Origin of the sequence: Brevundimonas sp. G8 (assembly GCF_902506205.1) — a bacterium.
In the GTDB taxonomy this organism is placed as follows: Bacteria; Pseudomonadota; Alphaproteobacteria; order Caulobacterales; family Caulobacteraceae; genus Brevundimonas.
Window position 1 is genome coordinate 219262 of sequence record NZ_LR732816.1, and the last position, 55456, is coordinate 274717.

Below are 55456 nucleotides of genomic sequence, written 5' to 3' on the forward strand. Positions count from 1 at the left end.
GTCGGCGTCGGCTTTGCACCCGTCATCCCCGGCCTGAACGACCACGAACTGGAATCGATTTTGGAGGCGGCGGCCAAGGCGGGGGCGACACGGGCCATGTACGTCACCCTGCGCCTGCCGCTGGAGATCAAGGATCTGTTTCGCGAATGGCTGGCTGACGCCCGGCCGGACCGCGCCGCTCGCGTCATGTCCCTGATTCGCCAGACGCGCGGCGGCAAGGATTACGACGCCGACTGGTCCCAGCGCATGAAGGGAACCGGCCCTGTGGCCGAACTGATTGGCGCGCGGTTCAAGGCCGCCGTCAAACGCTATGGTCTCGATACGCCGCACCGCCTGCTGGATGAGACACAGTTCCGCGTGCCCGCCGACGCCCGGCCGCAGCTTGAGCTGTTTGGTTGATCAGTCGTCCGCCGCCGACGGATCGATGGCGCGGGTAACCAGGTCGCGCCAGGTCGGATCGGTATCGTCCACCAGATCGACGTCCTCCATCAGGGCCACCGCACCCTCCCCGTCCGGCAGGATCAGGCCCAGGATCTCCATCTCCTCGCCGTCTGGGCCGAGGTGGCTTTCGGCCTGGACGGCGACCGCCGCCTGCTCGCCGTCCTCTTCCCACCAGATCACAGGTTGGGGCAGGTCCATGACGATGGGCCGGGGATCGTCCGTCTCCCCCAGGGCGAAGACCGCGCGGCGCGCCTGAACGTCGTCCAGCGTGGCGACCACGCCGACGAACGGCTTCAGCCGCGTCCAGTCCTCGGCGTCGAAACCGCCGCCATCCTCGTCGTTCTGATTATCCATGGTCATCGCTTGAAAACTCCCACCAGTTCGACATGCGACGACCACAGAAACTGGTCGATCGGCGTGACAGTCTCCAGCCGGAAGCCTGCGTCGATCAGAACGCGGGCGTCGCGCGCGAAAGTCTGCGGGTTGCACGACACCCCGACCACGACCGAGGCCTTCGTATCCGCGATCTGGGCCGTCTGGTCGATGGCGCCGGAGCGCGGCGGGTCGAACACGATGGCGTCGCAACCCTTCAGATCATAGGGGTTCAGCGGACGCCGAAACAGATCGCGCGCCTCGGCCGTGATCGCCTTCATCCCCTTGGTCGAACCAACGGCGGCCTTCAGCGCCGCGATACCCGCCTTCGACGCATCCGCCGCGATCACCGGCGCCACGGTCGCCAGGGGGAAGGTGAAAGTCCCCGCGCCGCAGAACAGGTCGGCGATCTTCCTGGATCCCTTCACCGCCGCCATGGCGCGCGCGACCATGGCCTCTTCGGCCTGAGGCACGGCCTGCAGGAAACCGCCGGCCGGCAGGGACACGGTCGCCGGGCCGAACGCCACCCTGGGCTGGCGCGCCATGACCAGGGTGTCGCCCGCCAGGCTGAGCCGCGCCAGATCGGCCCGCTGCGCGGCCTGGATCGCCTTCATCTGGGCGTCGGCGGACAGGCCCCCGCCCGAGCGCCGCTCGACCCCCGTCACATCGACATCCAGCCCCGACAGCGTCCAGGTGACATGCAGGGTCGGCGCGGACTTGGGATGTTCGAAGAACGCCGCGGCCACCTCGACCAGAGCCGGAATGGCCGCTACGATCCGGGGATCGGCGACCGGACAGGCCAGAACCTCGACCAGCCGCCACGACCGCCGCGCCTTGAACCCCAGCACCACCCGCCCGTCCTGGGTCCGGCGGGCATGCAGCGCCACGCGGCGGCGCGTTCCCGGCGGCGTGGCCACCGTCGCCTCGATCTCGGTCTTGATCCCGTCGCGCGCCAGCGCCAGCCGCACCTGCTCGCGCTTCCAGTCCAGATACGGTCCCTCGGACCAGTGCTGCAGCGAACACCCACCGCAGTCGCCATATTGTGGCGACACGGGCGCGATGCGGTCGGGGCTGGGCGTGACGATCTCGACCTGTTCCAGCCGACCGTCCACGACCACGCCTCGCACCGTCTCGCCGGGCAGGGTCAGGCCGGCGAAGACCGGCCCTGACGGCGTCTGGGCGATGCCGTCGCCCTGGCCGCCGACGCGGTCGATGGTGAAGATGTCCATCGGCGGGCTTCTAGCCGCGCGCCCCGCGTCGCTCAACCCACACGCCTCTCGCGGACGCGATGGCGCGGTCCGCAAAGATCAACGAATATGAACGAACCGATCAATTGCCGTTCAGCTTCGCGGTCGTAAATCTGATTGCAACGAGACACGAGGCTTTGCCGTTAACGATTGACGGAAACCGTTCGGTCCTCAGAGGGTTGGAAAATGCGTCTCACCAAAACATCGCTCGCCGCCGTCGCCGCTCTGGCGCTCGGCGTCACGGCCGCCCCGCTCACAGCGTCGGCGCAAGTCTATTACGGCAACGGCTACAGCCAGAACTACGGCACCGGCTCGTATGCCCCGTCCTACAACTACGGGCGCGGCCAGTCCTATGATCCCTGCTCGCGTGAACGCCAAGGCCGCACCGGCGCCGGCGCTGTGATCGGTGGCGGCGCGGGCGCCGTCATCGGCTCGCAACTGGCCGCACGCGGTCGCCGCACCGAAGGCAGCATCCTGGGCGGCGTGCTCGGCGCCGTGGTCGGTTCGCAGGTCGGTCGTTCCAGCTCGGACGCCTGCCGCAGCTACCAGAGCAGCTATGGCTCCAACGGCTACTACGCCCAGGGCTACAGCCAGCCCAGCTACTACGATGATCGCTACACCGGCGATCAGGGCTATCGCTACGACGATTACGACCGTCGCGACGACTATGCCTCCAGCCGTGGCGGCTATTACGACGACCGCTCGCGCCCGGTCGAATCCTATCAGAATTCAGACGGATGCCGCTTGGCTGAAAGCCAGGTCCGTCTGCCGGATGGTCGCACGGACACCCGATACGTCCGAACCTGCCCCGACCAGTACGGCCGCTATCGCGTCGTCGATTAATTTTCAGCCCCCCTGTCGATCGACGACGTGACGGGAGCCGCCGGAGGATCAGTCCTCCGGCGGTTTCTCTTTGTTTGGGCTATCGCGCTTCGCGCTATTTGAGCCCGTGTTTGATGGCTATCGGCCTTTGGCCTGCTTCAGTCCGTTTAGCCAGGCTTCTTGGCCCACAGCAGGAACTCGACATTGCCATCGCCGCCGGTGATGGGGCTTTTGGTGGTGGCCTGAACGGCCCAGCCGAGGGCTTCTAGCCAGTCACTGACACGCTGCACGGCCCGGGCGTGGGCCTGGGGGTCCTTGACCACGCCCTTCTTGCCGCCGCCCGGCCCATCGGCCTCGAACTGGGGTTTGACCAAGGTGATCAGGTCCGCGCCCGCCACCGCCAGATCGAGTGCGGCGGGCAAGACCTTGGCAAGGCTGATGAAGCTGGCGTCGCAGACGATCAGCGAGGGCGCTGGCGAGATCAACTCGGAGGTCAGATCGCGCGCATCGGTGCGCTCCAGATTGACCACGCGCGGATCGGCGGCGACCCGGTCGTGCATCTGGCCGAACCCGACATCGACGGCGAACACCTGAGCCGCGCCGCGATCCAGACAGACCTCGGTGAAGCCGCCGGTAGAGGCGCCGACGTCCAGCACTACCCTGCCCTCGATCCCGACAGGCCACACGGTCAGGGCGTGATCCAGCTTCAGCGCGCCCCGTCCGACCCAGCGATGGGCGGGGGCGTAGCCGATATCGGCGTTCGCACTGACGGTCTGCGAGCTGGATTTGGCCGGCGCGCCGTTCACGGTGACGCCGCCGGCCTCGATGGCCGCCTTCGCCTTGGCCCGGCTCTCGGCCAAACCTAGGGTGACGAGAAGCTGGTCCAGCCTCATCCTATCTCGCTGAGACGCGCCAACGCCGCCTGCAGCTTGACCTTGCCTGCCTCGGCATCGGCCAGCTTGGCGCGCTGTTCATCGACGACTTCGGGTGCGGCGCGCGACACGAAGTTGGGATTGCCCAGCTTCTTGTTCACATGGCCGATGTCGCTGTCGAAAGCGGCGATTTCCTTTTCCAGACGCGCCCGCTCGGCGGTCAGGTCGATGATGCCGGCCAGCGAAAGCGCGACAGTCGAACCGCCCGAAACGAAGGTCACGGCCCCGGTCGGCGCAGCGTCCGCCGATCCGACCTCGGATACGCGGCCAAGGGTCAGGATCAGGTCGCGGTGGCGTGCCAGCCGTTCAGCCGTGACGGCGTCCCTCGCGACGAAGGCCAGCGGCGGCTTGGCCGACGGCGGCACGTTCATCTCGGCGCGCAGCCCTCGGATCTCGCCGACCAGATCGACCAGCCAGCCGATCTCGGCCTCGGCCGCCGTGTCGATGAAGGCGTCCGGCAGCACCGGCCATTCCGCGCCGATCAGCAGGCCTTCCCGCGCCGGACCTTCCTTGCCCAGTTCGGCCCACAGCTCCTCGGTGATGAAGGGCATGACCGGGTGCAGCAGCTTCAGGGTCTGATCCAGGGTCCACGCGGTCATGGCCCGCGTCTCGGCCTTGGCGGCTTCATCGGCGCCATTGAACACCGGCTTGGCCAGTTCCAGATACCAGTCGCAAAAGACGTTCCAGACGAATCGGTACAACGCCCCTGCCGCATCGTCGAACCGGCCGCCCTCGATGGCTTCGGACACAGCGCGTTCAGCCTTGGTCAGTTCGCCACGAATCCAGCGGTTGATCGTCTGTTCGACGGTCGCGGGATCGAAGTCCTGGACGCGGCGCGCCTCGTTCATCTGGCTGAAGCGGGCGGCGTTCCACAGCTTGGTGCCGAAGTTGCGATAGCCCTCGATCCGCTGCTTCGACAGCTTGATGTCGCGCGTGCCCGACAGGATGGCCATGGTGAACCGCAGCGGATCGGCGCCCAGTTCGTCGATGATGCCCAGGGGGTCGATGACGTTCCCCTTGGACTTGCTCATCTTCTGGCCCTTCTCGTCGCGGACCAGACCGTTGATGATGACCCTTTTGAACGGGACTTCGCCCATGAAGTGCTGGCCCATCATCATCATTCGGGCCACCCAGAAGAAGATGATGTCCGCCGCCGTGACCAGGTCGCTGGTCGGATAGAATCGCTCAAGATCCTCGGTCTTCTCGGGCCAGCCCATGGTCGAGAACGGCCACAGGGCCGAGCTGAACCAGGTGTCCAGAACGTCCTCGTCCTGGGTCAGGGCGACCTCGGAATCATAGTCCGACATCGCCTGTTCGCGGGCGTCCTCTTCCGTCTCGGCGACATATATTTCGCCGTTCGGGCCGTACCAGGCCGGGATGCGGTGGCCCCACCAAAGCTGGCGGCTGATGCACCACGGCTCGATGTTGCGCAGCCATTCGAAATAGATTTTTTCGTACGACTTGGGCTCGAACACCGTGTCGCCCTGCTCCACCGCTTTCAGCGCGGGCCGAGCCAGGACCTTGGCGTCGACGTACCACTGGTCCGTCAGCCACGGCTCGATGACGACGCCGGAACGATCGCCGTGCGGGACGACGTGCTTGGTCTTCTCGATCTCGCGCAACCAGCCCTCTTCCTCGGCGCGGGCGACGATGGCCTTGCGCGCGGCGAAGCGGTCGAGGCCGGCGTATGCCGACGGCACGTCCGGCGTATCGACGTCGGTGATGCGGCCGAAGGCGTCGAGGATGTTCAGCGACGGCAGACCCGCGCGCTTGCCGACGCCGAAGTCGTTGAAATCATGCGCCGGCGTGATTTTCACCGCGCCGGAACCCTTGGTCGGATCGGCATAGTCGTCGGCCACGATGGGGATACGGCGGCCGGTGATCGGCAAGGTCACGAACTGTCCGACGATGGAGGCGTACCGCTCATCCTCTGGATGGACCGCCACGCCCGTGTCGCCCAGCATGGTTTCGGGCCGGGTCGTGGCGACGACGATGAAGTCTCGCGTTTCCCATTCCGTGGCCTTACCGTCTTCGTCGAAGGCAATGGGGTGTTCGTAGGTGACGCCGTCCGCCAGCGGATAGGCGAAATGCCAATAGGCGCCGTCGACCTCGCGCTGCTCGACCTCCAGGTCCGAGATGGCGGTCTGGAAATGCGGATCCCAGTTCACCAGCCGCTTGTCGCGATAGATCAGGCCTTCCTTGTGCAGTTGCACGAAGACCTTGCGGACGGCGGCGTTCAGCCCCTCATCCAGGGTGAACCGCTCGCGCGACCAGTCGCACGACGCGCCCAGGCGGCGCAGTTGCTGGACGATGGCGCCGCCGCTCTCGGCCTTCCATTCCCAGACCTTCTCGATGAAGGCGTCGCGGCCCATGTCGCGCCGACTGATATTGCCGGCGGCGGCCATCTGGCGTTCGACCACCATTTGGGTGGCGATACCGGCGTGGTCGGTGCCGGGCAGCCACAGCACCGCCTTGCCCTTCATCCGGTGATAGCGGGCCAGGATGTCCTGCAGCGTGTTGTTCAGCGCATGGCCGACGTGAAGGCTGCCGGTCACGTTCGGCGGCGGAATGACGATCGAATAGGCGTCGGCCGCTCCGTCGGTCGCGGCGGCGGCGCGCGGCGCGAACAGGCCGCTCTCTTCCCACTGGGCGTACAATCGGGGCTCGGCGGCCTGGGGTTCGAATGTCTTCTCAAGCATGGGACTTCTTTGATCGTTGTCGTGCGGCGCAAGCGGCGCGGCCACACGGGGCCTCGAATGACAAAGGGCGGCCCCAGCAGGAGCCGCCCTTCGATTAGTCTGCGGTGAAGCGAAGGGCTAGGCGCTGCGCGCGATGCGTTCGACTTCCTTTTGTACCGCCGCCTGGACGATGCCGGGCAGATTGTTGTCCAGCCAGTCCTTCAGCAGCGGACGCAGCATCTCGCCGACCATGGCTTCGACGGTATTGCCGCTGAGGAAAGGCAGGTCGCCCGATGCGGCCTGGGCCGGCTCCGGCTTCTTGAACGACGCGGCCAGGCCGGCGAAGGCCGAGGCGGCGCTGGCGGCGGCGCTGTCGCCGACCAGGGTGTCGTAGGCGGGAACCGGCTCAGGCGCCGATTCGGCATAGAGCGGCGCGGGTTCGGGCGCGGGCTGATACGGCTCCGGCGTATGTTCCACCACGTCCAGGTCGCCGATGGTTTCGGCTGGCGCCTCGTAGCGGTCGGTCAGTTCCAGCACGTCGTCCTCGACGGCGGGTTCCGGCGTCGGCTCGACGGGGGCGGCGAAGATGGTCTCGGCCGCCAGGGGCTCGGGCACAGGCTCAGGCGTGGCTTCAGGTGCAGCCGCCGCTGGCGTCTCGGCCGGGGCCTCGTCTTCGGAAATGATCCGGCGAATCGACGCCAGGATCTCTTCCATGGTCGGTTCCTGGGCAGACTGATCGGTCATGGCGCAACCTTGGGCGAGGCCTGGGAAGAAGTTGGCTTACGGAATGCTCCGCACGCCGCGAAAGGCGGGTTCCGAACGACGGATCGTCCGGGACCTTGAGCCTTGTCGTCGCATCTTCGCCCGTCGGAATCAACGGGCGGTTTCAGTCCGTATTCTGCAGCCGTCAGTTCTGCGGCGCGGTGCGAACGACCTCGCCTTTCAACTGCGTGTCGATCGGCGCATCGGCGGCGTCGGCAGCGGCGACGATCGGCGGCGAGGCCACTCGGTCCAGCGTCTCGATCACACCGTCCCAAGGCAGGCCGCCACGCCCCTTGACCCGGTCGTAGTTGGTCGCGGGATCGTAGGCGTCGAGTGTGGGGTTCAGCGCTGGGCCTTCCAACTGGCCCATGGCGGCCAGCAGCGAGGCGCGGGCGACATATTCGGCGGCGCGGGCGTTGGCCACGGCCGTCTGCGAGCTGCGCAGCGTCAGTTCTTGGTTCAGCACATCCAGCGTGGTGCGCAGGCCGACCTGGGCTTCCTGGCGTACACCTTCGGCGGCGACCGAGGCGGCGCGGACAGCTTCGGTTCCGGCCGAGACGGTGGCGCGGGTCGACAGAACCTGGGCGTAGGCGGAGCTGACGTTCTGCAACACGGTGCGGCGCTCGCCCTCGATGGCGATCTGGGCGGCGTTGGCGCGCTCCAGCGCCTGGGCGACGCGCGAGCGGTTCAGGCCGCCTGTGAACAGCGGCACCGACAGGGTGGCGCCGGCGGTGAAGCTGCGACGGTCGGCCAGTTCGCCCAGATCGCCCAGGTCATTGGTCGAACCGCCATAAGACGCTGTGGCGCGAACCGACGGCAGATATTCGGAGCGAGCGGCAGCGACGGCGGCCTCTGCGCCTTGCAGGGTGTAGGTCGCCGACAGCACGGCAGGGTTCCGTTGCAGCGCGGTCTCGATGGCGACGTCGAAGTCGGTCGGGACGACCGGCAGGGCCGGAGCGGCTTCCAGATCGGCGGGCGACTGGCCCACGACGGCGGCATAGGCGGCGCGCGAGGTGGACAACTGGGCCTGGGCGTTGGCCAGGTCGGCCTCCGACTGCGCCTGCGAGGCCTCGGCCTGTGCCACATCGGTGCGGGTGATCTCGCCGACCTCGAAGCGGGCGCTGGTTTCTTCCAGCTGACGCTGCAGCACGGTCAGGTTTTCCTGGCGGATGCGCAGGACTTCCATGTCGCGGGTGACGTTCACATAGGCCTGGATGACCGACAGCATGACCGATTGTTCGATCTCGCGCAGGTTCTCGCGGCCGGCCAGGACGCTGGCGCGGGCTTGATCGATGGCGCGCGAGGTGCGGCCAGCGGTCCAGATGTTCTGGCTCAGGCTGACCCCGACATTGGCGCCGTCGGTCTCGGACGAGGACGACGAGACCTGGGTGTCCGGCACCCCATCGTTGTTCGTATCGACGAACTGGGTCACGGTGGGGAAGTCGCTGCGGGTGTAATCTACGCCCGCCGAGGCGCTGAGCGTCGGACGCAGGCCCGAGCGGGCCTGAACCACCGTCTCGTCCAGCGCGCGCTGGGTGGCGCGCTGGGCCAGCAGGTTGGGATTGGTCCGATAGGCCAGGGCGATCGCGTCCTGCAGCGTCTCGGCCCAGGCCGGGGCGCCAAGTCCGGTCATCACGGCGACCACTGCGGCCGAAGCCAGCACACGCGAGCGTTTCAACATTGTCCGTCCTTGCCTGACGCCCCCCGAGGAACGCCCGAATGTTTTCTCAAGCGTAACTGCGGCCTGACCGAACCACACGCCAGTTAAGTTTTCTTCACGGTTGCGAACGGGATTTCCGTCGCAACCGCGCGTCTCTTGGTCTTACAGCGCGAAAGTGGGGGCCGGCGTCAGCTCGGCAAGGACCAATGGCGACGAATCGAACAGTTCGCGTCGCGACAGGCCTTCGCGCGTCTGCACATACAGGGCCGCCTTGCCGATGGCGCCGCGTCGCTCGACCACCACGATACGGCCGCCGGGGCGCAGGGCGGCGCCCCACGATTCGGGCAGGCTTTGCACGCCGCCTTCGGAAATGATCAGGTCCCAGCCTTCGCCGGCCGGCTGGGCCAGAGGCGCGACGACGGTCGTCACGCCCTCGGCCGCCAGGACCTCGCCGACCACGGCGAAGACGGCGTCGTCGGATTCCTGGGCGGTAACCGTCACGCCCATCCGCGCCAGCACAGCGGCGGCGTAGGGGGCGGCGATGGCCAGGGCCTTCTCTCCTGTCCGCGCATCGGCGGCCTGCAGCAGCTTGGCGACATCGCGGGCGGGCATCAGGCGACGCTCGCCGGCGATGACCACCGATTCTTCGGAATAGGCGGCGAAGGCGCGGTCGGGCGCGCAGTACGATTCACGCGGTACGGCCATCATGGCCAGGTGAATCGCGCGATCCGTCACGTCGTTCACCCGCACCTGCGAGTCGACCATAGCCTTGCGCTCGGCGGTGAAATCCATCTGTAGGGCAGCCTTCAACGATAATCCGGGAGGAAAACTCGCGCGCTTATAGGTCCGTGCGTTGCAGCGGACAATCCGATCTGATAGCGAACGCCCCTCGCGATGACCGCCCCCGAGAAATCGGGGACAAAAAGCGGCCTGATGGCGGAGTGGTGACGCAGAGGACTGCAAATCCTTGCACCCGGGTTCGATTCCCGGTCAGGCCTCCATCGCGACAAACGAACGAAGGCCGCCCCTCGGGGCGGCCTTCGCGTTTTCAGCCCCGCGCCAGCGCCGTCGTGGTCAGATGATGCAGGGCCACCGCGCTGGTCGCGGCGACGTTCAGCGAATCGAATCCCCCCGCCATGGCGATGCCGATGGGCCGACAGCGCTGGATCAGGTCACGGGGCAGACCCGACCCCTCCGATCCCAGCACCAGGGCGACCGGGCCGGTGCGACGATAATCCGACAGGCGCTCCGTCGCCGACGGCGTCAGCGCCAGCACCTCGACCCCCGCCTGTTGCAGCGCGTCCACGATGACCTCGGCCTCGGCGATGGCGAAAGGCGTGCGCAGCACCGCCCCGACCGAGACGCGAATAGCCTTGCGGTAGAAGGGATCGCAGCAGGTCGCATCCAGCAGCACGGCCCTAGCTCCGAAGGCGGCGGCGTTGCGGAAAAGCCCGCCCATATTGTCGTGATTGCCGATGCCGCTGGCGACGACGTACACGTCCTGAGGCCCTATATCCGCCAGCAGTTCGGCCAGCGACGGCGGCGCAGGCTTTTCGCCCAGAGCCAATATGCCCCGGTGCAGTTCGAACCCGGCGATCCGGTCCAGCACCGGCTGGCGCGCCACATAGACGGGCGTCGCAGGCGGCAGGGCCTGAATCACATCCGTCAGAGCCGCCACTCTCTTCTCGGCCAGCAGCAACGACAGCGGCCGGCAGCGCGACGCCGCCGACGCCAGCCCACGCACCACCACCTCCCCCTCGGCGATGAACAGGCCCTGGCGGCCCGTCAGATCGCGTTCGCGGATATCTCGATAGGCCGCAACACGCGGGTCTTCGGGATCGGCGATAATTATCGGGTCGATTTGCTCAATTTCCCATTGCAAGATCAGAACAGGCGCTGCTATAGGCCCGCCTCCCGAGCATGTTCCGCGGTAGCTCAGTGGTAGAGCAGCCGACTGTTAATCGGCTGGTCGTAGGTTCGAATCCTACCCGCGGAGCCACTCGGGAGTAAAGGCCGCCGTTCTTACAGGCCTTTGATCTAAGCCCCTCCCCGACAAAGCAATATTGACCAAGCATCGCCTGCCCGGCTGCTTGCCGTGGCCGGATCGCATGATCGCCATCAAGCGCCGCCGCGCCGTGGTGTCGCTTTGACGCGCCGCGTTCCAGTTCGTAGGTGAGAGCCGATCAGAACCTTGCCGAACCTTGAGCGTTCGGCCATGCCCCTCACGAGACTTCGGAGAGACGCGCCGCCGCAATGTCCATCAGCTTCCTCCTCGTCGTCATTCTCGTTCTGCCCTTCCTCGGCGCCATCGTCGCGTCCGGCCTGCCGCGTCATGCACGAACGTCTGCGGCCATCCTGTCGTGGGTCGTGGCGCTGGTCAGCCTGGGGTGTCTGGCAGCGCTGTGGCCGATGTTTCAGGACGGAGAGACGCTGCGCTACGAAATTCCGTGGCTGCCGTCGCTGGGGGTCAATCTGGTATTGCGGCTGGACGGGCTGTCGTGGCTGTTCAGCGCCCTGATCCTTGGGATCGGCGCCTTGGTGGTGCTGTACGCCCGCTACTACATGTCGCCGAAGGACCCGGTGCCGCGCTTCTTCTCCTTCCTGCTGGCCTTCATGGGCGCGATGCAGGGGGTGGTGCTGTCGGGCAACCTGATCCAGTTGGTGGTCTTCTGGGAGCTGACCAGCCTCTTCTCCTTCCTGCTGATCGGATATTGGCACCAGAACCCGGCGGCGCGGGAAGGCTCGCGCATGGCGTTGACTGTGACCGCGACGGGCGGGATCGCCCTGTTGGTCGGCATGATCCTGATCGGGCGGATCGTCGGGAGCTACGATCTGGATGTCGTCCTGGCCTCGCGAGAGGCGATCCAGGCCAGTCCGCTGTATCTGCCCGCCCTCATCCTGCTGCTGCTCGGCGCGATGACCAAGAGCGCCCAATTCCCCTTCCACTTCTGGCTGCCGCGCGCCATGGCCGCGCCGACGCCGGTCAGCGCCTATCTGCATTCCGCGACGATGGTGAAGGCGGGCATCTTCCTGTTGATCCGGTTCTGGCCGGTCTTTGCAGGGACCGAGAGCTGGTATCTGATCGTCGGCGGCATGGGTCTGGCGACCTTGTTGCTGGGCGCCTGGTGCGCCATCTTCCAGCATGACCTGAAAGGCCTGCTGGCCTATTCCACGATCAGCCACCTGGGCCTGATCGTCCTGCTGCTGGGGCTGGGAAGCCCGCTCGGCTGTATCGCCGCCATCTTCCACACGGTGAACCACGCCACCTTCAAGGCGTCCCTGTTCATGGCCGCCGGCATCATCGACCACGAGGCCGGCACGCGGGATATGAGGAAGCTCAGCGGTCTGTTCCGCTTCATGCCCTTCACCGCGACACTGGCCATGGTGGCGGCGGCGGCGATGGCGGGCGTGCCGCTGCTGAACGGTTTCCTGTCCAAAGAGATGTTCCTGGCTGAGGCGGTGGCCAGCGTGAATACGCATGGACTGAACCTGCTCCTGCCCGCCTTGGCGACCTTGGCCAGCGCCTTCAGCGTCCTCTATTCGCTGAGGTTCATCCACACGACCTTCTTTGGCCCGCCGCCCACCAAGCTGGACCGCGTCCCGCACGAGCCGGTCGCCTGGATGCGGCGTCCGGTCGAGGTGCTGGTGGCCCTGTGCCTGGTCGTGGGCATCTTCCCGGCCGTAACGGTGGGCCCCTTCCTGAAGAGCGCGGCCGTCTCGGTGCTGGGCTTCGACCTGCCCTATTACAGCCTGGCCCTGTGGCACGGGTTCAACCTCCCGCTGGTGCTGAGCCTCATCGCCCTGGCGGGGGGCGTGGGCCTGTATGTCGTCTTCGGCAAACGGATCAACGCCAATCCACGCGGCGGTCCCTGGGGCTGGAAGCGGCTGAACGGCGGCTGGCTGTTCGAACGGACCATGACCGGCCTGTTCAAGGGGTCAGAAGCCCTGGTCCGGCTGTTCGGCGCGACGCGGCAACAACCGCAGTTGCGCGCCATCGTCCTGGTCGCCCTGCTGGCGGGCGGTCTGGCCGCTGTCGGCGCAGGCCTGATCATCAGGCCGATCATGCCGACGCCGACTTTGGCGAACTGGGCGTTCGCAGGCCTGTGGCTGGTGGGGGCCAGTTGCGCGGTCGCCGCCGCCTGGCAGGCGAAATATCACCGGCTGGCGGCCGTCGTTCTGATGGGCGGAGCGGGTCTGGCCAGCTGCCTGTCCTTCGTCTGGCTGTCGGCGCCGGACCTGGCCGTGACCCAGTTGCTGGTCGAGGTGGTGACCACCGTCCTGCTGCTGCTGGGCCTGCGCTGGTTGCCGAAACGCCTGGAGACCATCCGCCTGCCCCAGGCCATGGAGCGGCGTTCGCGTCGTCGCCGCCGCATCGACCTGATCATCGCCGCCGCGGTGGGCACGTCCCTGGCCGCCATTTCCTACGCCGTCATGACCCGGCCGTCGGTCGAGGGGATCTCCCGCTTCTTCGTCGAGCACGCCTACAAGGACGCTGGCGGGCGCAACATCGTCAACGTCATCCTGGTCGACTTCCGCGCCTTCGACACCTTCGGCGAGATCACGGTCCTGGGCATCGTCGGCCTGACCGTCTTCGCCCTGCTGCGTCGCTTCCGCCCGGCCGACGACACCCTGTCGGGGCCCAGCCAGCAGCGCGCCCAAAACGCCTCGGATCGGGATCACGAGACGCGGTCGGAGGGCGACACCCTGAAAGAAACCATGCTGATCCCGCGCGTGGTCATGCGCTGGATCTTCCCCTTCATCATCCTGCTGGCGGTGCATCTGTTCCTGCGCGGGCATGACCTGCCGGGCGGCGGATTCGCGGCTGGCGTGGCCCTGTCGATCGCCTTCATCCTGCAATATATGGCCTCGGGCGCGCGGTGGGTGGAGGAACGGCTGGCCATCCGGCCCATCTTCTGGATCGGCGCTGGCCTAGTGATCGCCGCACTCAGCGGGATCGGGTCGTGGCTATTCGGCTATCCGTTCCTCACCTCGTGGTTCCAGTATGCCGACCTGCCGATCCTGGGTCGCGTGCCCTTGGCCAGCGCGGTGCTGTTTGACCTGGGCGTGGTGGTTTTGGTCGTCGGCGCCACCGTCCTGACCCTGGTCGCCCTGGCGCACCAGTCGCTGCGCAAGCCCAAACAAAGAGACGCCGAGGAAGGAGAGCCGTCATGATGGAACTGGTTCTCGCCCTGGCCATCGGCGTGCTGGCGGCCTCGGGCGTCTGGCTGCTGCTGCGGCCCCGCACCTTCCAGGTGATCATGGGGCTGTCGCTGCTATCCTATGCGGTCAACATCTTCATTTTCGCTATGGGACGGCTGAAGTCGGGCGCACCGCCCGTACTGGCGGGTGAGGTCTCCGATCCCGCGCGCTACACCGACCCAACGCCCCAAGCCTTGGTCCTAACCGCCATCGTCATCAGCTTCGCCCTGACGGCGCTGTTCCTGGTGGTCATCCTGGCCGCGCGCGGCATTACCGGCAGCGACCATGTCGACGGCAAGGAGCCTGACGCATGACCGACTGGCACGCCCATCTGATCATTGGCCCCATCGTCCTGCCGATGATCATCGCCTCGGCCATGCTGCTGGTGGACGAGCGTCGTCGCATCCTGAAGGCCTCTCTCAGCCTGGCGGCCATGGCGGCCATTCTGGTCATGGCGTTGATCCTGCTGCACGAGAGCGCCAACGGCGCGGTGGGCGGCGGCGACACCGCGCGCGTCTATCGCCTGGGATCGTGGGCCGCGCCCTACGGCATCGTCCTGGTCGCCGACCGGCTGTCGACGATGATGGTGGCCCTGACCAGCGTGCTGGGCGGCTGCGCCCTGATCTTCGCCCTGGCGCGGTGGGACCGGGCTGGACCACGCTTCCACGCCCTGTTTTTGCTTCTGATCATGGGCGTCAACGGCGCCCTGCTGACCGGCGACCTGTTCAACCTGTTCGTCTTCTTCGAAGTGATGCTGGCCGCGTCTTACGGTCTCGCCCTGCACGGCTCGGGCGAGGCCAGGGTGCGGGCGGGCGTGATCTATATCGCCGTCAACCTGACCGCCTCCCTGCTGTTCCTGATCGGGGTCAGCCTGATCTATGGGGTGACGGGCACGCTCAACATGGCCGATCTGGCGACGCGGGTTCCGACCATTGCGGCGGAGGACCTGGGCCTGTTTCACATCGGGGCGGCGGTGCTGGGCACGGCCTTCCTGATCAAATGCGCCATGTGGCCGGTCGGCTTCTGGCTGACCTCGACCTATTCGGCCGCCAGCGCCCCGGCAGCGGCGGTCTTCGCCATCCTGTCCAAGGTCGGGGTATATGTGATCATCCGCCTCAGCCTGCTGCTGTTCGGCGCCGGCGCAAGCGCATCCGCCGGGTTCGGCCTGACCTGGCTGATGTTCGGCGGCCTGGCGACTATCGCCTTCGGCACCTTCGGCCTGATCGCCTCGCGCGACCTGTCCCGCGCCGCCGGGTTCGGGGTGATGATCTCGTCTGGCACCGTGCTGGCGATCCTGGGCGTCGGCGACACGGCGGCCCTCAGCGGCGCGCTCTTCTATCTGATCGGCTCGACCCTGGCCTGCGCCACCCTGTTCCTGCTGGCCGAGATCCTTCAGCGCGGGCGCGAGGCCGATGTCGGCGAGGCGCGCGCCGTCTTCGACGATGAATATCGCGATCCGTTCGATGACGAGGAACGCAACGAGCCCGGCCTAGTCATCCCGGCGGCCGTGGCGGCCCTGGGCGGTGCCTTCCTGATCTGCACCCTGATGGTGGCCGGCATGCCGCCTCTGGCGGGCTTCGTCGGCAAGCTGTCGATGATCGACGCCCTGGTCAGCGTCGGCGGCCCGGCGCAATGGACGCTGGTGGCGGTGCTGTCCGTGTCCAGCCTCGGCGCCCTGATCGGCCTGACCCGCCTGGGCGTCGGCGCCATCTGGACCCGCGACGAGGATGCCCCGCCGTTCGTCGTGGGCGCGGCCGAACTGACGGCCGTCGCCGCCCTGCTCGGCGCCTGCGTGTTCCTGGCCATCTTCGCCGGCTCCGCCCTGGTCTATACCGACCACACGGCAGCCTGGCTGGCCGAGCCGAAGGGCTATATCCACGCCGTGCTGGGCGGAGGCGGCCGATGAGACGCATCCTGCCCTACCCCGTCCTGTCGCTGGGCCTGTTCGTCGCCTCGATCCTGCTCAGCGCCTCGGTCGCCCCGCCGTCTCTGGTGCTGGCCCTGCTGCTGGCCTTGCTCGCGCCGGTCATCATGCTGGCTCTGGGCGTGGATCGCGTGCGGCTGAAGGCGCCCAAGGCCATGGCGCGCCTGGCCGTCGACGTCGTCGGTGACATCGTACGCTCCAACTGGGCGGTGTCGCAGATCATCCTGGGTCGCCGTCGCCACGAGCGGACGTCCGGCTTCATCCATATCCCGCTGGACCTGCGCGACCGATATGGCCTGGCGGTCCTGGCCATCATCATCACCTCGACGCCCGGCACCCTGTGGGTCGAATATGAATCCGCGACCGGCAGGTTGCTGCTGCACGTCCTCGATCTGGTGGACGAAGAGACCTGGGTGCGCCTGATCAAGGATCGCTACGAGCGCCGGCTGATGGAGATCTTCGAATGACGGCGGCGGTGCTGACCTGGGGCCTGGGTCTGGCCCAACTGATGCTGATCTGCGCCATGGGCCTGGCGGCGTGGCGGATCATCCACGGTCCGCGCGCTCAGGATCGCGTCTTGGGCATGGACACCCTCTATCTGAACGGCATGCTGCTGGTCGTGGTTTTCGGCGTCCGCACCAACAGCCAGCTCTATTTTGAGGCCGCCCTGGTGATCGGCATGCTGGGCTTCGCCGCCACCGTGGCCTTGGCCAAGTTCCTGATGCGCGGCGAGGTGATCGAATGACCCAGGCTGAAGTTCCCGCGTGGGCCGCCTTCGTCGTCGTAGGACTGGCGCTCGCCGGCTCGGCCCTGTCGCTGCTGGGCGCAGTCGGCCTGACGCGGCTGAAGACCTTCTACGAGCGTGTCCACGCCCCGACCCTGGGGGCGACCCTGGGCATGGCGCTGGTGCTGGCGGCCTCGGTGGTGTGGTTCACGGTGGTCGAGGGGCGCTTTATGCCGCGCGAAATCCTGATCGGCCTGTTCCTGACCGTCACCACGCCGGTCACCCTGATCCTTCTGGCCCGCGCCGCCCTGTTCCGCGACCGCACGGAAAAGGCGAAGGACACGCCTGACAAGGGCTGAGACGAGATCAAAAAAGAAGCCCGGCGGGGCGCGCCGGGCTGAAATAAGGTTCGGTGATGGTGTCCCTGAGGACGATCCTCCTAGTTAACCGAATTGGTTTCCAGAACATTAACATCCCGATCCGGCAGCCATGCCGACTGACGCCCGTTCGGCGCCACAGGCCAGGTGATCCGCCAGCCCAACCCCGCGCGCTCGATGACGAACCCCGTCCCCCCGCCCGCGCCCGGATAATCGACGCTCTTGCCGTTCACCGTAATCGTCGCTGCGCCGGCCTGCCCCGTGACGGCCCGCCACCGCCCACGCCCGATCGCCGTCGCCGTCACGCCGACGCCATTGACGGTCACGTCGGGCGCCGCTCTTTCCGCCTGGCCCGACGCCATCAGCGTGGCGCCGTCCGAATCCACCGCATCCAATCCGCCCGCGCCGTCCAGACGAACGGTCGGCTGTCCGGCGGCGATCAGCACGACAGGCCCCGCCCCACCTTGAATGACCACCAATGTCTCGGGCGAAACGGCCGCGTCCTCGCCCACCTGCACCTCGGGCGTGAAGCGGACGTCGCCGTGCAGGGGCGGCAATCGAAGTTCGAATCGGCCCGCGCCATCCGCGCTGGCGGCCACCGCAGCCGCACCCGGCGCACGCAGGACGACGCGCGCGTTCGGACCCGCCGCGCCGCGCACGACTAGCCCCCCCCCATCACGTGTCACACCGTCGATCAGCGGCGGCCGGACCCAGGGCGAGGCTTCGTCCGCCCCCGTCGGCCCCGCCACGCCGCCCTGCCGGTCGGAACAGGCCGCCGCAGCCAGAACCGCGACACAAGCGACGATCATCCGACGTTTCATCCTGCGCCTCTACGATATAGGACTGGCGACCCAGCGGCTTGAGCCTGTGTTAGCTTGAGCGCCGTCGCTTTGGCCATGGCCAGGCCGCGTATTCGTTTTCTTCGAGGCCCTATGTCCCTGCCCCCCGTTTCGTTCCTGCCGTTCGACGGCTCCTCCGTCTGCCTGTTCTGCGGCGCCTCCGAAACCGCCGATCCTTCCTACACCGAGGCGGCCTACGCCTTCGGCAAGGCGACGGCCGAGGCCGGCTGGCGGCTGGTCTATGGCGGCGGCGGCGTGGGCCTTATGGGCGCTTCGGCGCGCGGCGCGCACGAGGCGGGCGGCCGGGTCGTCGGCATCATGCCGGCCTTCCTGCGCAGCCGCGAACGTCTGTTCGACGAGGTCGAGACAGTCGTCGTCACCTCGATGCACGAACGCAAACAGCTGATGTACGATCAGTCGGACGCCTTCGTGGTCGCCCCCGGCGGCATCGGCACCCTGGAAGAAGTCGTCGAACTGCTGTCCTGGAAGCGGTTGGATCTGCACCACAAGCCGGTTGTCTTTTTAAACCTTAACGGCTTCTGGAACGGTTTCTTCGCCCTGATGAAGCACAGCGTCGAGGAAGGCATGACCCCGCCTTCGTTCCTCGACGCCTGGACGGTCGCCGACACGGTCGAAGAGGCGATGGCCCAGGTTCAGGCCGGTGGCGACGTGCCGCAGTTGAAACATGATCAGCGGTAAGTGATCGTCGCTAATATTCGCGCGACTACGTATTGACAGTTTTTATGGAAAACTGACATTGGGGCGCAGCGGCATGCCGCCGTTCTTCATTTCGGAGAGTTTTTCATGCGCGCCCTGCTCATCGCCGCAGCCCTGTTCGCCGCCGCTCCGGCCGTCGCCCAGTCGCCGGCCACCAGCCTGACACTCGCGGACGCCGCCAAGGCCCCCGCCCGCGCCACCATCATCGACGGCGCGCGCTGGTCTTGCGAAGGCGCGACCTGCACCGCTTCAGGCGGCACGCCGCAACCTGCAACGCGCGCCTGCCGTCGCGTGGTTCAGAAGTTCGGCCCCGTGACCGCCTTCTCCTACAAGGGCGTCGAACTGAGCGCCGACGAACTGGCCGTCTGCAACGCCTGATGAAGCGTGAGGCGGCTTAAGCCGCCTCACCTCTCAGACGCCGCTGGATGGTCTCGCGACCGATCAACGGCGCCATGGCCGCCATGTCCGGCCCATGCGGTTGCCCCGTCAGCGCCAGACGCAGCGGCATGAACAGCGCTTTGCCCTTGGCGCCCGTCTCGGCCTTCACGGCCGAGGTCCAAGCCGACCAGGCGTTCTCGTCGATCACGTCCGGCAGCAGACGCAGCGCCGTCTCGATGAAGGCGACGTCCTCGATCACCGGCTGTACCGGCCCCTGGACGATCTTCGCCATTTCAACGACATCGGCGAACTTGTTCAGATTGCCGCGCACCACCGACCAGAAGGTCTCGCCCAGGTCGGCGCCCAGCGCCTGAAGACGCGGCTGGGCTGTCGCATAGTCCATCACATGCAAGGCCTGGGCGTTCAGCCGGTCCAGATCCGCCGTGTCGTAACGCGCCGGCGACCGGCCCATCTTGGAGAAGGCGAAGCTCTGGCCCAGGGCTTCGACAGAGGCGCCGACTTCCAGCGGATCGGACGTGCCGATGCGGCCCAGGTGGCTGGTGATGGCGATGGGTTCATACCCCTGGTCGCGCATGTCGCTGATCGACAGCGATCCCAAACGTTTGGACAGGGCCGCGCCATCGGCGCCGACCAGCAGCGGCATGTGAGCGAAGCCGGGAACCGTCGCGCCGAGAGCTTCAAAGATTTCGATCTGCGCGCCGGTATTGGTGACGTGGTCCTCGCCCCGGATGATGTGGGTGATGGCCATGTCGATGTCGTCGACGACCGACGGCAAGGTGTAGAGGAACAGGCCGTCCTCGCGGATCAGCACCGGGTCCGACATCGAGGCGGTGTCCACCTCGGCATGACCGCGCGCCAGGTCTTCCCAAGCGACGCGCTTGCCATCCAGCTTGAAGCGCCAGTGCGGCCGACGCCCCTCGGCCTCGTATGCGGCCTTCTGCTCGTCCGTCAGTCCCAGCGCGGCGCGGTCATAGATCGGCGGCAGGCCGCGCGACAACTGCACCTTGCGGCGGCGGTCCAGTTCGTCGGCCGTCTCATAGGCCGGATACAGCCGACCCGACGCCTTCAGCTTGGCCGCCGCCTCTTCGTAGCGGTCGAACCGCTTGGACTGATTGTCACGCTCGTCCCACAGCATCCCCAGCCAGGTCAGATCGTCCTCGATCCCCTGTTCGAACTCGGGCGTGGAGCGCGCCAGGTCGGTGTCGTCGATCCGCAGCACGAACGACCCGCCCTGCCCCTTGGCGAACATCCAGTTCACCAGTGCGGTGCGGACATTGCCGACGTGCAGCTTACCCGTGGGCGACGGAGCGAAACGAACCTTGACGGACATAGGTAGACGACCTCGAAAGCGAGGCGGCTAGGTCGCCCCGCAACCCGGCGAAGTCAAGGCGCAGGTTGGATTGGGGGGTTTGTCATGATAGATTTCCATCCGTCATGAATGCGCCTGTACAGATCCGAAAGCCCGAAGTCGCCGAACGGCTGCGCGAACTCGCGCGCCTCGAAGGCAAGTCCATCACCGACTTGGTCGAGGACATGGTCCGAGAGCGGGACGAACGGCTGGCCTCCAGACGCGAGGCTGAAATCGAGGCCAAACTCGCCGCTGTTGAAGAGATTGTAAGAGAGTTCAACGCCCTGCCTATTTTAGGGCCGTTGCTGACTGATGACGATATCTATGACGAGAACGGATTGCCGAAGTGACGATTGCGGTCGATGCCTCGGCCATTGTCGCCATCCTTTTGAATGAACCTGAAAAGAATGCTTTCACGCTCACCCTGTCTGCAAGCGAACGCTTGATCATGTCACCCGTGGGATATTGGGAGGCCGCGATCCGCATTCGCCAGCTACATGGCGATGCAGGCATCCTGCGGCTTGATCGGCTAATTGCAGCGCTCGACATCGCGATCATGCCCGCATCGGAAACAACTGCGCGGCTGGCCGCCGGTGCGGAGGCTCAGTTCGGAAAGCGAACCCCCGCCAAACTGAACCTAGGCGACTGTTTCGCCTACGCCCTAGCCAAAGAAAGCGACGCCCCCTTGTTGTTCAAGGGCGACGACTTCGGCCAGACCGATCTGATCCCGGCTCTGCCCGCCTGAACGGGCTAGAGTTCAGTCGTCGCGGTGGACGCGTTCGCGGCGTTCGTGGCGTTCCTGGGCTTCGACCGACAGGGTCGCCGTCGGGCGGGCTTCCAGACGACCCAGGCTGATGGGCTCGCCCGTATCCTCGCAATAGCCGTAGGAGCCGTCCTCGATCCGGCGCAGGGCGTCGTCGATCTTGGAGATCAACTTGCGCTGGCGATCACGGGTGCGCAGTTCCAGGGCCCGGTCGGATTCCGATGACGCGCGATCCACCAGATCGGGGTGGTTTTCGGTCTCGGCCTTCAGATTGACCACTGTGCCTTTGGACTCGCGAAGGATGTCATCCTTCCAGGCCAACAGCTTCTTCTTGAAATAGGCTTGTTGCCGTTCACTCATGAACGGCTCGCTGTCAGACGGCCGATACGGGCCGGTTTCGTCGGACACAACGGACGCCAAAGCGTTCATCGATCTCACGCTCTCTAACGCGCCCCCCTGTGGCGCAGATGGCCGTATAATCAGCCTGTCGAGTCGCGGCAATGTGGTTCTCGAATCCGTGATCCGATTATGGCGATCCGAGGGCTTACAGTGACAAATGTCACTCACTCAGGAAGCTTAGCCGACTGAGATTAGGTGATTTTTCCGCTCAGCCCCGTTTCCCGCGCATTTCGGCTTTCGCCAGCTCGACCGAGGCCCTGAGGTCGATCTGATCCAGCAAGGCGCTCAGCCCTTCGTCGCCGTCATCAGTGCGCTCTTCGCGCAGGGTGCGCGCCAACTGATCCAGCGAGGTCTCGTCGGCGTCGCCCGTCAGAAGCGCCAGCTTGAGTTCTTCCAGCCTGTCCAGCAGACCGCCGCCGCGTCGGATCGCCCGGCGACGCTTCTCCAATGGCCCCTCGATCCCTTGCAAGGCCATAAGGGCCGACACGTCGGAAACGCCGCCGGTCGCAGCGCTGGCCGTCGCCGCCGAGGGAGACGCCGCAGCCGGCGCCTGGCCCAGCGAAAAGCCGCTGGCGGATCGCGTCGAACGTGTGCTGGCGGGCGTGCTGACGCCGTTGGGGCCGACAACCTTCATGCGTAGGTGCTCCGCGTCATGCCCCATGCATGACGGGCGGCGGTGACTGTTTGGTTAACGCCCCGGCAAATCCTGCCGCTTCCATGCTGCGGCAAAGCCCGCCTGCATTGAATTCACGTCGTTAATTATCCGGCATGATCCTCGCAAGGATGCAGGCGTAACCTTGCGTGGACGCCTGACCGATGCAGAATCTGCTTGCCCGCCTCATCGCCTCCGTCGCCGCGACGCTCGTCGTCGCCGGCGGTGCGAGCCCGGCGTTGGCCCAGTCGCAGTCCCGCATCAAGGACATCGCCGCCGTCGAGGGCGTGCGCGGCAATCAGCTGGTCGGCTACGGCATGGTCATGGGGCTGAACGGCACGGGCGACAGCCTGCGCAACTGCCCCTTCACCCGCCAGTCGCTGGAAGGCATGACCGAGCGGCTGGGCGTCAATATCCGCGGGGCCAACGCCAACACCAAGAACATGGCTGCCGTCATGGTCACGGCCGACCTGCCGGCCTTCGCCACGCCCGGCTCGCGGATCGATGTCTCGGTCGCCTCGATGTGCGACGCGAAAAGCCTGCTGGGCGGCTCGCTGGTCGTCACCAGCCTTCAGGGCGCGGACGGTCAGGTCTATGCGGTGGCTCAGGGCTCGGTCCAGACCGGCGCCGTCTCGGCCTCGGGCGGATCGGGCTCGTCGGTGACGCGCGGCGTGCCGACCGCCGGCCGCATCGCCTCGGGCGCCCTGGTCGAACGTGAGACCGGTTTCCAGATGGCCAATATGAACGAGGTGCGCCTGAACCTGCGCAACCCCGACTTCACCACTGCCCAGCGCGTCGCCGCCGTCGTCAACGCCGCCTATCCGGGTTCGGCCCTGGCCGAGAACGGCACGGTCGTCGCTCTGCGCGCGCCCGGCGAACTGGGCATGGCGGGCTTCATCAGCCGGATCGAGAACCTGGCGGTCAGCGTCGACACCCCCGCCAAGGTCATCATCGACGAGGTCAACGGCGTCATCGTCATGGGTGACGCAGTGCGCGTCTCTCGGGTCGCCATCGCCCAGGGCAACCTGACCATCTCGGTGGACGAACAGCCGATCGTCAGCCAGCCGGCGCCGTTCAGCCGAGGCCAGACCGCCGTCGTCCCTTCCACCCAGGTCAGCGTCGAGGAAGACCTGGGCACCCAGATGAGGATGGTCGGCGGCGGGGCCAGCCTGTCCACCCTGGTCAACGGCCTGAACGCCCTGGGCGTCAGCCCGCGTGACATGATCAGCATTCTTCAGGCCATCAAGGCCGCCGGCGCCCTCCAGGCCGACATCGAGGTGATGTGAACATGAGCGACCTGACCGTCTCCCCCGATCTGCTGCGTCCCGCTGCGGCCGCGCCCACAGCGCCGAACCGCGACAAGATCGAGGAAACCGCCAAGGCCTTCGAGGCCACCTTCATCTCGCAGATGCTGAAGCCGATGTTCGAAGGCCTGTCGACCGACGGCCTGTTCGGTGGTGGCCAAGGCGAGGCGACATGGCGCAGCTTCATGCTGGACGAAATGGCCAAGAGCACGGTCAAGGCCGGCGGCATCGGCCTGAGCAACACTGTCATGGCCGAAATGCTGAAGATGCAGGAGGGACGGCAATGAGCGACACCGAACTGGCTCAGGCGCGTGTGCGCCAACTGACCGCGCTGACGCTGCGCCTGACCGAGCGCCTGGAAGCCGAAACCCTCGCCTTCGCCGACGGTCGCCCCCAAGACGTGGCCTCAGGATTGGCCGAGACCCAGGAGATGGCCAATCTCTATCGTCGCGATTCCGCGCACGTAAAGGCGAACCCGGCCCTGCTGAGCAGCGCGCCGCTGGATGACCGCAAGACCCTGATCGACGCCACACGCGACTTCGACGCCGTGCTGGCCCGCCACGGTCGCGCCGTCGACGCCGCACGCCAGATTTCCGAGGGCCTGGTCCGCGCCATCGCGGCAGAGGTCGCCGCCGCCCGCACGCCGGCCTCCGCCTATGCCGCCGACGGCCGCGCGGCGTTGGGCGACGGACGCGCCGTCGCCATCAACCGGATGGCTTGAAATACCCACGATTGCGGTGAAATCTCGCCTGGATTTCACCGTTCTCGCAAAGGTGCTGCGAGTTCGCGTGCTAAGGATTATTGCCTATTTTTTAAGCGACTGCGTGTCAGCATGCCTTCATGACGCTGACCACCCGCCTGCTAGGCTTGGCCTTCGCATCCGCCGACACACTGGTGGAGGTGGATCAGAAAGGCGTTGTCTCCTTCGCGATCGGCGCCGGGGCGTCTGCGGGCGAGGACGCCGGGGCGACCTGGACCGGCCGACCGCTGCTTGATCTGTTGCACGAGGGCGCATCCACCCTGACGGCCTTGCGCAACATGAAATCCGGCGTGCGCATTCCCTCGACCTCCATCCTCGTGGCGGCAGGACCAGACCGTGTGCGTCGCGCCACGTTCCGGGCCTTCGTCCTGCCGCAGATGGCGCCGGCCGTGTCCTGCGCCATCTCCTATGAGGGCCCGGCCTTCGCGCTCGAAGATCTCGAAACCCGTCCTCTGCTGGAGGCGGAAGAATTCCTGGCCGACGCCGGGCGGGTGCTGGACGCCAACACGGACCTCGCCCTGTCCTTCCTGGACATTCGCGGTCTGGAGAACGTCAGCGGCGACGCCGCCGACCGTCTGAACCGCCGCATCGAGGCGACCTTGCAATCGGCGGCCATCGACGGCTCGGGCGCGGCCCAACTGACCGGGGTGCGTTTCGCCCTGCTGCGTCCCGCCAACGACCGCCGCGACATCGCCGCCGAGATCATCGAGGCCGGCCGCGCCGAAGGCCTGTCGCTCGGCGCCGAAGCCTTCAGTTCGCCGGTGCCGCCCGGATCGGATTCGCTATGCGTCCTGCGCGCCATGCGTTTCGCCATCGAGGGCTGCCTCAAGGGCGATGGCCTGATCAATCCGCAGATCGCCTTCGCGGACTCGCTGAAACGCACCTTCCGCGACGCCGAGACCTTCCGCAGCCTGGTCAAGTCGCGCGAATTCCAGGTCCACTATCAACCTATCGTCCACCTCGACTCCCGCGCCGTCCACCATTTCGAGGCTCTGACCCGCTTCAACGCCAACAGCGGCCCCGCCGACGCCATCCGCATGGCCGAGGAGTTGGACCTGATCGAGTCCTTCGATCTCGCTGTGGCGGAAAAGGTGCTGAAGCGGATGCGTCAGTCGGGCGCCGGTCTGCTGAAGATGGCCATAAACGTCTCGGGCGCCTCGTTGGGCGACGACTCCTATGTCGAACACCTGCTGCGCATGACCGCCGGAGCACCCGAGGAACGCCGCCGCCTGATGGTCGAAGTCACCGAGACCTCGGCCCTGGCCGACATCGAGGCCGCCGACCGTCGCCTGGCCGCTCTGCGCGAAGCCGGCATCAAGGTCTGTATCGACGACTTCGGCGCCGGCGCCGCCGCCTTCGACTATCTGCGCAAACTCTCGGTCGATGCGGTCAAGATCGACGGCGCCATCGTGCGCGACATCCAGACGGACGAACGGTCCAAGGCCATGCTGCACAGCATCGTCGAACTGTGCCGCTCGATGAAGCTGGAAACCATCGCCGAGATGATCGAGACCGACGGCGTCGCCGCCGAGCTCAAGGCCGTAGGCGTCGAATACGGCCAGGGCTGGTTGTTCGGCCGCGCCGAAGCCGAACCGCGCACGCAACTCAGCAGCCCGTCGATGGTCCGCCGCAAGGGCGCCGTCGAGGCCTGGGGCTGACGGCCCAAAGCCAGTCACAGGACCACGGTGCGCGTGATCTGCAGGGCGTCCAGAAAATCCGCATCGTGGCTGACGACGACCAGCGCCCCGTCGTAGGCGGCAAGCGCAGCCTCCACGGCCGCGATGGCGTCCAGGTCCAGGTGGTTCGTCGGCTCGTCCATCACCAGCAGTTGCGGCGGCGTCGCGCCGGTCATGACGCACGCCAGCGCCGCCCGCAGCCGCTCACCACCTGACAGGTCGCCGATCCGTCGCTGCGCCGCCGTATTGCGAAACAGGAACCGCGCCAGCGCCGCCTGGGCGTCGTTGACGGTCCCTTGCGGGTTCAGTCGGCGCCAGGCCTCGACCAGCGTCTCTTCCGGCCTGAGAATAGCCGCCTCCTGATCCAGCAAGACCGCCCGCACCGGCCGCTCGACGGACCCGGCCGTGGGTTCCAGATCGCCTGTGATCAGCCGCAACAAGGTCGTCTTGCCCGCCCCGTTCGCCCCGGTCACCGCGACCCGCTCCGGCCCGACAAGTCTCATGTCGATCGGCCCGACCACGACCCGCCCGTCGGGCGTCGCCCACGACGCCCGATCCAGCGTCAGCACCGTTCGTCCGACCGCCAGTCCCGTCGTCGGCATCGGGATCGCCAGCGCCCGCGTCCGCTCCACCCGCTCCTGCGCCGCCGCCAGCGCGCCTTGCGCCGCCTCGGCCTGTCGCGTGGCCAGCAGCCGGTCGCGCCCGCCGCTGTTCTGGGCCCGCTCGGCCCGGGCGCCAAGCAGGATTTTGGGCAGGTCGCCCTTGGCCGCCTTGCGCCGCCCTGCTGCGTCCCGCTTCGCCTTGGTTTCCGTTCGCCTCTGCGCCTCGGCCCCCGTCCGCGCGACATCGCGCTCGGCCTCGATCAGACCGCGCTCCGCCGCCTCCCGCTCAGCCGCCTTGCGCGCGACATACAGGTCATAGCCGCCGCCGTAGATCGCCACGCCCAGGCCCGACACCTCCACGATCCGGTCCATCCGACGCAACAGGTTGCGGTCATGGCTGACCACCACGGCCCCGCCGTCCCAACGCCCGATCACCTCGGCGACCAGCGCTCGCGCCTCCACGTCCAGATGATTGGTCGGCTCGTCCAGCAGGATCAGATCCGGCCGCGCCAGCATCAGGCCCGCCAACCTCAACCGCGTCTGCTCGCCCCCGCTCAGGCTGGCGGTCAGTCGATCCAGCGCCACCCCCGACAGCCCCACGGCAGCCAGCGCCTCGCCCGACCGGGCCTCCAGCGTCCAGTCGGCCTCCGCCAAGTCATCGGCCGTGCCGTCGCCGGCCAACGCCCGCGCAATGATGGCCAAGTCTTCTGCGACGCCCAAGGTCTGCGCCGCCGTCTCGTTCGGCGCAGGGTCGTAGCGCTGATCCAGCACGCCGACCGAGCCGGTGCGCGCCACCACGCCCTCGGCGGGCGCCGCAGCGCCCGAGATCAGGCGCAGCAACGTACTCTTGCCCGCGCCGTTGCGGCCGACGACGCCCGTGCGCTCGTCGCCGAACGTCAGGCTCAGATTATCGAATAGAGTTACGCCGTCAGGCGTCCTAGCGGCGACCTTGTCGAGTGTCGCGCGTGCGGACGGGGACGCGTTTCGGCTTGGGCTGATTGGCATTGAGGATCACGAGCAGCATGGCGGACAGGGCGGAACCGGTGGCCAATGCGATGATCATGATCGTCAAACCTTCTGCAAAACGCGTCAGAACAAGGAGGATGGGTCGTAATCCCGCAATGCGCAAGCCTGGTGTCGAACACGGCCGCGTGAGGATGGACGGATCGCCCGGTGGCGCGATGCTCGCGGGGCGGCTACTTGATCGCCATGGAAAGCCGTTTCCGCATCGAAGACCCCGCCGGCGCCACCGCCCGCCGCGAGGCCGCGGTCCAGCGCCTGCGCGACGAGACCGGCATAGATGAGGCCATGATCGACGCCTTGGTCGAAGGCTTCTACGCCCGCGTCCGCGACGACACCCTGATCGGCCCGATCTTCGCGGCCCGCATCACCGACTGGGCGCCGCACCTGGCGCAGATGAAGTTGTTCTGGTCATCAATCGCGCTCTCGACCGGCGTCTATCAGGGGCGGCCGATGCCGAAACACCTGCCCCTGGCCATCGACGCCCGCCACTTCGACCGCTGGCTGGAGCTGTTCGTCGAGACCGCCCACGCCCTGTGCCCACCCGTCTCCGCCGCCCACTTCATCGAACGCGGCCGCCGCATCGCCGAAAGCCTCGAACTCGGCATCGCCACCGCCAGCGGCGTCATTCTGGCCAAAGGCGAACGGTTCGTGCGGCTGACGCAGCCCTGGGCGCCGGATTAGGTCAGGCCTGCCAATTTTCACGAGAGTGGAAGATATGCGAGACCACCACCCGCCGCACCTCGACCCGATAGATGATGACATAGGCGCCTTCGCCGAACGGCGCCTTAAGCCGCCGGTCCCTATCGTCGATCTTCTGCCCCCTGTCCGGCATATCGGACAGCGACCGTAGCGCTGCCTTCAACACCGCCCGCATTCGCTCTACGGCCGAAGGCGCCGCTTCAGCCAGGAAAGAGGTCAGTCGCAGTAAATCCCGTTCCGCAGACGGAAGCACAACGACGGCAAACTTCATCTCGCCTTCGCGCGCAGCTTCTCGTCCAAAGCGGCATCAAAGGCGGCCAGCGCGTCCTCAAGCGGAATTGTCTCCCTCGTCCGTTCATATTCCGCCCAGCGTTCGGCGTCCTCCGCGACCCAAGCCGCCGGATATTCGCTGACTCCCGCGATGCTGATATCGCCGATCACGCCTTCCAAAACTTGCAGCGCATAGGCCGTCGGCTCTACGCCGGCCGCCTCGGCCGCAGCCTTCAGCCGGCGGGCCTGATCTTCGTTCAGGTGGATGTCGAAACCATCGGCCATGCGGCGACGATAACCCAGCCTGCGGACCGCCGCAATGTTCACACATTGTTCTTGCTTCAATCCTGCGATTCATCCCCATATAGCGATGTCGCGCCGGACCCGACCGGCCCTCATCCGCGTTCTCCGGACAGCATGACCGAAAAGCACAACTTCATCCGCGTTCGCGGCGCCCGCGAGCATAATCTCAAGGGCGTGGACCTCGATATTCCGCGCGAGCAGCTGGTGGTGATGACCGGCCTGTCGGGCTCGGGCAAGTCGTCCCTGGCGTTCGACACCATCTATGCCGAGGGCCAGCGCCGCTATGTCGAGAGCCTGTCGGCCTATGCGCGCCAGTTCCTGGAGTTGATGGGCAAGCCGGACGTGGACCTGATCGAGGGCCTGTCGCCGGCCATCTCCATCGAACAGAAGACGACGTCCAAGAACCCGCGCTCGACCGTCGGCACGGTGACGGAAATCCACGACTATATGCGCCTGCTGTGGGCGCGTGTCGGCGTCCCCTACTCCCCGGCCACCGGCCTTCCGATCGAGAGCCAGACCGTCAGCCAGATGGTCGACAAGCTGGTCGCCCTCCCGGATGGCGAACGGATCCTGCTGCTGGCCCCCGTCGTCCGGGGCCGAAAGGGCGAGTACAAGAAAGAGATCGCCGAATGGCAGCGCCAGGGCTTCCAGCGCCTGAAGATCGACGGCCAGTTCTATCCGATCGACGAGGCGCCGACGCTGGACAAGAAGTTCAAGCACGACATCGACATCGTCGTGGACCGCATCGTCACCAAGCCTGACCAGGAAGCTCGCTACGCCGACAGCCTGCAGACCGCCCTTGGCCTTGCTGACGGCATCGCAAACGCCGAATGGGCAAGCACGGCAGAGGGCGAAACGGCGCCGCGCAGCCTGTTGTTCTCCGAACGGTTCGCCTGTCCGGTCTCCGGCTTCACGATCTCAGAGATCGAGCCGCGCTTGTTCTCGTTCAACAATCCCTTCGGCGCCTGCCCGGTTTGCGACGGCCTGGGGGTCAAGCTGGCCTTCGACGCCGATCTGGTAATCCCCGATCGCGACAAGACCTTGCACAAGGGTGCCGTCGCCCCCTGGGCGCGCGGCCCGTCTCCCCTCTACACCCAGACGCTTCAGTCGCTCAGCCGCCACTACGGCTTCTCGATGGACGTGGCGTGGCGCGAGCTTCCGGCCCAGGCGCACAAGGCGATCCTGTACGGAACCGGCGCCGAGAAGATCAAATTCACCTACGACGATAACGCCCGCAAATACGAGGTCTCAAAGCCGTTCGAGGGCGTGCTGCCGAACTTGGAGCGCCGCTGGCGCGAGACCGACAGCGCCTGGGTGCGCGAAGAACTGGCCCGCTATCAGTCCGAGACCCCATGCGACGCCTGCCACGGCAAGCGGCTGAAGCCCGAGGCCCTGGCGGTCAAGGTCGGCGCCCAGGACATCGCCGACATCTCCACCCTGTCGATCAAGAAGGCCTATGACTGGGTCCAGGCCTTACCCGAAGCGCTCAGCGACAAGCAGATGGAGATCGGCCGGCGCATCCTGAAAGAGATCGGCGACCGGCTGCGGTTCCTCAACAACGTCGGCCTGGACTATCTGTCGCTGTCGCGCGCCTCCGGCACCCTGTCGGGCGGCGAGAGCCAGAGGATTCGCCTGGCGTCGCAGATCGGCTCGGGCCTGACCGGCGTACTTTATGTGCTGGACGAACCTTCCATCGGCCTGCACCAGCGCGACAACACCCGCCTGCTGGAAAGCCTGAAGGGGCTGCGCGACTTGGGCAACTCGGTACTCGTTGTCGAGCATGACGAGGAAGCCATCCTGACCGCCGACTATGTCATCGACATGGGACCGGCCGCCGGCATCCACGGCGGCGAAGTCTGCGCCGAAGGCACGCCGGCCGAGGTCATGGCCAATCCCAAATCCTTGACTGGCAAATATCTGACCGGCGAGCGCGAGATCGAGATCCCCGCCGACGGCCGCCGCCCCATCGACCGCAAGCGGATGCTGAAGATCAGCGGCGCCAGCGGGAATAATCTGAAGAGCGTGACCGGCGAAATCCCCGTCGGCGTCTTCACCTGCATCACCGGCGTGTCCGGCGGCGGCAAATCGACCTTCACCATCGAGACCCTATACAAGGCCGCCGCGCGTCGCCTGAACAATGCGTCGGAAGCCCCCGCCCCCTTCGACCGGATCGAGGGGCTGGAGCATTTCGACAAGGTCATCGACATCGACCAGTCGCCCATCGGCCGCACCCCGCGCTCCAACCCGGCGACCTACACCGGCGCCTTCGGCCCCATCCGTGACTGGTACGCTGGCTTGCCGGAATCCAAGGCGCGCGGCTACGGTCCCGGCCGGTTCAGCTTCAACGTCAAAGGCGGCCGCTGCGAGGCCTGCCAGGGCGACGGCGTCATCAAGATCGAGATGCACTTCCTGCCCGACGTCTATGTCACCTGCGACGTCTGCAAAGGCAAACGCTACAACCGCGAAACGCTGGAGATCGTCTTCAAGGGCAAGTCCATCTCGGATGTGTTGGACATGACGGTCGAGGAGGCCGCGACCTTCTTCAAGGCCGTGCCGCCGATTCGCGACAAGATGCTGACGCTGGAACGGGTTGGCCTAGGTTACGTCAAGGTGGGACAGCCGGCCACCACCCTGTCGGGCGGCGAGGCCCAGCGGGTCAAGCTGTCCAAGGAGCTGTCGAAACGGGCCACCGGCCGCACCCTCTACATCCTCGATGAGCCGACGACCGGCCTGCATTTCGAGGACACGCGCAAGCTCTTGGAAGTGCTTCAGGAACTGGTCGAGGCCGGCAACACCATCGTGGTCATCGAGCACAATCTGGATGTCATCAAGGTCGCCGACTATCTGCTCGACTTTGGCCCCGAGGGCGGCGACGGCGGCGGCGAAATCGTCGCGGTCGGCACGCCGGAACAGGTGTCCGACAACAAGGCCAGCTGGACCGGTAAATACCTGAAGGAAGTGCTGGATCGGCACGAGACCCGCCGCAAGGCGCGGGTCGCGGCTTTGGGCGGATCGGTCGGCGAACCGGCCAAGAAGAAGCGGGCGAAGGCTTCCGCCTAGCCTCCATTGCCTCCATCGCCGCCCAGTTCCGGCGGCGATGGAGACAAGCTGCTCAGCGCGGCTTCAATGCCGCCCAGGCGGCCGAGAAGGGCGCGTAGAGCACGGCCAGTTGCAGCGCCGACAGGAAGGCGTTGACGACCGACGAGACCAGAAGGGCCGGCCAGGCTTGGGCCAGGATCTGCATCGTTCCGACGCCGTCGTACCGAGCGAGTGTCTGGATCCCCCCGGTCATCAGGTCGGTCGCCGCACCGATGATCATGCCCAGGATGCTGACGATCAGGGACATGATGACCGCGATCACAGCCATGCCCAGCAGTGACCAGAAATGGCCCTTGGTGGCGCCGAAGGATTCGAACAGCGTGATCTTGCGGCGATCCACGGTCATCGGCACGGCTAGGCTGAACTTGATCGCCAGCCAGACGATCAGGGCGAAAACGGCGAAGACCAGCAGCACGCCGGCCAGGATCAGCAGAGGCTGACCCGACGCCGAACCGAAGCCAATGGCGGCGCCCACCAACGCCATGCCCACGCCGGAGGCCAGACCCACGATGATGCTGACCAGCAGGCTGACGACCAGCACGCGCACCTCGTCCATACCAACCCGAACGTAGCCCCAGCGCGACTCTTCCGGACGCAGGACCGACCGGGCGACGGCGGCGCTCAGCACCGTCCCGATCAACAGGCCGGCCGGAGCCGCCCAGGCGAGCGCGCCGGCATAGACCTGACCCAAGGCCTGGAAGTCCGCCATCGACGGATTGGCCGACTGTTCCAACGCCTCGCCCGCCGCCATCAGGGCCGCCCATTTGTCGGCGCCCAAGCCGAACATGACGACATACATCAGCAGATAGACCAAGCCCCAGGCCAGGGCCACAACCGGATGACGGCGAACGACCCGAAAGCCTTCGAAGGCGGCGTCGGTGGCGGAAAAACTCATGACAACTCCGGGTCAGATTCGGAGCCAGCCTAGCGCATCCGCACGCCTGCGTCCTGCGGCCGTGGAGGACTGCCGACCTGCCGTCAGTTGGCCGAACTGATCGTCCAGTCGGCGATCTGGGTGTTGATGTCGCGCGTGGCCGTATCGAACGCCGCCACTATGGCCGACACGCGATTGTCGCCCGCCGGCTGGGTCACCGTGAAGACCCGTTCAACCGAACGCCCCTCTTCCGGGCGAATGGTCCCGCTCGCTGCGGCTCTCCGTTCGGGCGTGGAACGCAGCTGCGCGCGCGCCGTCACAACCACGTCCGGTACGGCGCCCGGCGCGACATAACGCGCCTCGAACGTCGTGACCGTCACCTGCAACACCAAGGGCGGCGTGCCGGCTTCGCGACGGCCCAGGACACGAATCCGGTCTGCCCGGTTGGCGAAGGCGGCCTTCAAGCTGTCGTCGAAAAGGGTCGAGGCCGGCGACACCCAACGCGCCCCGCCGATATAGGCCGTCTCCAGCCCCGTGACGCCCAGGATGCGGTCGTCGCCGGTCGCCTGCGGAAACTCGATGCGCCGGATCGAGACCGTCAGCGGCGCGGGCGTGTCGCCAACGGCTGACGGCGCCTCGACCGGCAGGCCGAACCGATAGTTCTGCACCGGGTCCGGGCTCGACAGCAGGGCGCACCCGCTCAAGGCCGTCAGGACTGCGGCGGCGGCCGCCATTCGAAGGACAGGACGAAGGATCACGGCTGCACCTCCAGCTCTTTGGATTGGGGACGACCGATGAAGTCGCGCGGGCTGGCGCGGACATCGTCGATCAGGGACTGCAACGAACGGGTGGCGTCCTGCAGCTCTTCGATCGTGCCGCTCAGTTGCGGCAGGCTGTTGGTGGTGAAGTCGCCCAGCGGACGCTCCAGCCCGCTGATCGAACGGTTGGCCGAAGCGATGGCCGTGCGGGCCTCCGCCGTCGCCGAGTTGATGTTGGCGATGGCCTGGCGACCGTCGGTGTTGATGATCTGACGCGTGTCCACAGCCAGGCCCTGATATTCCTTCACCGCGGCGTTGGCGTTGGTCACGGCCTCTTCCAACTGCTGGAAGATGGCCTTGCGGGCCTCAAGCTCGGTCGTCAGGGATTCGACGTTTTTTACGCTGGTCGAGAAACTGCGGATATTGTCGTCGGACATGACGCGGTTGATCCGGTTCAGTGCATCCACCGTCTGGGCCAGCACCGTGCCCGAACCGCTCAGAAGCTCGGCGATGGGCGACGGCTGACTTTGCAGCACCGGCACGACATTGTCGGGATACTGCTCTTTGAGCAGTGCGCTGTTGGGCGAGCCGGCGGTGATCTGGATGTAGTTCAGGCCGGTGATGCCCTGCGGCTCCAGCTGGGCGCGCGAGGTGACGCGCACCGGCGTGGTGCCATCCACGCGAACGCGGGCGATGACCTGATCGCCACGCTTGGTGTCGATGTTCAAGTCCGTGACCTCGCCGACGCGGATGCCGTTGAAATGCACCTCGCCGCCTTCCGACAGGCCGTTCACCGGCCCGTAGAAGACGATGTCGTACATGTCGTAGTCGCTGTTGAACTGAAGCCGGGCCAGCCAGATCGTGAAGACGGCCAGCGCCGCCAGAAGGCAGACGGTAGCGATCCCGACCGCGGCGTAATGTGCGTCTCTTTCCATAGTCGGCTCTCCTCAGGCCGCCGTCTTGGTGGCTGCGCGACCGCGCGGCCCCAGGAAGTATTCCTTGATCCACGGATGGTCGGAGCGTTCCAGCTCCTGCACCGTGGCCTTTTCCACAACCCGCTTGTCCGCCAGCACCGCCACCTTGTCACAGATGGCGTACAGCGTATCGAGGTCGTGGGTGATCATGAAGACGGACAGACCCAGGTCGTCCGCCAGTTGCCGGATAAGGTCGTCGAACGCCGCCGCGCCGATGGGGTCCAGACCCGCCGTTGGTTCGTCCAGGAACACCAGTTCCGGATCCAGCGCCAGCGCGCGCGCCAGGCCGGCGCGCTTCTTCATCCCGCCCGACAATTCGGCGGGCTTGAGGTGATGGTGCTCGGGCTTCAAGCCCACCATGGCGATCTTCAACTCGGCCAGCTCATAGATGACGGCCTTGGGCAGTTTGGTGTGCTCCACCAAGGGCGATGCGACATTCTCCAACACGCTCAGCGACGAGAACAGTGCACCCTGCTGGAACAGGATGCCGGTGCGCCGCTCGATGTCCGCCGACTGATCGTCGGTCAGGGTCGCGCGGTCGTAGCCCAGCACCTTGACCGACCCGCCCTCGGGCTCCTTCAGGCCGATGATGGTGTTCAGCAGCACGGTCTTGCCCGCGCCAGACCCGCCGACCACGCCCATGACCTCGCCCCGCACCAGATCGAGGTCCAGGTTCTCGTGGATGGTGCGCTCGCCGAACTGGCTCAGCAGGCCGCGCACCTCGATCAGATTTTCGGGCGCGTCGGTCATATGTTCAGCTCCAGGAAGACCAGGGCGAACACGGCGTCCAGCAGGATGATGGCGAAGATCGCCTGCACCACGGCGGCCGTCACGCGCCGCCCCAGGCTCTCGACGTCCCCGGCGACCGACATGCCCTGACGGCAGCCGATCGCGGCGATGACCAGGGCGAAGACCGGCGCCTTTACTAAGCCGACCATCATGTGCTGGGCCATGGTTCCGTCCTCGACCAGGCGCTGGAAGAAGAAGGCTGGGCCGAGGTTCAGCGAGGTCCAGCACACCACCAGACCGCCCATCAGGCCGCCGATCATGCCCATGAAGGTCAGCAGCGGCAGCATCAGCACCAGGGACGCCACGCGTGGGATCACCAAGGCCTGGAACGGATTGACGCCCATGACCTGCATGGCGTCGACTTCCTGGTTCATCCGCATCGAGCCGATCTCGGCCGCGAATGCCGACGCCGAACGCCCCGCCAACAGGACCGAGGCGATCACTACGGCGAACTCGCGGAACATGGCCACGCCGATCAACTGCACCGCAAAGACCTGGGCGCCGAAGTCGGTCAGAAGGTCCACGCCGATGAAGGCGACCACAGCCCCGATGAAGAAGTTGGTGATCATGACGATGGGGATGGCGTCCAGCCCGGCTCGCTCGGCTTGACTGACCCAGGCGGGCCAGCGAATACCGCCGGGGTGTTTGGCGGCCTCGACCACAGCCGCCATCAGCCGACCGAGGAAGGCCAGCGACAACATCGCCTCGCCGCCGAAATCATAGACGCCCCGGCCGATCTTGGCGAAGGTGCGGATGAAAGCGCTGGGGCGTTTCGGGGCCGGGGCGCTCTCGCGCTCCAGCAATTCGATCATGTGGTAGATGCGACCTGCCTCGGGCCGATCCTTCCACTGGCTTTTCGACAGACGGCCGCTGGACGCCTGTACTAGGGCCAGGGCGCCGGCCGTGTCGAACCGGCCCAGGTCGGCTGTGTCGATGCTGGCGATCTCGCGCCCTTCCAGGTCGCGGCTCAGCTCGGTCGGCAGACGGCCGAGCGCCGTCGTGGTCCAGTCGCCGGACAGACGCAGTTTGGCTGCGCCGTCCGCATCCACGATTTCATACTGCGGCTGGTTCATCGGGCCTCGAACGACCGGTCGGACATCGCGATCTTCCCCAGGCCGCCTCTCGAGGCAGCCGAAATCCCTACCGCGCTAATGGTCAAGCCGGCAGACGATGTCAACGCGCGATGACATTCGCGCGGATGTTTGTCGTTCGACCGTGTCGAGACCGCCTCCCCCAATCTATTTTCCCCAACTGTCACGCTGACGCTGATGCCAAACGCGGCCGAACGGGATTCGTTCTCGGGTCAATCCATACGCTGTCGAACCGCGACCAGATCATCGATGAACAACCGCCGCGCCTGAACCTTCGCCGCTTCATCCGGAAGGCGCAGCAGATAGGAGGGGTGGACGGTCAGGACGGCGCTCGATCCATCCTCCAGCGCGATCGGCGCACCGCGTTCCTGCATCACCGCCGGCTTGCGCCCCAACAGCGCCAGACCGGCCGTCGCGCCCAAGGCCAGCACCACCCTGGGCTTAATCAACCGCCGCTCAGCATCCAGCCACCAGCGGCAGGCCTGGACCTCGCCCGCGTTCGGCGTCTTGTGCAGACGGCGCTTGCCGCGCGGCTCATGCTTGAAGTGTTTGACGGCGTTGGTGACATAGACGTCGGATCGGTCGATCCCCGCCTCGGCCAGGGCCGCATTCAGAACCTGACCCGCCGGCCCGATGAAGGCGCGACCCGCCAGATCCTCCTGATCGCCCGGTTGTTCGCCGACGATCATCAGCCGCGCCATCTTTGGCCCCTCGCCGCACACCCCTTGGGTCGCATCACGATACAGCGGGCAACGGCGGCAGGCCTGAACGCCGTCGGTCACATCCGCCAAACTGTCCGGCACCGCCTCAGCGTCCGGCCGCGCGGCGTGAAGATCGGGCGCCGTCAGACGCGCGAAACGCGGATTGGGTTCGGGCGCAGGCGTGGCGACCATGGTCTCGGTGCGAACCGACGATGCGGCGATCAGTTCGGGAATCAGCGCGGCCTCGGGCAGGTTCTTCCAATAGGATTTGGCCATCTCGCCCTGCATGGTCTTCACCTTCAGCCGCGCAGGATTGAAGGTCGAGGCGTAGTAGGTCTTCCAGAAATCCTCGATCTCGTCCTCGGCTGGCGCCATGTCGCGCGTCGCGGGCGGGCCGAACCGCAAGGTCTCACCATCCCAGAAGGCCGAACCGTCCGGCGTCAGGATGGACCAGCGCATCGTCGTGAACCGCCGCTGGAAGAAGGGCGCAGTCTTTTCCAGCACCCGGTGCGGCGGTTCGAACCACGCCACCCAGGCCTCGCCGCGATCATCGTGAACCTGACGAAAGCGCACGAAAGCCTTCATCTTGTGCGAGGCCCGGCTGACGTTCTTGGCCCGCTCCAACGCGTCGGCCACGTCGCGGTCGGAGATCACCTTGATCAGATCGGGCTCGTCCCGCAACCGCCACAGCAGCCGATACATCAGGTCGAACCGGTCGGCGGATCGATGCAGGATCAGGTTCTGGGCCAGATCCACAAAATCCTTGGGGACGCTGAATTCCTGCCGCTCGTCTGCTCGTAGGTCGGGGTGAGCGGCGGTCGCCTCATCGAACAATCCCCCCTGTTCCTGCCCGCCGCGCACCACGAACCGCGCCGCCGCCGGCTCCACCCCCGCCAGCCGGAACGCCCGCGCGGCCTTGCGCCAGCCGTCGAAGTCCGTTTCGCCGTCCAGTATCGCCGTCCCCATCAGAACAGGCTCAACTGTTCAGGCGTGCGGCTGGTCACGCGCGCCCTCAGGTCCGCCGCATCCGTCAGCCCGCCCGGCGTCCAATCCAGCGCCGTGATGAACGGCCGGATCTTGGCCACCGACCGAGTCAGCCGGCCGACATCCTCCAACCGCAAGGTCCGATAGCGTCGAACCGACACGATCCGGTCCACCGCCTTCACGCCCAACCCCGGCACCCGCAGCAGCATCTCGCGCGGCGCCCGGTTCACATCGACCGGAAACTGCTCACGCTTGTTCAGCGCCCAGGCCAGTTTGGGATCGACCGCCAGGTCCAGCATGCCGTCCGACGCCCCCTCACCGATCTCTGGCGCGGAAAAGCCGTAGAACCGCATCAGCCAGTCGGCTTGATAGAGGCGGTGCTCGCGCATCAGCGGCGGCTTGGACAGGGGCAGGATCGCGCTGGAATCCGGGATCGGGCTGAACGCCGAATAATAGACCCGCCGCAAGCCATAGCCGCCGTACAGCGACGCGCTGCGCTCCAGGATTTCGGTGTCCGGCGCGCCGTCGGCGCCGATGATCAACTGGGTGCTCTGGCCGCCCGGCGCGAACTTCGGCGGCTTTATCTTGTCGCCTTTGCCTGGCTTGGCTGCCTCGACGCCCAGCCGCACCTGGCTCATGGCCTTCTTGATGACGCCTACGTCCTTCTGTGGCGCCAGTCGGGCCAGGGCCTCGTCGCGCGGCAGTTCGATATTGGCCGACAGACGGTCGGCGTACAGGCCCGCCATCTCCACCAGTTTGGGATCGGCCTCGGGGATCAGCTTCAGATGGATATAGCCTCGGAAGTCGTGAACCTCGCGGAGGGTCTTTGCGATTAGAACCAGCTGTTCCATCGTATAGTCGCCGGATCGAATGATGCCCGACGACAGGAACAGCCCTTCGATATAATTCCGCTTGTAGAAATTCAGCGTCAGATCGACGACCTCGTCCACATCGAACCGCGCCCGCTCCACATTCGACGACACCCGATTGATGCAATAGGCGCAGTCGTAGATGCAGAAGTTGGTCAGCAGGATCTTCAGCAGGCTGATGCACCGCCCATCCGGCGTATAGGCGTGGCAGATGCCCATGCCCTCGGTCGAGCCGATCCCCTTACCGCCGACAGAGTTCCGTTTCGACGTCCCCGACGACGAGCAGGACGCATCGTATTTCGCCGCGTCAGCGAGGACGGACAGTTTTCGACGCAGATCGAGACGAGCCATTGTTCATGATACGTTCTCGCACGATGATCGGTCCAGCGTGGCCGTTTCTTTTTTAATGCCGCCGCTTAACGCAGCAGATTCAGCAGCGACGTATTCTTCAGCGAGTTGATGATCTGGGCCGAGGCCTCGATGGCGACCTGGGCCATCTGCAGGTCCGTGATCGCGCGCGCGGGATCATAGCCGGACTTGTCCTGCATCATCTTCTGCAGGGCCGTCTTCTGGCCCTCCTGAGAGTCCAGCGCCGCCTCGACATGGTTCTGGATCAGGCCGTTCTTGGCGGTCTGGTTGGTCAGGCCGACGTTCGCCTTGTCCAGTTCGCCCAGCTGCGCCTTCAGGAAGGCCGTGACGTCGGCGTTCGGCTGGCCGGTCAAGGTTCCAGCCCCGGCCGGCGTATAGGTCACCCCACCCACGGTCACCGGCGTGCCGTTCTGGAAGGCCTGGATGTTGCGGAACACCTCCGTCAACGGGCCGCCGATCTCGCTGGCCAGGAAGCCGGTCTCGACCGTCGTCTTCTCGTCGACGCGTGACTTCTGCTTCAGCGTGTCGTTGGCGAAGGTCGAGGCGACCGAGGGCGCCGTCGCCAGATCGGCCATGGTTCCCGCCGTCGCCGGAGCGATGTCGCCCTGACCGCCCGCGAACAGATATGACCCCTGGTGCTCGGCATTCAGTCCGCCTTGGACCGTTTGATACTGTAGGCCCAACTCTGTCATCAGGTTGGTGATATTGCCCGCCGCCATACTGGTGGCGATGGCTTCGCGCGCGCCGGTTCCGCCCTCGTAGATGCGGCTCATGGCCAGGTCCTGCGCGCTCAACCGCGCCGCCACGGCCTCTCCGGTGGAGATGAAGCCGTCCAGACGCGCCTGGGTCGAGGTCAGGCTGGTCAATTGTTCGGCGCCCCGACCATAGCCGGACATGTCGGTGGCGATCTTCTCGCTGTCGATCCGTTCTTGCGCCTGCTGCGCGCGGCTTTGTGCATTCATCAGGCTGAGCAGGGCCGACTGGTAGTTCCCGTGGGTCGCGACGCGCGTCATTGCAGGATTCCGATCAGAACGTCGTACATGTCCTTGCTCGCCTGGATCAGGCGCGCAGAGGCGTTATAGGCTTGCTGGAAGGTGGTCATATTGACCAGTTCCTCGTCCATATTGACCCCTTCTGCCGAGGTGCGACGGCTGTCCGCCTCCTTGGCCAGGGCGGACGCGGTCTCGCTGCGGGTCTTGGCGGCCGAGGCCTTGCCGCCGATCTCGCCGGCGAAGTCCGCCGCATAGGACGACAGGGTCTTGGTCCCGCCCGAGTTTCCGCCGGCTGCGCCAAAGGTGACGTTCTTCTTGCCTACGTCGCCCAGCCCCAGCCCGCCGCGCCCATCGCTCTTGCTCAACGCCGGCGTTCCCGCCGCCGCCGACATGTTCAGTTGCGCCAGGGCCAGTTTGCCGGGGTCCTGCTGGATGTCGCTGCGGACCGTATAGGCTTCGGCGCGCGTCGATCCGGTCGCGCCCAGGCCGAACAGTTGCGACATCGATACGCCGGACGGATCCTGGGTCGTGCCGTCCTTGACCACGCTCATGGTGGTGACGGAGGGGTCGTAGGCCTTGAACGACAGCTTGCCCACGGCATCCAGGCTGAAGGCGCCGTAGCGACCCACGCCCGTGATCGGATCGTTCAGCGCGCCCAACATCTCGCCCATCGTGCCCGTGCCGGCGGGGACCGAGACGGTGATGTCGCGCTGGCGCGACCCCGATTCACCGGCGAAACGCAGCGTCAGGCTCTCGCCCGGATCGAAGCCGTGTTGCGACGTCAGGGTCAGCCCGGTCTCGTAGAAGCTGGGCGTGTTGGTCGAGACCAGATCGTTCAGCCCGAACCAGTGCGAGAAGCCACGACCGCCCTTGGCGCTGGGCGATGTCGCATCGTCGGCGATGGCGACGCCGTTTGCGCCCGCGCCGTCCAGTTGCAGCCGGCCTTCCGAGAAGCTGGCCGTCGCCGCCCCGCCCATCTGTGCATTCAGCACGCTGAGGAAGGTCGAAGGATCGGCCGCCACGCCATTCACGGTCATCGTGGCGCCGGAGAAGACGATCTGGGCCGAGGCCTGAACCACGCCGGCCGCATTGACCGCCGTGATCGTGGTCGTGCCGGTAAAGCCGGTCAGGGCGTTTTCCAGCGACTGACCCGTGTTGCGTCCGGCCAGGGTGGTCGGCGCCGGCACGCTGCTGTTGGCATTGTGGGCGCGGTTCAGTTCGTCCGCCAGCTTGGCGGTCAGCTCGCTCAAGCGCGCCGCAGCCGCCGGCGCATCGACATCGCGGATCTCGATCAAACCCTTGATCTGCCCAGACGACACCCCGTCCAGCAGAGGCCAGCGCGTGCCGCTCGGCTCGGTGATCATGATGTCGGAGAAGGCCGTCATGGCGCCGACCGTCCCGGCCGCCTGATAGGACAGGGTCGCGGCGCCTTCGCCCACCAGGGTCGTGCCGGCGTTTGTGCGCAGGGTCACGCCGCCGTTCGAGCGGGCCTCGACCTTCACATCCATATATTTCGACAACTCGTTGATCAGGCCGAGTTGTGCGTTCTGTGCGCCGGTCACGTCCTCATTGGTGACCGTGCCGGAAGCGATGGTCTTGTTCAGCTTGGCGATCTGCTCCAGCAGCGGATTGACGGTCTCGATCGCGCTTTGCAGACGGCCGTCCGCTTCCTGGCGCGCGGACTGGATTTGGGCCGCGATGCCCGAGGCCTGGTTGAAGATCGCCTGGGTCTTGTAAATCGTGTCCTGACGCCCGGCGGACGAGGTCGGGCTTTCGGCCAGGGTGGCGTAGCTGGCGAACAGCTTGTCGACCTGGGCGAAGAAGTTGCTGTCGCTGCTGGGATCGCCGAACTGGTTCTGAATCTGGTCGTAAAGCTCGTAACGCACGGTCTGGCGCGCCGCGTCCGCACCCGCGCTCAGGCTTGCCGCTTGCAAAAACCGATCGGTCGCCAGACGAACTCGCGTGACATCGACGCCGGAGCCATAGCCGTTGGTGACGGCGGCGGATTGATCGGCGACCTTGCGGATGTATCCGGGCGTGTCGACGTTGGCGATATTGTCGGCGGTGACGCGCAACTGAGCCTGGGCGGTCTTCAGCCCCGACGTCGCGATGTTCATGATCGAGTTCAGCGACATTGACGCATCTCCCCCGCCCTACCCGGCAACCGCTGCACTGTCGCGCGCAGTTCTTGCCCAGCCACGCGCCGCCCCCGCTCATGCAGAGCGTTGTTTTTCAACAGGATCACAGATCGGGCGGCCGTCATGATCGGCAAGACGCGCAAAGGTCGGGCCAACAGCGCCAGATACGGTTTTGGGACTGGGCGCGCGTCGAAGGGCGTTCGTCCACAGCCGGGCAAAAAATGGCGATAGCGCGGCAATAAACGACCGCCGCCATGACGACCGCCCATCGGACGGCCTGCATTACCCACTGTTTTTGCTCGACTAAGGTCTTGGCCCGACCCTTGCGTTGATGGCGGCGAACCCTTGGGCGCAGCAGGCGCCGACCTTACCCCTTACGAAAGCCGCCGCGCTTCCATGTCGATCGCCTCCGCCCTGTTTGCGCCTGCCGCTCCGGTTTCGACCGGAACGACGGCTGCTGGCATGGGCGCAGACATGGCGGAGGCCAACCTGTTTTCCAGTAAGGTCGCTTTGGCCCTGGACGCAGGCCTCGACAATGCGCCGGTCGAACGGGTCGCGCCGGGTCGTTTGACGACCGCTCAATCCCTCGGCGTCGTCCTGACCCAAGCCGTCGGTGACGAAACGAACGCCGTCGCGCCTGACCTGACGGTCGAAGTCCCCGCACCGGTCACGATCGAGACTGCCGACTCCCAAACCCTGCCCGTCGCCTCAAACGAGACGGCGAGAGCAACCGAAGACGCCGCGAACGATGACGATGCGGCAAGCGTCACCATCACGTCCTCCCCCTTCTCCACCCCGCAGCCGACGGCACCGGTTGCGCCACTGACGTCTGCGACACCGCAGTCGTTGGCCGTGGAAGTGGCCGCTGAGCAAACCGCCGAGACCACGCCCCCGACGGCGACAACTATCGATTTAAGGGCGCCGCAAGGCGTGGCGACGCCCACGCCCTTCTCTTCGGTGAAAGTGTCGTCGGTGGCAGCGCTCCCGACCAAGACAGACGTTGCTGCATCGGATGTCTTCGCCGCGCCGGCTTCGTCATCGACCGAGGCCAACGCCAAAACTGCTGCTAGCCTCGCTCTACCCGAAGCCGTCCAAGCGATAGCAACCGAACTCGGCGATCTTCTAACGACCGTAAAGGCGGCGCCGGCGTCGGCGGCAAAGATTTCCGACAAGGCCACGGCCGACAATGACCAGAGCGAACCTGCTCAGTCGGCGTCGGCAAACGTTCAGAAGTCCCCCGCCGAACCCACGGCTGCGGTTCGACCTATGGCGGATGCCGCGACGCTGACCACCGCCGCGCCGGACATCGCCAACGCCGCCGCTCAGGCGGCGCCAGCTGACAGCGCCAAGCCGTCCGCACCATCGCCCATCGCCCAGGCCATGACGGCCGCCCAGATCCCGACGGCCCAGGTTCAGATTTCGGTCGCCGCGGCGTCGAAACCGGCGCTGGCCGTATCGGCCGATATCGCGGCAGCGGTGGTGGTGGCTAAACTGTCCGCCAAATCCGAAACGGCCGCCGCATACGACCAACCCGCCGAGGCCGCATCCAGCGACACGCCGTCGCAAACGCTGCCCACGCCCACCCAAGCCGCGCCGCCGCTTAAGCCCTTGCGCCACGAACTGGCGCAGCAAACCAGCAACGCCGCCACGACGCCCGTCTCGGCCGAAACGACCGATGCGAAGACGACGGTCGTAGAGACCACGTCTCTGGCGGACGCCGGCGCCGCCTCGGCCCTGTCGGCCAAGTCGACGGCGACGACCGAAACGGCCGCCACCCCGGCGCCTCTCGCGGTCGCCCCTACCGTTGCACAAACGACCAGCGCGGGGGCCGCCGACACCCAGGCGATCCAGCAGGCCGTCGCGCCTGATCGCGACCTGGGCCTCTCGACCCTGTCGCGCGCGACTGTCGAGACCACCGCCCAACTCGCCGCCCAGATTGCGCGCAGGTTGGACAGCCGTTCGACCCGGTTCGACATGGTGCTGACGCCGGAAGACCTGGGCCGTGTGGATGTCAGCCTGGAGATCGGCAAGGACGGTCAGCTTTCCGCCCGCCTGGCTTTCGACAATCCGGCCGCCGCCGCCGACCTGAAGGGTCGCGCCGACGAACTGCGCCGCCAGCTTCAGGACGCCGGCTTCCAGGTCGCGGGTGATGCGCTCGATTTTTCCCAACGCGACCCCTCGGCAGGCAACGGCGGCGCCTTCGACCGCCAGCAGCAACGCAACGCCCTGTTCGCCGGCGGCTCTCGCCTGGCGGCCCAGGCCGACACCCCCATCGTCCCGGCGCCCGGCGCCTGGATCAACCATTCCCAGACGCCTGAGCGCGTCGATCTGAAGGTCTGACCCCATGGTCGACGCCGTCACAACCAATGCCGCAGCCGGTCGGGTAACCGGCGGCACCAAGGCCCTGGCCTCGAACTTCGAGACCTTCCTGACGCTGCTCACCACGCAGATGAAGAACCAGGACCCCTTGTCGCCGCTCGATTCCAATCAGTTCACCTCCCAGTTGACCCAGATGGCGGGCGTCGAGCAGCAACTGCTAACCAACGACCTGCTGACCAGCCTGCTGTCGGCGCAGTCCGCAGGCGGTCTCGACAACGCCGCCAACTACATCGGCAAGAGCGTGACCGCCGCCTGGACGGCGACCGAGTTCAACGACGGCAAGGCGACCTGGGCCTACGAACTGGGCGCCGACGCCGAAAAGGCCACGCTGCAGGTCGTCGACAGCAAGGGGGCCGTCGTCTGGGAAGGCGCTGCGCCCGACAAGACGTCCGGCCTGCACACCTTCAACTGGGACGGCAAGTTGAAGGACGGCGGCACGGCCGCAGACGGCGGCGTCTATACCCTCAAGATCGCCGCGACCAACGCCACCGGCGCCAAGGTCGACGCCCAGGCCCTGATCCAGGGCCGGGTGACCGGCGTCGAAATGTACAACGGCGCGCCGTACCTGGTGATCGGCGACTCCATCCTTCCGCTTTCGACCGTGATCTCGCTGAACGAGATCAAGGCGCAGGCCGACAACGACACTGACGATACGGAGAATCCGAACGTCCCCACCGAGGAGGCGGCCGCATGATGCGATCCGCCGCCTTCCCGATGACCTTCATTTAAGGAGCGTTCTTCCATGAGCCTCAATAGTGCAATGCTGGCCGGCGTGTCCGGTCTCGCCGCCAACTCCGCCGCCCTGGCGGCCATTTCCCAGAACATCGCCAACGTCAACACGGTCGGCTACAAGCGCACGGCCAGCGAGTTCCAGACACTGGTCAACAGCCAGTCCTCATCCGGCGGCAGCTATTCCGCCGGCGGCGTGACCACCAACACGCGGTCGTTCGTCAGCCAGGAAGGCCAGCTTCAGCGCACGACCTCCAGCACCGACCTCGCCGTAAGCGGCCAGGGCTTCTTCGTCACGACGACCCAGGCCGAGAACGTCGGTTCGACCGACACCCGCCTGTTCACCCGCGCCGGCGCCTTCACCGTCGACAAGCAAGGCTATCTGAAAAACAGCGCCGGTCTGTACCTGCAAGGCTGGCCCGTCGATTCCAACGGCGAGATCTCGACCGATCCGTCGGACCTGTCGCGCCTGCGCTCGATCAACATCGGTTCGGTCGGCGGCACCGCCGAACCGACAACCCGCGTCCAGATCAACGCCAACCTGCGGTCCAGCCAGGACCCAGCCGCCGCCGCCAGCGCCCAATCCTACAAGGGCGTGGCCGACACCGCGACACCGTCGGTCGCGCACGATGTCTCGGTCCGCTACACGCGCACCGGCGCCAACACCCATGACGTCGTCATCAAGTCTGGCACGCAGAGGATCAACGGCGCCGCGACCTTCGACCCAGCCACCGGCGCTCTAACCGGCCTGACGGTCACGGGTGCGAACGCAGGCACGGCGACCCCGATCGGCACGCCGCCGACGCAGTTGCAGTTCACGCCGGCGACCGGCACGCCTTACACGGTCAACCTGGCGGACATCGGACTGGGCAATGGCAACGTGGCCAAGACCAAGTATGACCCGTCGGTCAACTCGATGGCCATGTACAACGCCGACGACGACAACCCCGTCGGCGTCAAACCCGACTTTAAGATGAACATCCCTGTCTCGGACTCCAAGGGCGGCCAGCGCAATCTGGAAATCCGCTTCATCAAGAGCGACGAGCCGAACATCTGGTACGCGGAAGTCGTTTCCGTGCCGGCGAGCGATGTCGTGACCGGCGCGCCGTACTCCAACGGCCAGATCAAGATCGGCAAGATCGCCTTCACCCCGTCGGGTCGCCTCGACGTGGAAACGATGAAGGCCTGGCCGGCGGGCACGGGTCTGTTCGACGATCCGACCATGGCCACGCTCGACTTCGGCAAGTCCGATCCGAACAACCTGGCCATGGCGCCGGGTCAGGTCGCCTGGGCCGACGGCCTGGGCATTGCCGCCCAAGGTGTGACGCTGGATCTTAACACCTCCGCTGGCGGCCTCAGCCAGTTGAACACCGCCTCGGTGGTGCAATCGACCGTCACCAACGGCACGGCCTTCGGCAATCTGAGCGAGATCAAGATCGACGAAGGCGGCTTCGTCACCGCCATCTTCGACAATGGCGTGATGCGTCGCATCGCCCAGGTCGCGGTCGCCACCTTCCCCAGCCCCGACAGCCTTCGTGAAGTGTCCGGCAACGCCTACGCCGTCAGCCTTCAGTCCGGCACCTTTAACCTAAAGGCCGCCGGCACGGGCGGCGCAGGCGAGATCGCGGCCAAGCAGTTGGAGTCCTCGACGGTCGATCTGTCCGCGGAATTCACCGGCCTGATCACCACCCAAAGGGCCTACTCCGCCTCGTCCAAGATCATTACCACGGCCGATGAAATGCTGGCCGAGCTGATCAACATCAAACGCTGATCGGCGAGTAAGTAAGCGTTAGTCTCGATGAATCGTCGCGCAATCAAGGTTGACAGAGTCGTTCGCGCAGGGACGGATTTTATCCGTTCCTTCACCACGACGCTTAAACGGACCTTAGTCGGGGACGCCTACATTCATGACACTACGGTGTTGGTGAAAGAGGCATAAGCCCATGTTGCAAGAGCGACGCCTGAATAGCAAAGGCGAACAATACGTGGTCGGACCGACTGGCACGCCCCTGACCCTGAACGATCTGCCGCCGTCCAATACGGACCGGTGGGTGATCCGGCGCAAGGCCGAGGTCGTCGCCGCCGTGCGCGGCGGTCTGTTGAGCCTTGACGACGCCCTGGCGAAGTATCGCCTGACGGCGGAAGAATTCCTCGCATGGCAGAAGGCCATCGACAAATGGGGCATGCAGGGTCTGCGCACGACGCGGATCCAGAGCTACCGCTCCTAAGGGTTTCCCCGAAGACGAAGAAGGGCCGCATCCGGCGACGGGTGCGGCCCTTTTCGTTGGCGGGCCTCGAAATCGCGCCGGTTCCGCACTAAATGGCCGCAATGACCCTGGTCGAAGACATCTGCGCCATTCCGAATATCGTCCGCACCGACATGGATGCGGCGGTCGAGAGCGCGCGGGCGGCGGTCGGTCTGCCCGTGGGCGCGCGCATCGTCGCGGCGATGTCGGGCGGGGTGGATTCCACTGTCGTCGCAGCCCTGCTGCGCAAGGCTGGCTATGACGTCGTCGGCGTGACGCTGCAACTCTATGACCACGGCGCGGCGCTGAAGAAGAAGGGCGCTTGCTGCGCGGGCCAGGACATTCACGACGCGCGTTTGGCCGCCGACATGATCGGCATCCCCCATTACGTGCTGGACTATGAGAGCCGGTTCAAGGACGCCGTCATCGACCAGTTCGCAGACAGCTACCTGAAGGGCCAGACGCCGGTCCCCTGCATCCGCTGCAATCAGACGGTCAAGTTCCGCGACCTGCTGGACGTCGCCCGCGACCTGGGGGCCGAGGCCATGGCGACGGGCCACTATGTCCGCCGCGCCGTCGCCGGCAATCGCTCGCAGATGCGCAAGGCGATCGACCATTCGCGCGACCAGTCCTATTTCCTGTTCGCCACGACCCAGGACCAGCTCGATTATCTGCGCTTTCCTCTGGCCGATCTGGAAAAGCCCCAGGTGCGCGGCGTCGCCGCCGAACTGGGCCTGAAGATCGCCGCCAAGCCGGACAGCCAGGACATCTGTTTCGTCCCGTCCGGCGATTATCGCACCCTGATCGACCGCCTTCGTCCGCAAGGGCGCGAGGCCGGCGAGATCGTGCATATGGACGGCCGGGTGCTGGGCGCCCACGCAGGCATTACCGACTACACCATCGGCCAGCGCCGGGGGCTGAATGTCGCCGTGGGCGAGCCGCTGTTCGTGACGAAGCTGGAGCCCGAGACCCGCCGCGTCATCGTCGGCCCGCGTGAAGCCCTGCTGACCGCCTCCCTAACATTGGAAGAAACCAACTGGCTGGGCGACGAGGCCACCATCGTCGAGGCCGCACAGGCCGGTATCCCTGTCCTGGCCCGCGTCCGCTCGACCCGTCAGCCCTCGCCTGCCCGCCTGGCGCTGATCGACGGTGACATCCGCATCGTCTTCGATGACGGCGAAGAGGGCGTGGCCCCCGGCCAGGCCTGCGCCCTTTACGATCCCGTGGACACCGAACGCGTGCTGGGCGGCGGCTTCATTCGGGACACGACGGCGGTGGCCGCATAGCGGCGGTTCATTAAATCGGAGACAGGCTGCATCCGACGTGATGTTCTGTCGCCTCCTACGGTCATCCCACCGACGAGAGGTTCCGATGCGCACCACCGCCTGCCTGGTTTCCGTACTGGCCCTGATGGCCGCCCTTCCCACCGCAGCGACGGCGCAGGCCGCTCCGCCGCCAGTCGTCAGCACGGCCGCGCCGACCTATACGGCGGCCCAGTTCTTCGACACAACGACGTACGGCCTGGGCTACGGCGGGGCCAAGGCCTTTTCGCCCGACGGCAAGTCGGTGCTGATCCGGTCGGACAAGACGGGCGTGTTCAACGCCTACGCCCTGCCCATTGCCGGCGGCGACCCAGTGCAACTGACCGCCTCGACCACCAGCGCCGTCAATCCGGTCACTTACTTCCCCGCCGATGCGCGCATCCTGTTCACCCAGGACGGCGGCGGCGACGAACTGAGCCATCTGTTCGTGAGGACGCCTGACGGCGCGGTCACGGACCTGACGCCGGGCGACAAGGTCAAGGCGGACTTCCTGAGCTGGAGCCAGGACGGCAAGACCTTCTTCGTCACGTCGAACGAACGCGACGCCTCGGCCTTCGACGTCATCGCCTATGACGCGACCACCTATGCGCACCGGATGGTGTTCGAGAACACCGGCGGCTTCTCGCCCGCCGCCCTGTCGCCAGACGGCCGTTGGCTGGTGCTGGACAAGTCGCTGACCAGCGCGAACAACGACCTCTACCTGGTCGATCTGACCGCACCGGGCGAGCCGAAACTGCTGACCCCGCATGAGGGCAATGTCGCCTATACCGCCTTCGACTTCACGCCGGACTCGAAGGCTGTCCTGATCGGCACGGACCAGAACGGCGAGTTCCAACAGGCCATTCGCCACGATCTCGCGACCAGCACCAACACACCTCTGATCCAGGCGGATTGGGATGTCAGCTTCGTCTTCTATTCGCCGACCGGCCGCTATCGCGTCTCAGGCCTGAACGCCGACGCCAAGACCGAACTGACCCTGCTGGACGCCACGAGCAACCAGCCCGTCGCCTTGAGCGGCCTGCCGGACGGCGACATCGGCAATGTGCGGTTCAGCGATGACGAGAAGACCATCGCCTTCACCGTTTCGTCCGACACCTCGCCGGCTGATGTCTTCGTCGCCGATCTGACCACCGGCCGGGCCACGCGTCTGACCCACGCCCTGAACCCCGCGATCGACGAGAACGCCCTGGTCGAAGCCACCATCGTCCGATACCCCGGCGAAGGCGGCGTCATGATCCCGGCGGTGCTCTACACGCCCAAGGGCGCGTCGGCGGCCCACCCTGCGCCGGCCATCGTCCTGGTCCACGGCGGTCCCGGCGGCCAGACCCGTCGCGGCTATTCGGCGATGGTCCAGCATCTGGTGAACCACGGCTATGCGGTCCTGGGGGCCAACAACCGGGGCAGTTCCGGCTACGGAAAGACCTTCTTCCATCTGGACGACAAGAAGCACGGCGAGGCGGACCTGCGCGACATCGTCGCCGGCGGCGAATGGTTGAGACAACAGGACTGGGTCGCCGACGATCAGGTGGCGGTGATGGGGGGATCCTATGGCGGATACATTACCGCTGCGGCCCTGGCCTTCCATCCGGAGGCCTTTACGGCGGGCGTCGACATCTTCGGCGTCACAAACTGGGTGCGGACCCTGGAGTCGATCCCGCCCTGGTGGGGCGCCCAGCGTATCGCCCTGTATGATGAGATGGGCGATCCGGCGACGGACGCGGAACGCCACCGCCGCATCTCGCCTCTGTTCCACACCGAGGGCATCAACAAGCCCCTGCTGGTCGTCCAGGGCGAGAACGACCCGCGCGTGCTGAAGGTCGAGAGCGACGAACTGGTCGCCGCCGTCCGCGCCAACGGCGTGCCGGTCGAATACGTCGTCTTCCCCAACGAGGGTCACGGCTTCACTCGCCGCGACAACCGCATCACCGCCCAAGACGCCTATCTGACCTTCCTGGACAAATACGTGCGGAAATAGGCATGGCCGCCAAGGGGCGCGCCGATTTGCCGCGCCCCCTTTTCTTCAATTGTGGAGGAAAAATGGAGCAGGCGTGGATGCATGCCGAATATTGATCTTTGGTCAGGACATCAAAGATGCATCTGAGTGTTGCACGCCTGTAAACTGCGCATCGCAATGGCGCCGTAATCCCCGCAGCGACTAAGCAGGGGATATAAATGCACCGTCAAACCAAACTGCGCCTTCAGCTGCTGCTGGGGACCGCCCTTCTCGCCGCACCTGTTTCCGCCTTCGCCCAGACCGCTCCAGCGCCTGTCGATACCGCGCCCGCCGGCCTGGACGACATCATTGTCACCGCGACCAAGCGCGAAACCAATCTGCAGGACACGCCGATCTCGATCTCGGTGGTCAACGCCGAAGCGCTCCAGAACCGCCACGTGCAAAGCCTGATGGACCTCGCCGACGGCAGCGTCCCTGGCCTGCGTATCGCCACCTTCGAAGCCCGCCAGTCGGCTTTGACCATCGGCATCCGCGGCATCGTGCCGAACGATGCCAACCAGCCCGCCCGTGAACAAGGCGTCGGCGTCTATGTCGACGGCGTCTATCTGGCCCGCCAGCACGGCTTGGCCGCCGCCCTGCTCGACATCGAGCGCGTCGAAGTCCTGAAGGGTCCACAAGGCACCCTGTTCGGCCGCAACACCGAAGGCGGCGCCCTGTCGCTGGTCACCAAGAAGCCCACGGGCGTCTTCGGCATGCGCGCCGTCGCCGGCATCGGCAACCTCGAATCCTACAACTCGGAACTGCACGTCGACTTCCCGTCGATCGGCGACTTCGCGTTCAAGGTCGACGGCATCATTTCGGTCCAGGGTCCGGTTACCGAGAACATACTGCCGGGCGAAACCGGCTTTGGTCAGTACGATCGTCGCGGCGTTCGCTTCCAGACGCGCTGGACCCCGACAGAGAACTTCACCGCCAACTTCGCAGCTGACTTGAGCAAGGACAAGAACACACCGTTCTACTCCCAACTGCTCAACTTCAACCCGAACGGCTTGCCGGTCTTGCCGTTCACCTCGACTTCCGTTCCTTCGACCAGCATCCGCGCACTGTCTCCGCTGGTGCAGGTCGAAGGCTCTAAGCGCATGACGCAGGCCGACATCGGCGTGCCGCAGCAGTGGAGCGTCGACGACACCCGTGGGATGGATCTGCATCTGTCGTATCGCCCGACGGACTCGTTGGAAATCCGCTCGATCACCGCCTATCGCGACCTTGACGTCGAGCAGTACGACAACATCGCCGGCGCCCACCGCCCGCCCGTTGTCGGCCCGAACGGCAACTTCAGCCGCTATTCGTTGGCTGGCTTCTGGCAGCACCAGTTCAGCCAGGAGCTGCAGGCAGTCGGCAGCATCGGCGACCGCATCGATTACGTCGGCGGCCTGTTCTACTTCAAGGAAACCGTGTCCGACGATGCGGCGACGCCCTCGACCAACACCTGGAACGCGACCGGCACAGACTATACGATCCGCGATCCGCGTCCGACCCAGCGCGGCTTCCGCTCCATCGACCGCGCTTCGACGGCTCATTCGGAATCGAAGGCCATCTATGGTCAAGCGACCTTCACCCCCGACGTTCTGAACGACGCCCTGCACCTGACAGTGGGCGGCCGCTTCACCTGGGACGACAAGGACGGCATCCTCTCCACCGTCAACAACGCCCCGACGAACTTCACCTTCGACAGCTCGGTCAACCGTTTCGACCCCATGGTGACCGCAGCCTTTGAGGTCAACGACCAAGTCAACGTCTATGCCAAATATTCGACCGGCTATCGCGCCGGCGGCGCGTCCTCGCGTTCGCTGACCTATCGCTCGTTCGATCCGGAAGAGGTGAAGGCCTACGAACTGGGTCTTAAGAGCGACCTGTTCAACAATCGGGTCCGATTGAACGCGGCGGTTTACGCCATGGACCGCGAAGACAGCCAGATCGACTTCAGCCTGGTGACCGTGACCGGCGCATCCACCCGCAACACCCTGGAAACCATCAACGCCCCGGGCACCACAAAAATCCGTGGCGTGGAGTTGGAAGGTCAGTTCCAGGCTACCGAGAACCTGCGTCTGTCGGCTTCTTACGCCTATACCGACGCGAAGATCCCCGACACGGTGAACCCGTTCAACAATGTCACCCAGAAGGTCTTCATCGCCTACACCCCGCCGAACGCCGCCAGCGTGGCCGCCGATTGGGAATCGCCGTTCATGGGCAGCACCTTCAAGGCGCACATCGACGCCAACTATTCCGATGCAACCCAAAGCTTCGACCAGTTCGAGATCAAGAACGACCAGTCCTTCATCGTGAACGCTCGACTGGCGCTGGCCGACATCACGACCCGTGACGGCGGCCCGCTGCTGGAAGTGGCCCTGTGGTCGCGCAACCTGCTGGACGAGACCTACGTCTATCGTCGTGACCCGTCGAACCGGGCCACGCTGGGGGACTACGGCAACTTCAACAATCCGCGCACCTTCGGCATCGAACTGCGCGCCTCCTACTAAGCCTTCCTCCCGAACGACAGACTGCCCCCTTCCGCCACGCGGGAGGGGGTTTTTCTTTGTCTGCGTGAAGCCTTTGCGACGGCGCGATGAAACTTGTCCGAACGCGTCCGGTTTTGCTGGATTTTAGCGGCCGACAGGGCGATGGCGGCGCGATGAGCAGCTTGATCCTGATCGCTGACGACGACGCAGAGAGCGTCGAGGCCCTGGACGCCTGTCTGCGCCGAGAGGGGTTTCGCACAGTTGTCGCCTCCGACGGCCAGCAGGCCGCCGACCTGCACGCCGCGCTGAAGCCCGATCTTGTCCTGCTGAATATCCGCCTGCCGATCCGCGACGGGTGGGACGTGCTGGGTGAGTTGCGTCGGCGCGGCGAGACCCCTGTGATCATGGTCAGCGACCTGGACCTCAGCACGAACAAGCTGCAGGCCCTGCGGATCGGCGCCGACGACTATGTCGTCAAACCGTTCAAGCCGATCGAGGTAGTGGCGCGCGCCCAGGCCATCCTGCGTCGCAGCAACGGCGACCGCTCCACCAAGGTGCTGCGCGTCGGCCCCTTGGAGGTCCAGTTGGAAAACTATCTGGCCGCCATCCTGACCCCGGCGGGCAAGCGCCGTCTGGATCTGACCCTGACCGAGTTCCGCATCCTGGCCCATATGGCCCGTGTTCCGTTGCGGGTCTTCAGCCGTGCCGAGATCATGCAGGCCTGCTTCCCCAATCAGGACGTGCTGGAACGCACTATCGACAGCCACGTCAGCCATCTGCGCCGCAAGCTGGACGCCGCCGACGCCGCCGGCCTGCTGACCAATGTGCGCGGGGTCGGCTATCGGCTCGAAGCCGAGTTCTGACCCTTAGGCGGCGACGGCGTAGACGCGCAGCCGATGCCCGTCAGGATCGCCCGCCACGAAGCTTCGGCCCGGCTGCGTATCCATCGGCGGCGTCAGGATGCGCGCACCCCGGTCCCACCAATCGATGTGCGCCTGATCCACCGCGTCGGCGCCCTGCAGCGGAAAGTCCACCTCGCAGACCTGCCCGTCGCCGGCGCGCCGCAACAGCCCCAGCGCCCGCCCCGAACTCAGCACGAACAGGGCCCGATCCGGCCCCGCCATCACCGGCCGACAGCCGAACAGGCCGGCGTAAAACCGCGCGCTGGTCTCGGGATCCGCGACGGCCAGAAGAATGTCCTCGATCTCGGTCATCGGCCCTGCCCTCGTTTCCAATAGGACTGACCCTAGTCGCCGATGCTGCCAGTTTCCGTCAGCAGCCCTCAGACGCTCTCGACCTTTCGTGCGCCTCGCGCCAGGTCTTCATCAAGGCCTGACGACGCGCCGGATAGCGCGCCTCCATCACCTCGGCCTCGACAATGCGATCGGTTCGGAAGCTACGGAAATCGCCGCGCAGTTCGCACCAGGCGATCAGAAGCCGCACCCGGTCGAAGAAGGCCAGGGCGAAGGGCCAGACCACCCGTTCGGACGCCGCCCCCGCCTCGTCGCGATAACACAGCCTCAGCCGCCGCTCGGTGCGGATCGCCTTTCTCAACAGCCCCGGATCAACCTGGTCCGCCGGGAATGGCGCGCCCGGCACGACCAGCAGGGCCGAGGTCTCCATCTCGTCGCGCAGATCGGGCGGCAGCACCGCCGAAATCCGTCCCAGGGCCGCCAGCGCCGCATCCCGCATGCGCGGGTCGGCCCGATCCGCCACCCAGCGCGAGCCCAGCACCAGGGCCTCGATCTCTTCCGGCGTGAACATCAGCGGCGGCAGC

Annotated in this window: 52 protein-coding genes and 2 tRNA genes (2 of these 54 running past the window's edge); 28 read left to right on the plus strand and 26 right to left on the minus strand. The window is 66.2% G+C overall.

All coding sequences use genetic code 11. The features are described 5' to 3' along the window. A protein-coding gene (locus CHRYSEO8AT_RS01080) for a PA0069 family radical SAM protein (RefSeq protein WP_159845027.1) crosses the window boundary here: on the plus strand, positions 1-399 show its 3' portion. The gene continues 666 nt to the left of window position 1, outside the view; only the last 399 of its 1065 coding nucleotides appear in the window; its start codon lies off the left edge, out of view; its stop codon occupies positions 397-399. Here CHRYSEO8AT_RS01080 and CHRYSEO8AT_RS01085 read toward each other — a convergent pair whose 3' ends face one another. After that, positions 400-795, minus strand: coding sequence for a hypothetical protein (locus CHRYSEO8AT_RS01085; RefSeq protein WP_201304320.1), 396 nt, complete (start codon positions 793-795; stop codon positions 400-402). It abuts the gene before it with no gap. 2 nt (positions 796-797) lie between these two features. After that, positions 798-2042, minus strand: coding sequence for a class I SAM-dependent RNA methyltransferase (locus CHRYSEO8AT_RS01090; protein ID WP_159845033.1), 1245 nt, complete (start codon positions 2040-2042; stop codon positions 798-800). A 204-nt stretch (positions 2043-2246) separates the two neighbouring features. Between CHRYSEO8AT_RS01090 and CHRYSEO8AT_RS01095 the strand changes: the two genes are divergently transcribed. Beyond that, positions 2247-2903 (plus strand): glycine zipper 2TM domain-containing protein, encoded by a 657-nt coding sequence (locus CHRYSEO8AT_RS01095; RefSeq protein ID WP_159845038.1) that lies wholly within the window; start codon positions 2247-2249, stop codon positions 2901-2903. Positions 2904-3049: 146 nt separating this feature from the next. Here CHRYSEO8AT_RS01095 and CHRYSEO8AT_RS01100 read toward each other — a convergent pair whose 3' ends face one another. The 5 genes from CHRYSEO8AT_RS01100 to CHRYSEO8AT_RS01120 form a co-directional block, all read right to left on the minus strand. Continuing rightward, entirely contained in the window at positions 3050-3775 is a 726-nt protein-coding gene (locus CHRYSEO8AT_RS01100; protein ID WP_159845041.1) for a TlyA family RNA methyltransferase, read from the minus strand. Then, a complete protein-coding gene (locus tag CHRYSEO8AT_RS01105) occupies positions 3772-6513 on the minus strand; it encodes a valine--tRNA ligase (RefSeq protein ID WP_159845058.1) in 2742 nt (913 codons plus the stop codon). The genes CHRYSEO8AT_RS01100 and CHRYSEO8AT_RS01105 overlap by 4 nt, the downstream gene beginning before the upstream one ends. Before the next feature lie 117 nt (positions 6514-6630). Then, a complete protein-coding gene (locus CHRYSEO8AT_RS01110) occupies positions 6631-7236 on the minus strand; it encodes a DUF2497 domain-containing protein (RefSeq protein WP_159845062.1) in 606 nt (201 codons plus the stop codon). A 163-nt stretch (positions 7237-7399) separates the two neighbouring features. Continuing rightward, positions 7400-8935, minus strand: coding sequence for a TolC family outer membrane protein (locus CHRYSEO8AT_RS01115; protein WP_159845065.1), 1536 nt, complete (start codon positions 8933-8935; stop codon positions 7400-7402). Between the two features lie 141 nt (positions 8936-9076). Continuing rightward, on the minus strand, positions 9077-9724 hold the full coding sequence (locus tag CHRYSEO8AT_RS01120) for a protein-L-isoaspartate O-methyltransferase (protein WP_236547376.1): 648 nt from the start codon (positions 9722-9724) through the stop codon (positions 9077-9079). A 117-nt stretch (positions 9725-9841) separates the two neighbouring features. Here CHRYSEO8AT_RS01120 and CHRYSEO8AT_RS01125 point away from each other — a divergent pair. Further along, positions 9842-9915, plus strand: a tRNA-Cys gene (locus CHRYSEO8AT_RS01125). 47 nt (positions 9916-9962) lie between these two features. Here CHRYSEO8AT_RS01125 and CHRYSEO8AT_RS01130 read toward each other — a convergent pair. Next, complete coding sequence (locus tag CHRYSEO8AT_RS01130) at positions 9963-10796, minus strand: RNA methyltransferase (RefSeq protein ID WP_159845068.1); 834 nt, start codon at positions 10794-10796, stop codon at positions 9963-9965. Positions 10797-10838: 42 nt separating this feature from the next. Between CHRYSEO8AT_RS01130 and CHRYSEO8AT_RS01135 the strand changes: the two genes are divergently transcribed. The 7 genes from CHRYSEO8AT_RS01135 (at position 10839) to mnhG (ending at position 17120) form a co-directional block, all read left to right on the plus strand. Then, positions 10839-10913 (plus strand) — tRNA-Asn (locus CHRYSEO8AT_RS01135). A 254-nt stretch (positions 10914-11167) separates the two neighbouring features. Beyond that, entirely contained in the window at positions 11168-14086 is a 2919-nt protein-coding gene (locus CHRYSEO8AT_RS01140) for a monovalent cation/H+ antiporter subunit A (protein WP_159845070.1), read from the plus strand. Next, complete coding sequence (locus CHRYSEO8AT_RS01145) at positions 14086-14427, plus strand: Na+/H+ antiporter subunit C (protein WP_159851560.1); 342 nt, start codon at positions 14086-14088, stop codon at positions 14425-14427. The genes CHRYSEO8AT_RS01140 and CHRYSEO8AT_RS01145 overlap by 1 nt, the downstream gene beginning before the upstream one ends. Next, positions 14424-16019 carry a monovalent cation/H+ antiporter subunit D gene (locus CHRYSEO8AT_RS01150; RefSeq protein ID WP_159845074.1) on the plus strand — a complete coding sequence of 532 codons (1596 nt, stop codon included), beginning with the start codon at positions 14424-14426 and terminating at the stop codon, positions 16017-16019. The genes CHRYSEO8AT_RS01145 and CHRYSEO8AT_RS01150 overlap by 4 nt, the downstream gene beginning before the upstream one ends. Next, positions 16016-16504, plus strand: coding sequence for a Na+/H+ antiporter subunit E (locus CHRYSEO8AT_RS01155; RefSeq protein ID WP_159845077.1), 489 nt, complete (start codon positions 16016-16018; stop codon positions 16502-16504). Before CHRYSEO8AT_RS01150 ends, CHRYSEO8AT_RS01155 begins: the two co-directional genes overlap by 4 nt. Next, the gene (locus tag CHRYSEO8AT_RS01160; protein WP_159845079.1) at positions 16501-16782 is read left to right on the plus strand and encodes a K+/H+ antiporter subunit F; all 282 of its coding nucleotides are present in this window, start codon (positions 16501-16503) and stop codon (positions 16780-16782) included. The genes CHRYSEO8AT_RS01155 and CHRYSEO8AT_RS01160 overlap by 4 nt, the downstream gene beginning before the upstream one ends. Next, complete coding sequence (gene mnhG / locus CHRYSEO8AT_RS01165; RefSeq protein WP_159845082.1) at positions 16779-17120, plus strand: monovalent cation/H(+) antiporter subunit G; 342 nt, start codon at positions 16779-16781, stop codon at positions 17118-17120. Before CHRYSEO8AT_RS01160 ends, mnhG begins: the two co-directional genes overlap by 4 nt. A gap of 80 nt (positions 17121-17200) precedes the next feature. Here the strand turns inward: mnhG and CHRYSEO8AT_RS01170 are convergent, their stop codons facing one another. Beyond that, the gene (locus CHRYSEO8AT_RS01170; RefSeq protein WP_201304321.1) at positions 17201-17959 is read right to left on the minus strand and encodes a hypothetical protein; all 759 of its coding nucleotides are present in this window, start codon (positions 17957-17959) and stop codon (positions 17201-17203) included. A 111-nt stretch (positions 17960-18070) separates the two neighbouring features. Here CHRYSEO8AT_RS01170 and CHRYSEO8AT_RS01175 point away from each other — a divergent pair, with 111 nt between their 5' ends. Then, positions 18071-18676 (plus strand): TIGR00730 family Rossman fold protein, encoded by a 606-nt coding sequence (locus CHRYSEO8AT_RS01175; RefSeq protein ID WP_159845085.1) that lies wholly within the window; start codon positions 18071-18073, stop codon positions 18674-18676. Positions 18677-18781: 105 nt separating this feature from the next. Continuing rightward, positions 18782-19072 carry a hypothetical protein gene (locus tag CHRYSEO8AT_RS01180; protein WP_159845087.1) on the plus strand — a complete coding sequence of 97 codons (291 nt, stop codon included), beginning with the start codon at positions 18782-18784 and terminating at the stop codon, positions 19070-19072. 16 nt (positions 19073-19088) lie between these two features. Here CHRYSEO8AT_RS01180 and gltX read toward each other — a convergent pair whose 3' ends face one another. After that, positions 19089-20423, minus strand: coding sequence for a glutamate--tRNA ligase (gltX, locus tag CHRYSEO8AT_RS01185; protein ID WP_159845090.1), 1335 nt, complete (start codon positions 20421-20423; stop codon positions 19089-19091). A 104-nt stretch (positions 20424-20527) separates the two neighbouring features. On the opposite strand from gltX, the gene CHRYSEO8AT_RS01190 reads away from it, so the two are divergent. Both CHRYSEO8AT_RS01190 and CHRYSEO8AT_RS01195 read left to right on the plus strand, forming a co-directional pair. Then, positions 20528-20791, plus strand: a complete 264-nt coding sequence (locus tag CHRYSEO8AT_RS01190) for a type II toxin-antitoxin system VapB family antitoxin (RefSeq protein WP_159845092.1) — start codon at positions 20528-20530, stop codon at positions 20789-20791. Continuing rightward, the gene (locus CHRYSEO8AT_RS01195; protein WP_201304322.1) at positions 20788-21186 is read left to right on the plus strand and encodes a type II toxin-antitoxin system VapC family toxin; all 399 of its coding nucleotides are present in this window, start codon (positions 20788-20790) and stop codon (positions 21184-21186) included. Before CHRYSEO8AT_RS01190 ends, CHRYSEO8AT_RS01195 begins: the two co-directional genes overlap by 4 nt. 12 nt (positions 21187-21198) lie before the next feature. Here CHRYSEO8AT_RS01195 and dksA read toward each other — a convergent pair whose 3' ends face one another. Both dksA and CHRYSEO8AT_RS01205 read right to left on the minus strand, forming a co-directional pair. Beyond that, positions 21199-21633, minus strand: coding sequence for an RNA polymerase-binding protein DksA (dksA, locus tag CHRYSEO8AT_RS01200; RefSeq protein WP_159845095.1), 435 nt, complete (start codon positions 21631-21633; stop codon positions 21199-21201). 178 nt (positions 21634-21811) lie between these two features. Beyond that, the gene (locus CHRYSEO8AT_RS01205; protein WP_159845098.1) at positions 21812-22237 is read right to left on the minus strand and encodes a flagellar assembly protein FliX; all 426 of its coding nucleotides are present in this window, start codon (positions 22235-22237) and stop codon (positions 21812-21814) included. A gap of 182 nt (positions 22238-22419) precedes the next feature. Between CHRYSEO8AT_RS01205 and CHRYSEO8AT_RS01210 the strand changes: the two genes are divergently transcribed. The 4 genes from CHRYSEO8AT_RS01210 to CHRYSEO8AT_RS01225 all read left to right on the plus strand — a co-directional run bounded on the left by CHRYSEO8AT_RS01210 (position 22420) and on the right by CHRYSEO8AT_RS01225 (position 25977). After that, a complete protein-coding gene (locus CHRYSEO8AT_RS01210; RefSeq protein ID WP_159845101.1) occupies positions 22420-23541 on the plus strand; it encodes a flagellar basal body P-ring protein FlgI in 1122 nt (373 codons plus the stop codon). Positions 23542-23543: 2 nt separating this feature from the next. Continuing rightward, positions 23544-23846 (plus strand): rod-binding protein, encoded by a 303-nt coding sequence (locus CHRYSEO8AT_RS01215; RefSeq protein WP_135195238.1) that lies wholly within the window; start codon positions 23544-23546, stop codon positions 23844-23846. Beyond that, the gene (locus tag CHRYSEO8AT_RS01220) at positions 23843-24280 is read left to right on the plus strand and encodes a flagellar basal-body protein FlbY (protein WP_159845103.1); all 438 of its coding nucleotides are present in this window, start codon (positions 23843-23845) and stop codon (positions 24278-24280) included. The genes CHRYSEO8AT_RS01215 and CHRYSEO8AT_RS01220 overlap by 4 nt, the downstream gene beginning before the upstream one ends. 119 nt (positions 24281-24399) lie before the next feature. Further along, a complete protein-coding gene (locus tag CHRYSEO8AT_RS01225; RefSeq protein WP_159845106.1) occupies positions 24400-25977 on the plus strand; it encodes an EAL domain-containing protein in 1578 nt (525 codons plus the stop codon). A gap of 14 nt (positions 25978-25991) precedes the next feature. Here CHRYSEO8AT_RS01225 and CHRYSEO8AT_RS01230 read toward each other — a convergent pair whose 3' ends face one another. After that, on the minus strand, positions 25992-27602 hold the full coding sequence (locus CHRYSEO8AT_RS01230) for an ABC-F family ATP-binding cassette domain-containing protein (protein WP_159845109.1): 1611 nt from the start codon (positions 27600-27602) through the stop codon (positions 25992-25994). Between the two features lie 204 nt (positions 27603-27806). On the opposite strand from CHRYSEO8AT_RS01230, the gene CHRYSEO8AT_RS01235 reads away from it, so the two are divergent. Then, entirely contained in the window at positions 27807-28301 is a 495-nt protein-coding gene (locus CHRYSEO8AT_RS01235) for a group III truncated hemoglobin (RefSeq protein WP_201304468.1), read from the plus strand. A 1-nt stretch (position 28302) separates the two neighbouring features. Here the strand turns inward: CHRYSEO8AT_RS01235 and CHRYSEO8AT_RS01240 are convergent, their stop codons facing one another. Together CHRYSEO8AT_RS01240 and CHRYSEO8AT_RS01245 are read right to left on the minus strand one after the other, a co-directional pair. Then, positions 28303-28590 carry a type II toxin-antitoxin system RelE/ParE family toxin gene (locus CHRYSEO8AT_RS01240; RefSeq protein ID WP_159845112.1) on the minus strand — a complete coding sequence of 96 codons (288 nt, stop codon included), beginning with the start codon at positions 28588-28590 and terminating at the stop codon, positions 28303-28305. Further along, a complete protein-coding gene (locus CHRYSEO8AT_RS01245; RefSeq protein WP_159845114.1) occupies positions 28587-28934 on the minus strand; it encodes a hypothetical protein in 348 nt (115 codons plus the stop codon). Before CHRYSEO8AT_RS01245 ends, CHRYSEO8AT_RS01240 begins: the two co-directional genes overlap by 4 nt. Positions 28935-29006: 72 nt before the next feature. Here CHRYSEO8AT_RS01245 and uvrA point away from each other — a divergent pair, with 72 nt between their 5' ends. Next, positions 29007-31952: an excinuclease ABC subunit UvrA gene (gene uvrA, locus CHRYSEO8AT_RS01250; RefSeq protein WP_159845117.1), complete on the plus strand. Its 2946-nt coding sequence runs from the start codon at positions 29007-29009 to the stop codon at positions 31950-31952. A gap of 52 nt (positions 31953-32004) precedes the next feature. On the opposite strand, the gene CHRYSEO8AT_RS01255 is transcribed toward uvrA, so the two are convergent. The 9 genes from CHRYSEO8AT_RS01255 to flgK form a co-directional block, all read right to left on the minus strand. Continuing rightward, a complete protein-coding gene (locus tag CHRYSEO8AT_RS01255; RefSeq protein WP_159845120.1) occupies positions 32005-32886 on the minus strand; it encodes a hypothetical protein in 882 nt (293 codons plus the stop codon). Between the two features lie 83 nt (positions 32887-32969). Continuing rightward, positions 32970-33623, minus strand: coding sequence for an ABC-type transport auxiliary lipoprotein family protein (locus tag CHRYSEO8AT_RS01260; protein ID WP_159845123.1), 654 nt, complete (start codon positions 33621-33623; stop codon positions 32970-32972). Beyond that, positions 33620-34558: an MlaD family protein gene (locus tag CHRYSEO8AT_RS01265; protein WP_159845126.1), complete on the minus strand. Its 939-nt coding sequence runs from the start codon at positions 34556-34558 to the stop codon at positions 33620-33622. The genes CHRYSEO8AT_RS01260 and CHRYSEO8AT_RS01265 overlap by 4 nt, the downstream gene beginning before the upstream one ends. Positions 34559-34570: 12 nt before the next feature. Next, positions 34571-35347 (minus strand): ABC transporter ATP-binding protein, encoded by a 777-nt coding sequence (locus tag CHRYSEO8AT_RS01270; RefSeq protein WP_159845129.1) that lies wholly within the window; start codon positions 35345-35347, stop codon positions 34571-34573. After that, the gene (locus tag CHRYSEO8AT_RS01275) at positions 35344-36459 is read right to left on the minus strand and encodes an ABC transporter permease (RefSeq protein WP_159845132.1); all 1116 of its coding nucleotides are present in this window, start codon (positions 36457-36459) and stop codon (positions 35344-35346) included. Before CHRYSEO8AT_RS01275 ends, CHRYSEO8AT_RS01270 begins: the two co-directional genes overlap by 4 nt. Positions 36460-36689: 230 nt before the next feature. Next, positions 36690-38144, minus strand: coding sequence for a UdgX family uracil-DNA binding protein (locus tag CHRYSEO8AT_RS01280; RefSeq protein WP_159845135.1), 1455 nt, complete (start codon positions 38142-38144; stop codon positions 36690-36692). Beyond that, on the minus strand, positions 38144-39382 hold the full coding sequence (locus tag CHRYSEO8AT_RS01285; RefSeq protein ID WP_159845138.1) for a putative DNA modification/repair radical SAM protein: 1239 nt from the start codon (positions 39380-39382) through the stop codon (positions 38144-38146). Before CHRYSEO8AT_RS01285 ends, CHRYSEO8AT_RS01280 begins: the two co-directional genes overlap by 1 nt. Positions 39383-39447: 65 nt before the next feature. Continuing rightward, entirely contained in the window at positions 39448-40413 is a 966-nt protein-coding gene (locus CHRYSEO8AT_RS01290) for a flagellin (RefSeq protein WP_159845140.1), read from the minus strand. Next, positions 40410-42527, minus strand: coding sequence for a flagellar hook-associated protein FlgK (gene flgK / locus CHRYSEO8AT_RS01295; RefSeq protein ID WP_159845143.1), 2118 nt, complete (start codon positions 42525-42527; stop codon positions 40410-40412). Before flgK ends, CHRYSEO8AT_RS01290 begins: the two co-directional genes overlap by 4 nt. Before the next feature lie 399 nt (positions 42528-42926). Between flgK and CHRYSEO8AT_RS16060 the strand changes: the two genes are divergently transcribed. The 8 genes from CHRYSEO8AT_RS16060 to CHRYSEO8AT_RS01335 all read left to right on the plus strand — a co-directional run bounded on the left by CHRYSEO8AT_RS16060 (position 42927) and on the right by CHRYSEO8AT_RS01335 (position 54542). Further along, positions 42927-44870, plus strand: a complete 1944-nt coding sequence (locus CHRYSEO8AT_RS16060; protein WP_236547378.1) for a flagellar hook-length control protein FliK — start codon at positions 42927-42929, stop codon at positions 44868-44870. A gap of 4 nt (positions 44871-44874) precedes the next feature. Beyond that, positions 44875-45603 (plus strand): flagellar hook assembly protein FlgD, encoded by a 729-nt coding sequence (locus CHRYSEO8AT_RS01305; protein WP_159845146.1) that lies wholly within the window; start codon positions 44875-44877, stop codon positions 45601-45603. Between the two features lie 48 nt (positions 45604-45651). Next, entirely contained in the window at positions 45652-47409 is a 1758-nt protein-coding gene (gene flgE, locus CHRYSEO8AT_RS01310) for a flagellar hook protein FlgE (protein ID WP_201304323.1), read from the plus strand. A gap of 172 nt (positions 47410-47581) precedes the next feature. Next, on the plus strand, positions 47582-47866 hold the full coding sequence (locus CHRYSEO8AT_RS01315; RefSeq protein ID WP_026108337.1) for a DUF1153 domain-containing protein: 285 nt from the start codon (positions 47582-47584) through the stop codon (positions 47864-47866). 92 nt (positions 47867-47958) lie between these two features. After that, positions 47959-49170 (plus strand): tRNA 2-thiouridine(34) synthase MnmA, encoded by a 1212-nt coding sequence (gene mnmA, locus CHRYSEO8AT_RS01320; RefSeq protein ID WP_159845149.1) that lies wholly within the window; start codon positions 47959-47961, stop codon positions 49168-49170. Between the two features lie 85 nt (positions 49171-49255). Further along, a complete protein-coding gene (locus tag CHRYSEO8AT_RS01325; RefSeq protein ID WP_159845151.1) occupies positions 49256-51181 on the plus strand; it encodes a S9 family peptidase in 1926 nt (641 codons plus the stop codon). Positions 51182-51378: 197 nt separating this feature from the next. Further along, complete coding sequence (locus CHRYSEO8AT_RS01330; protein ID WP_159845154.1) at positions 51379-53700, plus strand: TonB-dependent receptor; 2322 nt, start codon at positions 51379-51381, stop codon at positions 53698-53700. Positions 53701-53852: 152 nt separating this feature from the next. Then, positions 53853-54542: a response regulator gene (locus tag CHRYSEO8AT_RS01335; RefSeq protein WP_159845157.1), complete on the plus strand. Its 690-nt coding sequence runs from the start codon at positions 53853-53855 to the stop codon at positions 54540-54542. A gap of 3 nt (positions 54543-54545) precedes the next feature. Here the strand turns inward: CHRYSEO8AT_RS01335 and CHRYSEO8AT_RS01340 are convergent, their stop codons facing one another. Further along, complete coding sequence (locus tag CHRYSEO8AT_RS01340) at positions 54546-54893, minus strand: VOC family protein (RefSeq protein ID WP_159845161.1); 348 nt, start codon at positions 54891-54893, stop codon at positions 54546-54548. 58 nt (positions 54894-54951) lie between these two features. After that, on the minus strand, positions 54952-55456 hold the 3' portion of the coding sequence (locus tag CHRYSEO8AT_RS01345) for a YafY family protein (RefSeq protein ID WP_159845164.1). 197 nt of this gene lie beyond the right edge of the window; 505 of the gene's 702 nt are visible here — the last part of the coding sequence; the start codon falls outside the window, past its right edge; the stop codon is at positions 54952-54954.

Excerpts from the sequence above, each read along its gene's own strand:
- CHRYSEO8AT_RS01150 (WP_159845074.1), top strand. The coding sequence starts at position 14,424 with ATGACCGACTGGCACGCCCATCTGATCATTGGCCCCATCGTCCTGCCG.
- CHRYSEO8AT_RS01325 (WP_159845151.1), top strand. The coding sequence starts at position 49,256 with ATGCGCACCACCGCCTGCCTGGTTTCCGTACTGGCCCTGATGGCCGCC.
- CHRYSEO8AT_RS01115 (WP_159845065.1), bottom strand. The coding sequence starts at position 8,935 with ATGTTGAAACGCTCGCGTGTGCTGGCTTCGGCCGCAGTGGTCGCCGTG.
- CHRYSEO8AT_RS01215 (WP_135195238.1), top strand. The coding sequence starts at position 23,544 with ATGAGCGACCTGACCGTCTCCCCCGATCTGCTGCGTCCCGCTGCGGCC.
- CHRYSEO8AT_RS01305 (WP_159845146.1), top strand. The coding sequence starts at position 44,875 with ATGGTCGACGCCGTCACAACCAATGCCGCAGCCGGTCGGGTAACCGGC.
- dksA (WP_159845095.1), bottom strand. The coding sequence starts at position 21,633 with ATGAACGCTTTGGCGTCCGTTGTGTCCGACGAAACCGGCCCGTATCGG.
- CHRYSEO8AT_RS01220 (WP_159845103.1), top strand. The coding sequence starts at position 23,843 with ATGAGCGACACCGAACTGGCTCAGGCGCGTGTGCGCCAACTGACCGCG.
- CHRYSEO8AT_RS01085 (WP_201304320.1), bottom strand. The coding sequence starts at position 795 with ATGGATAATCAGAACGACGAGGATGGCGGCGGTTTCGACGCCGAGGAC.
- CHRYSEO8AT_RS01090 (WP_159845033.1), bottom strand. The coding sequence starts at position 2,042 with ATGGACATCTTCACCATCGACCGCGTCGGCGGCCAGGGCGACGGCATC.
- CHRYSEO8AT_RS01270 (WP_159845129.1), bottom strand. The coding sequence starts at position 35,347 with ATGACCGACGCGCCCGAAAATCTGATCGAGGTGCGCGGCCTGCTGAGC.
- CHRYSEO8AT_RS01235 (WP_201304468.1), top strand. The coding sequence starts at position 27,807 with ATGGAAAGCCGTTTCCGCATCGAAGACCCCGCCGGCGCCACCGCCCGC.
- CHRYSEO8AT_RS01230 (WP_159845109.1), bottom strand. The coding sequence starts at position 27,602 with ATGCCAATCAGCCCAAGCCGAAACGCGTCCCCGTCCGCACGCGCGACA.
- mnmA (WP_159845149.1), top strand. The coding sequence starts at position 47,959 with ATGGCCGCAATGACCCTGGTCGAAGACATCTGCGCCATTCCGAATATC.
- flgK (WP_159845143.1), bottom strand. The coding sequence starts at position 42,527 with ATGTCGCTGAACTCGATCATGAACATCGCGACGTCGGGGCTGAAGACC.
- CHRYSEO8AT_RS01105 (WP_159845058.1), bottom strand. The coding sequence starts at position 6,513 with ATGCTTGAGAAGACATTCGAACCCCAGGCCGCCGAGCCCCGATTGTAC.
- CHRYSEO8AT_RS01280 (WP_159845135.1), bottom strand. The coding sequence starts at position 38,144 with ATGGGGACGGCGATACTGGACGGCGAAACGGACTTCGACGGCTGGCGC.
- CHRYSEO8AT_RS01155 (WP_159845077.1), top strand. The coding sequence starts at position 16,016 with ATGAGACGCATCCTGCCCTACCCCGTCCTGTCGCTGGGCCTGTTCGTC.
- CHRYSEO8AT_RS01240 (WP_159845112.1), bottom strand. The coding sequence starts at position 28,590 with ATGAAGTTTGCCGTCGTTGTGCTTCCGTCTGCGGAACGGGATTTACTG.
- CHRYSEO8AT_RS16060 (WP_236547378.1), top strand. The coding sequence starts at position 42,927 with ATGTCGATCGCCTCCGCCCTGTTTGCGCCTGCCGCTCCGGTTTCGACC.
- CHRYSEO8AT_RS01170 (WP_201304321.1), bottom strand. The coding sequence starts at position 17,959 with ATGAAACGTCGGATGATCGTCGCTTGTGTCGCGGTTCTGGCTGCGGCG.
- CHRYSEO8AT_RS01265 (WP_159845126.1), bottom strand. The coding sequence starts at position 34,558 with ATGGAAAGAGACGCACATTACGCCGCGGTCGGGATCGCTACCGTCTGC.
- uvrA (WP_159845117.1), top strand. The coding sequence starts at position 29,007 with ATGACCGAAAAGCACAACTTCATCCGCGTTCGCGGCGCCCGCGAGCAT.
- CHRYSEO8AT_RS01285 (WP_159845138.1), bottom strand. The coding sequence starts at position 39,382 with ATGGCTCGTCTCGATCTGCGTCGAAAACTGTCCGTCCTCGCTGACGCG.
- CHRYSEO8AT_RS01205 (WP_159845098.1), bottom strand. The coding sequence starts at position 22,237 with ATGAAGGTTGTCGGCCCCAACGGCGTCAGCACGCCCGCCAGCACACGT.
- CHRYSEO8AT_RS01100 (WP_159845041.1), bottom strand. The coding sequence starts at position 3,775 with ATGAGGCTGGACCAGCTTCTCGTCACCCTAGGTTTGGCCGAGAGCCGG.
- CHRYSEO8AT_RS01175 (WP_159845085.1), top strand. The coding sequence starts at position 18,071 with ATGTCCCTGCCCCCCGTTTCGTTCCTGCCGTTCGACGGCTCCTCCGTC.
- CHRYSEO8AT_RS01095 (WP_159845038.1), top strand. The coding sequence starts at position 2,247 with ATGCGTCTCACCAAAACATCGCTCGCCGCCGTCGCCGCTCTGGCGCTC.
- CHRYSEO8AT_RS01110 (WP_159845062.1), bottom strand. The coding sequence starts at position 7,236 with ATGACCGATCAGTCTGCCCAGGAACCGACCATGGAAGAGATCCTGGCG.
- flgE (WP_201304323.1), top strand. The coding sequence starts at position 45,652 with ATGAGCCTCAATAGTGCAATGCTGGCCGGCGTGTCCGGTCTCGCCGCC.
- CHRYSEO8AT_RS01330 (WP_159845154.1), top strand. The coding sequence starts at position 51,379 with ATGCACCGTCAAACCAAACTGCGCCTTCAGCTGCTGCTGGGGACCGCC.
- CHRYSEO8AT_RS01255 (WP_159845120.1), bottom strand. The coding sequence starts at position 32,886 with ATGAGTTTTTCCGCCACCGACGCCGCCTTCGAAGGCTTTCGGGTCGTT.
- CHRYSEO8AT_RS01275 (WP_159845132.1), bottom strand. The coding sequence starts at position 36,459 with ATGAACCAGCCGCAGTATGAAATCGTGGATGCGGACGGCGCAGCCAAA.
- CHRYSEO8AT_RS01225 (WP_159845106.1), top strand. The coding sequence starts at position 24,400 with ATGACGCTGACCACCCGCCTGCTAGGCTTGGCCTTCGCATCCGCCGAC.
- gltX (WP_159845090.1), bottom strand. The coding sequence starts at position 20,423 with ATGTCCGTCAAGGTTCGTTTCGCTCCGTCGCCCACGGGTAAGCTGCAC.
- CHRYSEO8AT_RS01290 (WP_159845140.1), bottom strand. The coding sequence starts at position 40,413 with ATGACGCGCGTCGCGACCCACGGGAACTACCAGTCGGCCCTGCTCAGC.
- CHRYSEO8AT_RS01210 (WP_159845101.1), top strand. The coding sequence starts at position 22,420 with ATGCAGAATCTGCTTGCCCGCCTCATCGCCTCCGTCGCCGCGACGCTC.
- CHRYSEO8AT_RS01180 (WP_159845087.1), top strand. The coding sequence starts at position 18,782 with ATGCGCGCCCTGCTCATCGCCGCAGCCCTGTTCGCCGCCGCTCCGGCC.
- CHRYSEO8AT_RS01145 (WP_159851560.1), top strand. The coding sequence starts at position 14,086 with ATGGAACTGGTTCTCGCCCTGGCCATCGGCGTGCTGGCGGCCTCGGGC.
- CHRYSEO8AT_RS01340 (WP_159845161.1), bottom strand. The coding sequence starts at position 54,893 with ATGACCGAGATCGAGGACATTCTTCTGGCCGTCGCGGATCCCGAGACC.
- CHRYSEO8AT_RS01335 (WP_159845157.1), top strand. The coding sequence starts at position 53,853 with ATGAGCAGCTTGATCCTGATCGCTGACGACGACGCAGAGAGCGTCGAG.
- CHRYSEO8AT_RS01315 (WP_026108337.1), top strand. The coding sequence starts at position 47,582 with ATGTTGCAAGAGCGACGCCTGAATAGCAAAGGCGAACAATACGTGGTC.
- CHRYSEO8AT_RS01140 (WP_159845070.1), top strand. The coding sequence starts at position 11,168 with ATGTCCATCAGCTTCCTCCTCGTCGTCATTCTCGTTCTGCCCTTCCTC.
- CHRYSEO8AT_RS01160 (WP_159845079.1), top strand. The coding sequence starts at position 16,501 with ATGACGGCGGCGGTGCTGACCTGGGGCCTGGGTCTGGCCCAACTGATG.
- mnhG (WP_159845082.1), top strand. The coding sequence starts at position 16,779 with ATGACCCAGGCTGAAGTTCCCGCGTGGGCCGCCTTCGTCGTCGTAGGA.
- CHRYSEO8AT_RS01190 (WP_159845092.1), top strand. The coding sequence starts at position 20,528 with ATGAATGCGCCTGTACAGATCCGAAAGCCCGAAGTCGCCGAACGGCTG.